Genomic DNA, 57,015 nt, shown 5'->3' with positions numbered 1-57,015 from the left:
CATCATTCAGCGCCTGATGGCTGAAACCCATCCTCAATCGATGGCCTGCCTCGCGCCGCCCTGGCGCACCGCACTGTCTCGAACAGACCTGCCTCGAACCGACCTGAGTCAGCCCGCCATCAGACAGCCTGGGGCGCGCCTCAGACGGTTGACGCCGCTGAACGAGCAAGGCGACCTCTCAACCTCGTCAGGCGCCCTGCAAGCGTCTCTGAGGCCCAGAAACGCAAAAGGCGCCACCCTGATATCAGGATGGCGCCTCGTGGCGTGTGCGAGCTCTCAGCGCGCTCTCTAAGCTTCACTACAGGATATGCAGGACAGGTCAGCCCGTCAGCTTGGCCTGTGGCGGCGTTCGATGACGGTTCCGGCAACAGGGCTCAGTGTTGCTGATGCTCCTCGGCGGCCTGTTGCTCGCGCTGGCGGGCCCGCTCGCAGGCAGGACGCGCCCGCACCTCTTCGCCCCATTGCTCAAGCACGGCCGGCAGAGGTTGCCCGGCCATCTGCGCCCAGCTGAGGGTCTGGGCGAGGAAGATATCGGCGACACTGAATTCATCGGCCACCAGCCAGCCCTGGCCATCGAAGCGGCGCTGAAGTGCCTTGAGAGCACGCTGGAATTCCCACTGCGCTGTCTGCTTGATGGCATCACAGCGCTGGTCCTCCGGCAGCGCGAAGGTGTGCTTGGCCAATGTCCACAGCGGCTGCTCAAGCTCGGTGGTCAGGAAACTGAGCCATTGATCCATCTGGGCCTGCCCGGCCAGCGATTGTGGCAGCAGACGCCCTTCTCGCGCCGCCAGGTAGCGACAGATGGCACTGGACTCGAACAGGGCCAGCTCACCATCCACCAGGGCTGGCGCCTTGCCATCGGGATGAATGGCCAGGTATTCAGGGCTGTGCCCCTCACCGGCCTTCAGATCCAGACTATGAATCCGGTAATCGAGCCCCAGTTCCTCGAGCGTCCAGGCGACCCGCAGCGAGCGGGAATTCGGATAGCTGTAGAGAGTCAACATGGTCGGGCGCACTCCGTGGCGTTGCGGTGGTGACTGACGCAAGCGACGGCTTTCGCGCCAGCCAGGCCCTGGCTGCTTGAGCAGAGGGCTTGATGGTCAACCAGCATGGGCGGGAAGTCGCGGAGTTTCCATGCATCCTTCGCCGTCTCGGCGCAGGCAGTCACGCAACGAAAAACGCCTGTGGACAGCTCGAACTCTCGAGTCATCCACAGGCGTTTCGGTATTGCATGTCGCCAGGATCAGCTGCCGAGGCGTGCCTCGATACTGGCGCGGATGCCGGCGGCATCCAGACCGCAGTCACGCAGCAGCTCGACCGGCTTGCCATGCTCGACGAAGCCATCCGGCAGCCCCAGCAGCAACATGGGTTGAGCCAGTCCCGCGTTCAGGTAGAGCTCGGCCACGCCGGCTCCCGCGCCACCCGCGATGGCATTCTCTTCGACGGTCACGACCAGGTCATGCTCCGCGGCGATCTCGAGCAGTGCCTCGCGGTCCAGCGGCTTGATGGAGCGCAGGTTGAAGTGGGTCGCGTCCAGCGCCTCGGCGACCTCGGCCACCGGCGTGTTCATGCTGCCCACGGCGACGATGGCGACACGCACCTCGGGGCTGCCGCTGATACGACGACGATATTCCCCCTGACCGATGGCCATTGGCGTCAGGTCGGCATCGGTGGCCACCCCCGGCCCGGTACCGCGCGGATAGCGCACCGCAGCCGGCCCGGGGTGGGCCAGTGCCGCGCTCAGCATGCCACGGCACTCGGCTTCATCGGCCGGCGCCATCAACACCAGCTCCGGCACGCAGCGCAGGAATGACATGTCCAGGCTGCCGTGATGCGTCGGGCCGTCTTCACCGACCAGACCGGCACGATCGATGGCAAAGGTCACGTCCAGTTTCTGCACCGCGACATCGTGGATCAGCTGATCATAGCCACGCTGCAGGAAGGTGGAATAGATCGCCACCACCGGCTTCATGCCTTCACAGGCCATGCCCGCTGCCACTGTTACCGCGTGCTGCTCCGCGATGGCGACATCGTAGTAGCGATCAGGATATTCCTTCGAGAAGCGCACCAGATCCGAGCCTTCCCGCATGGCCGGCGTGATGCCGATGACGCGCGCATCCGCGGCGGCGGCATCACACAGCCAGTTGCCGAAGACACTGCAGTATTTCTGCGGCTTGGGAGCCGGCGCGTCGGTGACGGCAGGCGCCTGCTCGGCTGCCTGAGGCGCTGCCTTCTCGAGCTTGGTGATGGCGTGATAGCCGATCGGGTCACGCTCCGCCGGCAGGAAGCCCTTGCCCTTGCGCGTCACCACATGCAGGAACTGCGGGCCATCCAGATCACGCATGTTGCGCAACGTCTGCACCAGCGCCGGCAGGTCATGGCCGTCGATGGGGCCGATGTAGTTGAAGCCCATCTCCTCGAACAGCGTCGCCGGGCTGATGAAGCCCTTCATGTGCTCTTCGGTACGCTTGGCAAGCTCCAGCGCACCCGGCAAGGGCGACAGCAGTCGCTTGCCGTTGGCGCGCATCTGGGTATACGGCTTGCTGGCCAGAATACGTGCCAGATAGCTTGCCAGGCCGCCGACGTTCTCGGAGATCGACATCTCGTTGTCGTTGAGCACGACCAGCATATTGGCCTTCACGTGCCCGGCATGCGCCAGTGCCTCGAACGCCATGCCAGCCGTCAGGGCGCCATCGCCGATCACCGCACAGGCACGCCGTGACTCACCCGCCGTGCGGGCGCCGAGCGCCATGCCCAGCGCCGCACTGATCGAGGTGCTGGAATGGCCCACTCCGAAGGTGTCGAACTCGCTCTCGGCACGCTTGGGGAAGGCAGACAGGCCGTTGTACTGGCGCATGCTGTACATGGCTTCACGACGGCCGGTCAGAATCTTGTGCGGATAGGCCTGATGACCCACGTCCCACACCAGACGGTCATGGGGCGTTTCCAGCGCATGGTGGAGTGCCACGGTCAGCTCGACCACACCGAGCCCGGCACCGAAGTGCCCGCCGGTACAGCCGACGCTGTACAGCAGGTAGGCGCGCAGTTCGTCAGCCAATTGGCGCAGCTGTGCCGCGCTCATGGCGCGCAGCGCTTGAGGTGTCTCGACCGCATCGAGCAGTGGCGTCGCGGGGCGCGCCTGAGGTATCTCGTCAAACAGCTTCATAGGCGTCAGGAATCAGTGGTCTCGCTCGATCATGTAGCGCGCCAGCACCGCGAGTGGCTCTGCGGCCTCTCCCAACGGTGCCAGGGCATCCAGGGCCTCTTGCAGTAGCTGACCTGCTCGCTCTTGAGCACCTTCGAGTCCAAGCAGCGAGGGATAGGTCGGCTTGTCGCGCGCAGCGTCAGCACCGGCCGTCTTGCCAAGCGTTGCGGTGTCGCCCGTCACGTCCAGGATGTCATCCTGGATCTGGAAGGCCAGGCCGATAGCCGAAGCGTAGCGCTCCAGGGCAGCAAGACGCGAATCCTGCTCGTCGACTGCCACCAATCCGCCCAGACGGACCGCAGCGCGAATCAGCGCGCCGGTCTTGTAGGCATGCATGCGTGACAGCGCCTCTACCTCACGGAACTGCCCGACCGCCTCGAGATCCAGCGCCTGACCGGCCACCATGCCGCGCCGCCCGGAGGCCTCGGCCAGGGTACGCACCAGGGCAGGTGTCCGTACATGGCCGGTCGTCGCCATCACTTCGAAGGAGAGCGTCAACAGGGCATCGCCCGCGAGAATGGCGGTCGCCTCATCGAAGGCGCGATGCACGGTGGGACGGCCACGCCGCAGGTCGTCATCGTCCATGGCCGGCAGGTCATCATGGACCAGCGAATAGGCATGCACCAATTCGAGCGCCGCTGCCGCCGCGTCCAGCGCAGCGCGGTCAGCGGCCTCTTCATCGCAGCCCAGGGCACGACCCACCGCATACAGCAGCACGGGACGCAGACGCTTGCCGCCACCCAGCACGCTGTAGCGCATGGCGTCCTCGAGACGCTCACTCACCGCCGCACTGCCGGGAGTCAACAACGCCTCAAGCACGGCCTCACTGCGCGCCTGTCCAGAGCGGATCAGCTCGCTGGCCTGCGATGCAGTCGGCGTGACTTGCGTATTCAATCCACCTGACATCACCAGTCCTTCTCCTCGTCCGCTTCACCCGCCATGCTGCCTGCGGCATCGGGCGCCGTAAACGCCGTGGGCGTCAGCGCTCCCTCCGGGCCTTCCACCAATGCCTGCAGGCGCAACTCGGCACTGTCGAGCCGCTGCTGCGCCTCGCGCGCCAGGCTCACGCCCTCTTCAAAAGCGCCCAGTGACGCTTCCAGCGACATGTCGCCAGCCTCGAGCCGCGTCACCAACCCTTCAAGACGGGCCAGGGTGGCGGCGAAATCCTGTGGCACTTCCTTTTCGGCCATGGGTGCTCTCGCTCATCCGACCGGGCGGGCCCGGTGTCTCTGTGTGGAGCGCCAGTATAACCCGAAGGGCTTCACGACGCTGCCCACCCCCTGCGCACGGAGGAAGAGTCACATCAAACGGCTGTGCTGTGAATTTTTCATGCCCGGCACGCGGACATTTCATCCGGAGGCCCCGTCGGCTGTGATATTCTTTGCTCCCCTGTTGACAGCACGCCCCGCTGTTTCTCTGGCATTTTCTTGAGGTGTGACACGCCAGCAGGTCATGAAAAAGACCAAACGAACAGAAACGCCGGCATGACCGGCGAGAGGGTTGATCCGACAATGGCCAAGACGTCCCTGGACAAGAGCAAGATCAAGATTCTATTGCTCGAGGGTGTCCACCAATCCGCCGTGGATAATTTCCTCAACGCGGGTTACACCAACATCGAACTGCTTCAGACCTCGCTGGCCGAGGAAGAACTGATCGAGAAGATCCGCGATGTGCACTTCATCGGCATTCGTTCCCGCACTCAGCTCAACGAGCGCGTGATCTCCGCTGCCGAGAAGCTCACCGCCATCGGCTGCTTCTGCATCGGCACCAACCAGGTCGACCTGGAAGCCGCACTGAAGCGCGGTATTCCCGTGTTCAACGCGCCCTACTCCAACACTCGCTCGGTCGCCGAGCTGGTACTGGCCGAAGCCATCATGCTGATGCGCGGCGTGCCGGAGAAGAGCGCCAAGGCACATCGTGGCCAGTGGATGAAATCCGCCAAGAACAGCCATGAAGTCCGCGGCAAGACGCTGGGCATCGTGGGCTACGGCAGCATCGGCTCCCAGCTGTCCGTGCTCAGCGAATCCCTGGGCCTGGACGTCATCTACTACGATGCCGTCACCAAGCTCGGCATGGGCAATGCCCGTCAGGTGGCAAGCCTGGAAGAGCTGCTGGCGCGCGCTGACATCGTCACGCTGCATGTGCCGGAAATCCCCTCCACCAAGTGGATGATGGGCAAGCAGCAGTTCGCGCTGATGAAGCAGAACAGCGTCTTCATCAATGCGGCACGCGGCACCACCGTCGTCATCGAAGACCTGGCCGAAGCCCTCTCCAGCGGCAAGCTGCTGGGCGCCGCCATCGACGTCTTCCCGGTAGAGCCGAAAGGCAACGGCGAAGAGTTCGTGTCTCCGCTGCGCGAGTTCGACAATGTCATCCTGACGCCGCACGTCGGTGGCTCCACCATGGAAGCCCAGGAAAACATCGGTGTCGAAGTCGCCGAGAAGCTGGTGACCTACTCCGACAACGGTACCACCATCGGCTCGGTCAACTTCCCGGAAGTCGCCCTGCCGGCGCACCCGGAAAAGCACCGTCTGCTGCATATCCACGACAACGTCCCGGGCGTGCTGTCACGCATCAACCAGGTGCTGTCCGAGGAAGGCATCAACATCTCTGGCCAGTACCTGCAGACCAACAACACGGTCGGCTATGTGGTCATCGATGTCGACAAGGCCTACGGCAAGAAAGCGCTCGAAGCGCTCAAGACCGTCGACCATACCCTGCGTATCCGGACCCTCTACTCGGAAGCTGATTTCGAGAACTGAGTCCGTGCTCTGCTTCATGGCCGTGGAGCAGAGGGCAGGCAAATGAAAACGCCGCAGCCAGAAATGGCTGCGGCGTTTTTTTGTTCCGGATTACCAGGAACGTTGCTCGTCCCGTGCCTTGCGTCCCACTCCCCTCTGTCATGCCTCCGTCATGCCTCAGCCGGTTTTCCATAGACTGGCAATGCCGGGCCAAGACCAAGGGCGTGTTTCACGTGGAACATCTTGATGCCTCGTAAAACACCTTCTGAATCAGATAGTTGAGCACAAGTGCCCAGTTGAAACTTCTTCTCTCAGCGCTCTGACAATGGCGTGCCAGCGACGGCCCAGTTTTCCGGCTCCACTTCCTGCAGCACCACCCAGACGGACTGCTCACGCACGCCCAATACGCGAGCCGTCTCGCGCGTCAACGCCTCCACAAGCTCCCGCTTCTGTTCCTGTGTCTTGCCAGTCAGAAATTCCGCACGAATCATCGGCATGGTTTTCTCTCCTTGTTGTACAGATCTCTTTTTCTACATGCCAGATCAGCCTGGCCAGCCGCCTTGCTCGCTATTGCCACAGCCGCTTTAAGGCGCTGTGGCCAATGGGCTCTCGCAAATCGCTCCTGAAGCCATTGTTCCACGTGAAACATCTGCCGGCAGCAAAGAGCGCAGCCCAGCGATGTCACTCTGCGCCATAGGCTGGTAAAGAAATTGGCTACTTTACGAAAAAGCAGCCAATTCTCCCCATACGTCATTCAAAAAACCGCTTGGCTATCAGACTGTTGGCGCGCTTTAGCCAAATATCTCAAGCATCATGTTCCACGTGAAACACTGCTTAGGCGTAGCAGGAATCACCCAGCAGCACCTCTTCGACGCGACCGTTCAACAGCATGCCAAGCAGCGGCGTGTTATGGCCGGCACTGACCAGCGTCTCGCTTGAGACACGCCATTCATGCGCCATATCGATCACCGCCAGATCACAGTACTCGCCCACTTCCAGCATGCCGCCCTTGAGTCCGAAGCGTCTGGCACTGAACGTCAATGTCTCGATCAGGCGAGGCAGGCTGAGCAGCTCGGCCTTCACCAGCGCCAGCCCCAGCGGCAGCATGGTTTCCAGGCTGGTCATGCCGGGCTCGGATACCGCGAAGGGCGCGCTCTTGGCTGCGGCTTCATGGGGCAGATGATCACTGACGATGGCGTCGATGGTGCCATCGACCACACCGGCCCGCAGCGCATCACGGTCTGCCGCGCTGCGCAGTGGCGGCTCCAGATGGAAATTGGCGTTGAAGCCTTCCAGCTGCTCATCGGTCCAGTGCAGTTGCGCCATCGACACATCCGCGCTGATATCCAGCCCTCTGGCCTTGGCATCACGTACCAGCTCCACGGCCCGTGCGCTGGAGAGCAGCGACACATGCGCCCGTACGCCGGTCTGCTCGATCAACAGCAGCCACTGGGTCAGGGCGACCGTCTCGGCAGATTCCGGAATGCCGGCCAATCCGAGACGCGAGGCAATGGCGCCCTCATGGGCGCAGCCCTGCCCGGCCAAGGCGGCCTCCTGGGCCTGGAACACGACGGTGATATCAAAGGTCCGCGCGTACTCCAGACAACGGCGCAGTACGCCTAGATCGCGTATTGGCTGGCGCAGGTTGGTCAGTGCCACGCAGCCTGCAGACTTGAGCGCGGCCATATTGGCGAGCAGATCACCGTCCAGTCCCTGCGTCAGTGCCCCCAGCGGCGCAAGACGCACCCCCGCCACATCACGCGCACGGTCCAGCAGCGTACGAATATGCGAGGCGCTGTCGAGCACCGGGCTGGTGTCGGGCCGCGGCAGGATGGTCGCGTAGCCACCCGCCAGTGCGGCAGCCGACTCACTGACCAGGCTGCCCTTGTAGCGCGGACCCGGGTCGCGCAAGTGCGCGCCAAGATCGATGAAGGCCGGCGTGACCAGCTTGCCCGCCAGATCATCGCGCTGCTCGGCACTGAAATCCGCCGGCGCCTCGCCGATCGCGATCAGGCGACCGCCGTCGAGGTGGAGGTCGTACTGGCCATCGCGGCCGTTGGTCGGGTCGATCACCCGTGCATTGATCAGGCTGCGTTTCATGCGCCAGCTCCTCGTGAACGTTCACCCCTGCGCTCGGCGCGCGCCTTCATCTGTCCGGAGACCGCCATCGACAGCACCGCCATGCGCACCGCGATGCCGTTGGTGACCTGATCGAGTATCAGCGAGCGCGGACCATCCGCGACGGCGGATTCGATCTCGACACCCCGGTTGATCGGCCCCGGATGCATCACCACGGCGTCAGGGTGCGCGTGTGCCAGGCTTTCGCGGGTCAGACCATAGCGGCGGTAGTATTCCGACTCCGAGGGCAGCAGCGCGCCATCCATGCGCTCCTTCTGCAGGCGCAGCATGATGACGACATCGACATCCTTCAGCCCTGCTGCCAGTTCAGTGAAGACCTGACAGCCCAGCGTCTCGACCCCGATGGGCAGCAGCGTCTGCGGCGCGACCACCCGCACCTCCGCTGCGCCCAGCGTATTGAGCGCCTGAATCTGCGAGCGAGCGACGCGTGAATGCAGGATGTCACCGACGATCGCGACGCGCAGATTGGCGAACTCGCCCTTGTGGCGGCGGATGGTCAGCATGTCGAGCATCGCCTGGGTCGGGTGCGCATGGCGACCGTCGCCGGCATTGATGATCGCCACATGCGGCGTGATCTGGCTGGCGATGAAGTGCGCCGCGCCGGAGTCGCCATGACGCACCACGAAGGCATCCGCCTGCATGGCCTCGAGATTGACCAGGGTATCCATCAGCGACTCGCCCTTGGCGGCCGACGAGGTCTTGATGTCCAGATTGAGTACATCCGCCGACAGACGCTTGGCGGCCAGCTCGAAGGTGGCACGCGTCCGGGTCGAGTTCTCGAAGAACAGGTTGGCCACCGTACGTCCGCGCAGCAACGGCACCTTCTTGACCTCGGCATCGCCGATGCCACGGAAGTGATCGGCGGTGTCGAGAATCTCGGTCAACACGCTGCGCGGCAGGCCTTCGATATCCAGAAAGTGGCGCAGCCGGCCCTGCTCATCCAGCTGGACCTGTGCCGGCGAGGCAGCCCGCACGTCCGCGCTGGCCTGCGAGAGATCAAACAGGTTCATGCCGTCACCTCGCCGGTATCGACCAGTGTCAGGCGCAGGTTGCCGGAGCCATCCAGCTTGATGCGCTTGCCGGGCGCCAGCGCCAGGTTGGCGCCCAAGGCGTCCGGCTGCACCGGCAGCTCACGTCCCGGCAGCTCTACCAGGCAGGCCAGCAGCACGCGGCGCGGACGGCCATAGTCGAACAGCTCATTGAGCGCCGCGCGCACGGTACGTCCGCTCATCAGCACATCGTCCACCAGCAGCAGATCGCGGTTCTCGATATCCGGCAGCTGTGACCCCTGGCCGCCATCCGGCAGGCCCTTGTGGCCGAAGTCGTCGCGCCAGAAACCGATATCCAGTGTCGCGAGGGGCTCTTCCAGCCCCAGCCGCTCACGCAGTGCCTGGGCGACCCAGACACCGCCGGTATGAATGCCGACCGGAATCAGACGTTCACGATCGAGTTCACGGCGCTCGAACAGCAATTCGAGCTCCTCGGTCATGGCCTCGAGCAGTGCCTCGACCTCTGGCAGTGCCTCATGTTCTTCGTGCATCTCAGACTCTTGCATGGATATCGCTTCCTATCTTCCCTGCCGGATGGCGGCAAACAGACAAAAAAAACCCGCTTCCGGAAAGGAAGCGGGTGGAGTATTCAGTAACCGACAAGGTCGCCCTCGCCTCGCTGGCTTGCAAACCAGCTCTCGAGAATCAGCTGAGCGGCGAGGCCGTCCACGCCATCATCGCGATAATTGCCGCGGTGGCCGCGCTCGCGCGCCAAGCCCTTGGCCGCCTTGGTGGAGCCGCGCTCATCCCACATTTCCAGCGGCTTGCCGTAGCGGCCATACAGGCGCTTGCCGAACTTGCGGGCTCGGCTGCACATCAGTGTCTCGCTGCCGTCCAGCTCGAGGGGCAGGCCGACCACGAACAGGTCGGGCTGCCATTCCTCGATCAGGCGATTGACGACATTCCAGTCCGGAATGCCGTCCCGCACATGCAGCGGCACCAGGGGCGTCGCGGTGCCGAGCATCTCGGTGCCCACCGCGACACCGATGCGGCGCGTGCCGAAATCGAACGCCAGCGCCGTACGGCTGACTTGCCGCTCAGCCATGCCCGATCTCCCGCGACATCAGATTCATGTCGACGCCCAGCTTGCTGGCAGCCGCTTCGAGACGGGACTCGCTGTCGGCATCGAAGAGGATGCCGCTGTCGCCTTCGACGATCAGCCAGCTGTTTTCCTTCAGCTCGTTGGTGAGCTGGTCCGGCTCCCAGCCAGCGCAGCCGAGGCACACCATGAAGTCATCAGGGCCTTCGTTGCCGGCTATCGCCTTCAGGATGTCCAACGAGGTGGTCAGCGCCAGCTCGTCGGTCACCTGCAGGCTGGAATCCCACTCGCTGGCCTTGCCGCGATGCAGGATGAAGCCGCGGTCCTTGTGGACGGGGCCACCGTAATAGACCACCTCATCGAGGCGCTCACAGCTGTCGGCAGCGATCTCGAGCTGCTCGAACAGACCGCGCATGGTCAGCTTGATCGGCTTGTTGACGATGACACCGAGGGTGCCCTTGTCATCATGATCACAGAGGTAACTGAGCGAGCCGGAAAAATTGTCATCATCGAGATGCGGCATCGCCAGCAGGAAATAGTCTCGCAGACTTTGCATGGTCCTCCCGAGGCGTCAGGGCGCGCCAGAATCGTTGCCGGGGCCGAATCGCCAGATGCGGGTGATGGTCAGCTGGCTCATCCCCTTGAGACTTTCATCAAAGGGCGCATAAGGAGCCGCGCCGTAGACCGTATCCAGAGCCGCCTGGTCGAGTTCAGCATGTCCCGAGGATTGTAACACTTCCGCGAACTCAAGCTGACCGCTGGGCAGCACGACGGCGCGAATCCGCAGCTCGCCGCTCAGATGAGCAGGCGCCGGATAGTGCTGATTGCCGAATGCCTGCACCGTGCCGGTCCAGTCATTGATATAGCGCGCGCGGGCCGAGGCACGCGCCGCCTTGCGTGAGGCGGTGTCACCCACCACCTCACGCGACTGGCCGGAGGCCTGGATTCGCTGAACGTCCTGCTCGCTGGCCTGCTGTTCATTGTCCGGCGTATCCGGCAGCAGTTCGGAACGCGTCACCTGCTGTGACGACGCCTGCTGGGTCGCGATCACCTCGGGGATGCGCTCCGGCAGTACCAGCGCCTGCGTGGCCGGGGCCTGGGCTTCCGACACGGCCGGCTCGCTGGCCTCGGACGCACTCTGCTCACCCGGCTGTGGGGGCGCCTGATTGACTGGCCCGGCCTGCACCGCTGCCTCGCGCCCGCTGCCACTGGCCTGCTGGTCCTGCTCGGCCACCACCTGCGAGTCGACGGCAGTGGTGCTGGCCTGACTGACCAGCGTCACATCGAGCATCACCGGCTTTGGCATCGGCGGCACCTCGGGCGGCGTCAGCAGGCCGCTGCCCAGCAACCACCAGCCGATGACGGCATGGACGGCCAGTGCCGCGCCCCATGCCACCACACGGCGATGCACCCGCGTCACCGGTACATAGGTGATCGGGTCGGTGACGCTATGATTGCCTGCCCACCATTCGACGGGTGCTGCCATACCCCACTCCCTGTCCACGGAACCTCATTGGCAGCTTCGGCTTCCTTGCCGTTTACTGCGAATCCATTGCGGGTCAGCCAACTGGTGCCGACCTCACCGCGACGTTGATCAGGCGGGCGTCTGCGCCGCCAGACGCGCTTCGATGGCATCCATCAACAGACCGGCGATATCAGTGCCGCGCTGGGTATCGATCTCGCGTACGCAGGTCGGGCTGGTGACGTTGATCTCGGTGATGTAGTCGCCGATCACGTCCAGGCCGACGAACATCAGCCCCAATGATTTCACCACCGGCTTGACCTGCTCGATCAGCCAGTAATCGCGGTCGGTCAGCTCACGCGATTCGCCACGTCCGCCAGCCGCCAGGTTGCCGCGCGTCTCGCCGGCGCTGGGAATGCGCGCCAGGCCGAACGGCACCGGCTCGCCATCCACCAGCAGAATGCGCGTATCGCCGGCACTGATTTCCGGCACATAACGCTGGGCCATGATCTGACGGGTGCCCCGCAGCGTCAGCTGCTCGATCACCGAGCCGAGATTGCGGCCATCTTCGGCGACGTGGAAGATGCCACTGCCACCCATGCCATCCAGCGGCTTGAAGATCACGTTGCCATGCTCGGCGTGGAAGGCGCGCAGCACCTTGTCGTTGGCCGACACGGTGGTCGGCGGGATGCACTGCGGGAACTGCTGAGCGAAGAGCTTCTCGTTGCAGGTCTGCAGCGCGGCCGTCGGATTGACCACCAGCACGCCTTCCCGCTCGGCAAAGCCCAGCAGGTGAACGGCATTCAGGAAGTGTTCGTCGACGGGCGGATCCTTGCGCATCAGGATCACGTCAAGCTCGGCCAGCGGAGTCGCGACGACCTCGCCCAGCTGATAGAAGTTGTCCGGGTCGTGGTAGACCTCCAGATCACGCATCCGGCCCATGGCGCGACCATTCTCGAGATAGAGGTCTTCCTGCTCGAGATAGTGCAGCGACCAGCCACGCTGGCTGGCGGCCCACAACATGGCCAGAGTGGTGTCCTTCTTGTAGGCGACGCTGGACATCGGGTCCATCACCACGCCGATCTTGAGCTTGCGAGCAGTCATTGAGGCAACCTTGTGACGACACTGCCAGCCCGGCACGCGGCCGGCAGCGGGGATAACGGAGACTCCCGTCGCGACATGACACCATGGCGCGGGAGCGATGGGACAAGTATGCAGCAGCGCCGTGCTGCTCACCACTGGCGAAACGCCCTTGCCGGCTCACGCTGTGTTGCCGGCAGATCAACAATTCCGCCCGGGTGCCAGATGACGGGAGATCAGCGCGGCAGGTCACCAAATCGCTGCTGCAGCAAGGTCAGCGCCACCACCGGCGCCGTCTCGGTGCGCAGGATACGCGGCCCCAGGCCGAGCACTTCACAACCGGCTGCGGCCGCTTCTGCCACCTCTTCCTGCGTGAAGCCGCCTTCCGGGCCGATCAGCAGGCTGGCACGGGTCACGCCGCCCTCGGCCTCGGCCACGTTCAGCGCCTCGGCACCGCCCGGCTGCAGAATCAGGCGCAGCGGCTCATCACGCTCGGACAGCCACTGCGTCATCGCCACCGGGGCATGCACGACCGGCACGACGCTTCTTCCGCACTGCTCGCAGGCGCTGGCCGCCACGCCCTGCCAGTGCGCCAGCTTCTTGTCGGCGCGCTCGCCCTTGAGCTTGACGTCGCCACGCGCGGTGTAGAGTGGCGTGATGGCAGCCACGCCCATCTCACAGGCCTTCTGGATGGCGTAATCCATGCGATCGCCCTTGGAGATCGCCTGCCCCAGATGCACCGCCAGCGGCGCCTCGCGGTCATTGGGCACCGCCTCGATCACCTGCACGCTGACGCCCTTGCGGGTCACCTCCTCCAGCAGCACGCGCACCTCCTGCCCACGGCCATCGAACAGCTGCGCCTCACTGCCGACCTTGGCACGCAGCACCAGCCCGAGGTGGCGTGCAGGCCCCTCGGGGAGCGCGAAGGACGCCCCGGCGCTGACATTGAGATCAAGATCGGGGCAGTACAGACGGATGGCCATGGACGGGGTCTCGCGGACAGAGAAGCAATGAAAGTGAACCGCGATGAGTCGATGCAGCATCGCAGGCAAGGCGGCGGTCATTGTCGCCCAAAAACGCAGCGACGGGCCACTGGGGCCCGTCGCTGGTCGTACCTGTCATGTGGCCAATCAAGGCCGGCTCACTGATCAGTGAGCGGTCGCCTCGGCGGCGCCCTGGGCTTCACGCTGCTTGCGCTGCGCGTACATGGCCTCGAAGTTGACCGGAGCCAGCATCAGCGGAGGGAAGCTGCCACGGTTGACCAGGTTGTCGATGGCTTCACGCGCATACGGGAACAGCACGTTCGGGCAGAAGGCGCCCAGGGTGTGGTCCAGCTGCTCGGCAGACAGGCCAGCGATACGGAACAGGCCAGCCTGCTCGACTTCCGCCAGGAAGGCAGTGGTCTTGTCTTCGCCATTGGTGACCTGTGCGGTGACCTTGATGGAGACTTCGAACAGCTCCTCACCGACCTGCTGGTGCTCGGTATCCAGCTCCAGCGCGACCTTCGGCTGGAACGGCTGGGAGAAGACCGCCGGAGAATTCGGGGCTTCGAAGGACACGTCCTTCACGTAGATGCGCTGCAGGGCAAACTGGAGCTGATCCTGAGCCTGTTCTGCGCCTGCTGCAGCCTGTGCGTTCTGTTCTTCAGCCATGAGACATATCCTTGAGGGTTCGGAGATTTATTCTTGGTTGCGAGCCGGCCTCCAGCAGACCCGCAAACTTGCCCAGCCAGCGGGGCAATGACAGCTGGTAGACACGCGACGTGCGAGTCTGCGACTCAGCGAGTCACGACCGGCAGGCTGTCGGCTTCCCACTGGCCCATGCCGCCCTTGAGCTTGACGGCCTGCTTGAAGCCATCCTTCTCGAGGCGCGCCACCAGCGGTCCCGCCGTCTGGCCATGCTTGCAGACGATGATCACCGGGCGTTCCTTGTACTTGGCCAGCGGAGTGGTCTCGCTGGTCAGCTGACTGCTGGGAACGTTGACGGCACCGGCGATATGACCGGCCTTGAATTCCTTGCTGTCGCGGATGTCGATGAAGACACCCTCTTCGCGATTGACCAGTCGCGTGGCCTCGCTGACGCTGACGCCGTGGTTGCCACGCATGGTTTCCATGACAATGAGGGCGACCAGCAGGGCGACGAAGGCGCCGACCAGCAAGGGATGATTCTGCGCGAACTGAAGCAGCTGTTCGATCATGAGACGGGCTAACTCCGCTGTGACGTGCATGCCGACGCGTACGCGGCAAAGGAAATAGACCGCTACCTGAGGTAACGGAGCCAGCATTATACATGACAGGCCCAAGCATGAATGCCGCTGCATGGCATCAAAAAGGCGTAGCCGGGCGATGCGCCGGCTGCTGTCAGCTCAGCCGGGCCGGGGCGATCCACCGATAGCGCAACCCAATCCCGGCGATACACTTGCGGCACTTGCACTCGGCACCTTACCACCCCTCTAATAGAGGGCAGAACGAGCAGGTAGTTTTATCACTACATGTCGTTTCCGCCGAGGGTTCTGCCCCACGGATGCGCCACAGCATGGCCGCAGGACATGACAGCTGCATGATGCGTCGCCCGTCGAACATCATCCTGTCATCCCGGCCCCTGCTCACCCCAGATCATTCGTCATCACAGCGAGGAAGTCATGGCAGCTCAAGCACAAGGTCCGCGTCCCGTCGCCCTAATCATTCTGGACGGCTACGGTCACAGCGAAGAGGAGAAGGACAACGCCATCCTCGCCGCCGACACGCCGGTGATGGACCGCCTGCGTCGTGAATATCCCAGCGAACTGATTCACACCGATGGTGGCTTCGTCGGCCTGCCGGACGGCCAGATGGGCAACTCCGAAGTCGGCCACATGAACCTCGGTGCCGGTCGCATCGTCTATCAGGACTTCACGCGCATCACCAAGGCGGTGCGTGAGAATGCCCTCAAGGACAATGCCATCCTGACCGCGCCCATCGATGCCGCCGTCAAGGCCGGGCGTGCCGTGCACCTGATCGGCCTGCTATCTCCGGGCGGTGTCCACTCCCACGAAGACCACACCCTGGCCATGGCCGACCTGGCCGCCGAGCGGGGCGCCAAGCGCATCTATATCCACGCCATCACCGATGGCCGCGACACCGCGCCCAAGAGCGCCGAGGCCTCCATCGCGCGTGCCGATGAGCACCTCGCGGGCCTGGGCCTGGAAGACGGCCGTGTCGCCACGCTGGTCGGTCGCTACTTCGCACTGGACCGCGACAACCGCTGGGACCGCGTCGAGCAGGCCTACCGCCTGATCGCCAACGGCGAAGCCGAGCATGAAGCCGCCACCGGTGTCGCCGGTCTGGCTGCCGCCTACGAGCGCGATGAGACCGATGAATTCGTCACCGCCACCCGCATCGGCGATTCCGTCGCCATGCAGGAAGGCGATGCGGCCATCTTCATGAACTTCCGCGCCGACCGTGCCCGCGAGCTGACCCGCGCCTTCGTCGAGCCGGACTTCGCAGGCTTCGAGCGCACACCGCCCAAGCTGGCCCACGACGGCCTGGTGATGATGACCCAGTACGCCGCCGACATCCCGGCGCCGGCAGCCTTCCCGCCGTCCGAGCTGCACAACACCCTGGGCGAGGTCGTGTCCGACCGTGGCCTGACCCAGCTGCGCATCGCCGAGACCGAGAAGTACGCACACGTCACCTTCTTCTTCTCCGGTGGCCGTGAAGAGGAATACCCCGGCGAGACGCGCATCCTCGTGCCGTCCCCGCAGGACGTGAAGACCTACGACGAGAAGCCGGAAATGAGCGCCGGCGAAGTCACCGACAAGCTGGTGGAAGCCATCGAGTCCGGCGGCTACGACCTCATCGTCTGCAACTACGCCAACGGCGACATGGTCGGCCACACCGGCAAGTTCGATGCCGCCGTCCAGGCCGTCGAGTTCCTCGACAAGTGCGTGGCACGCGTGGTCGAGGCGCTCGAGAAGGTCGGAGGCGAATGCCTGATCACCGCCGACCACGGCAACGCCGAGCAGATGGTGCACCCGGAAACCGGCAATCCGCAGACCGCGCACACCACCTTCGAGGTGCCGCTGATCTACGTGACGCAGCGCGATGCCAAGCTGGCCGCCGACGGGCGTCTGTGCGATCTCGCCCCGACCCTGCTGACCATGATGGGCCAGTCGGTGCCGGAAGAGATGGATGGCAAGGTGCTGGTCGATTATGCCGAGGCCTGATAGCAGGCTGCATGGCGCACCCTTCGGTGCGTCGTGCCTCTCGCCCAGCCCGAGCAAGCCGCTCGGGCTGGGCGACCGCCCCCGAATCTTCAAGCGCCGGAGCCGAGTCTCCGGCGTTGTGCTGTCTGCCTGGCTGCTGAGTCTCGCCCCGCTGGCACTCGGCCCCGTGGTGTCGACCACCGCGCAGGCCGCTGACGACACCGCCACCCTGACCCAGAAGAAGCAGGCCTCCCAGGAAGACCTCAAGCGCCTCAAGCGCGAGATCCAGGCGATGCAGGGCGAGCTCAAGGCCACGGCAGCGCGGCGCAGCGACACCCGCAACGGGCTGGAGAAGATCGAGCGCCAGCTCAATGCCACGCGCCAGCAGACCGGCAAGCTCGAGGATGAGCGCGATGACATCAAGCAGCAGCTGGTGGCACTGACGCGCAAGCGTGAAGCCCTCAGTCAGCAGCAGACGGCCCAGAAGGCGGCAGTGGCCGAAGAGATGGCCGCCCTCTATCGCCTCGGTCGTCAGCCTGAACTGAAATTGCTGCTCAACCAGGATGATCCCGCACGTCTTGAGCGCCTGCAGGTCTATCTGAACCATCTGAGCGAATCACGGCGTGCGGCGCTGGAGCGCCTGGCCGAGCTGAACCAGTCACTGGCCGACACCCGCGCACAACTGCTGGCTCGCCAGACACGCCTGGATGACGTGCAGGCAGGCCTCAAGCGGCAGGCCAGTCAGCTGATCGCGCAACAGAATGAACGCGCCGCCCTGCTGCGCAAGCTGGATGCGCGCTATGCCAGCCATGAGGCGAAGATCGCCGAACTGGACCAGGACCGCGCGCATGCCAATCAGCTGATCCAGACCCTCGAGAAGCGCCTCAAGTCGATCAAGAGCGCGCCGCCCCCCAGGACCCGCATCACGCGTGCGATGGGCAAGATGGATTGGCCGGCGCCGGGCAAGGTGATCTCCGCCTATGGACGTGGCGAGGGCGTCAACCGTGATGGCGTGCTGATTCGCGCGACGCAGGGTACCGCCGTCACGGCGCCGCACGCCGGTCGCGTGGTCTTCGCGGACTGGATGCGCGGCTATGGCAACCTGCTGATACTCGATCACGGTGACAACGTGCTGACGCTCTACGCCCACCTGGCAAGCTTCAGCGTAGGCCCGGGCGACAGCCTGTCACGCGGCCAGCAGCTGGGCAGTGTCGGCAGCAGCGGCGGGCGTGATGGCCCGGCGCTCTATTTCGAAGTGCGCCGCAGCGGTCAGCCGACAGACCCGAGTCGCTGGCTCTCGCGCCGCTGAAGTGTCTGGCAGCGGCACCTCACGCATCGCCTGATTGTCAGCCAGCGCTGAATGCCACCGCTAGCCAGCGGGCTAGTCGCCAGGCACTCGCGCGGGATATGCTCGCAGTAGCCTGTGACTGCGAGCATGCTGGGCGGTGTTCCCCCTGCCATGCCTCGACATCCGGCCCCGGCGCTCAGCGCATTTCGGTACCAGTCGAGTCAGTATCCGTCGAGAAGGAAATCGCATGTCTGCAATGTCGCCGTTCCGTCCTGCCCCGCGCCGCCTGCGTCAGCTGGCGGTCAGCGTGCCGCTGAGCCTTGCCCTGCTGGGTGGCGGACTGCCGGCCAGTGCAGAAGATGTCACCTCACCGGCCGACAGCGCTCAGGATGCCCGCCAGGGCACGGACCTGCCGCTGGATGAGCTGCGCACCTTCGCCGAGGTCTTCGAGCGCATCAAGCGCACCTACGTCGATCAGGTCGATGACCGCACGCTGCTCAAGAATGCCATGCGCGGCATGCTCGAAGGGCTGGACCCGCACTCCGCCTATCTGGATCAGGAAGACTGGCAGGACCTGCGCGAGAATACCGATGGCGAGTTTGGCGGCATCGGTATCGAGGTCGGCACCGGCGACGATGGCCAGCTGACCGTCATCGCCCCCATCGACGACACCCCGGCGGCGCGTGCGGGCCTGCAGCCGCGAGACGTCATCCTCAAGATCGACAATACGCCGCTGGACGGCCTGTCGATGTCGGAGTCGGTCAAGTTGATGCGCGGTGAGGCAGGCTCACGCATTCGGCTGCTGATTCTGTCCGAGGGCGCCGACATGCCGCGCGAAGTGGTGCTGGAGCGGGCCATCATCAAGAGCAGCAGCGTCAGTCAGCGCCTGCTGGACCCGGGCTATGGCTATCTGCGCATCAGCCAGTTCCAGAGCGCGACCGGTGACGAGGCCCACACGGCGCTGGCCAGGCTGCGGGAAGACAACGATGGCGAGCCGCTCAAGGGGCTGGTGCTGGATCTGCGCAACAACCCCGGCGGGCTTCTCTCGGCCGCCGTCGAGATCAGTGACCTGTTCCTGTCCAGCGGCCGCATCGTCTACACCGAAGGCCGCCTGCCCGACAGCGAGCTGTCTTTCTCGGCCAAGCCCGATACCCCGGCGGGCGACACCCCGCTGGTGGTGCTGATCAATGGCGGCACGGCCTCGGCCGCGGAAATCGTGTCCGGCGCGCTGCAGGATCAACACCGCGCCATCATCATGGGCACCGACAGCTTCGGCAAGGGCTCGGTCCAGACGGTGATGCCGCTGGGCAATGGCGATGGGCTCAAGCTGACCACCGCGCTCTACTTCACGCCCAGCGGACGTTCGATCCAGGCCGAGGGCATTCGCCCGGATGTCGAGGTCGTGCGAGGCCGTCTCGAGCGCGACACGCGACGTGACTTCAGCGTGCGCGAGGCAGACCTCGACGGGCGCCTCGACAATGCCAACGCCGCCAGCGAATCCGCCAGCAGCAAGGCACCCGACAGCCCGGTAGTGGCGGAAAGCGACTATCAGCTGGGTGAGGCGCTCAATCTGCTCAAGGGCATGAACGTGCTGGGGCGCAGCGCGGCGCTCAAGGCCACCGTGCCCACAAGCGACGAGTAAGCATTACGCCATGATCGTTTGATCATCAGGCCACAACGACAAGGCCCCGCCAGATGGCGGGGCCTTGTCGTTGCAGGGGGCATGACATGCGCACTTGTATGGAGATATATAGCGCTGTGTGGCGGCGATCGGCCAATCCTGCGCCCAAGCAATGATAGTTGGCACTCACATACCCGGCAGGTCATATACTACATCACCTTCACTCTTGTTACGGCTTGCAGCTGGCGGGCAACTCACCCCGCTGCCCCATCGCCTGACGCATCAGGATACGCTTCAACTCGCCCTGGCCGTCGACGAAACCAAGCCCGAAGTTGCGCAGCAGCCGCACGCCCGGCTGACGACTGCCGAACAACAGCCGGAAGCCATCCATCATCTTGAGCATCATGGCATTGTCGCTGCGACGCCGGCGGCGATAGCGCGCCAGCCAGCGCTCGTCGCCAAGCGCCACCCCGCGGCGATGTCCTGCCAGCAGCTCGTCTGCCAACACCGCCACGTCCATCAAACCCAGATTGACGCCCTGGCCTGCCAGCGGGTGAATGGCATGCGCAGCATCCCCTACCAGCGCCAGCCCCGGCAGCACATAGTCTTCGGCGTGGCGCTGATGCAGCGGGAAACTGAAGCGCTCACTCGCCCATTCGATGGCGCCGAGCTGACCTTCAAAGGCGTCTTCCAGCTCACTACAGAATGCCGCCGGTGACAGTGCCAGCAGCCGCTCGGCCTCCTCTGGCGTGGTCGACCACACGATGGAGCAATGCCGTTCTGCGGCCGAGGCTCCCTCGGCCGGCTGAGCCAGGGCGTCATTGACGGCCAGTGGCAGGAAGGCCAGCGGCCCGGTCGGCAGGAAGCGCTGACGCGCGACGGCCTGATGCGCGAGTTCGGTGCGCACCGTGGCCACCAGCGCGACCTGGCCGGTGTCGTGTTCCCGCGTGGCGATCCCGGCCAGCTCGCGCAGCCGTGAGCGCGCACCATCCGCCGCGACCACCAGCGCCGCGGTGACTGTCCGGCCATCGGTCAGCGTCAGGCTGGTCGCTTCCGCCTCATCTAGTTGGTAAGCATTCACTACTGATGTAGCGCCTGAGCGTGGCAGTGCCATGCCTGCCACACGCGCCCCGAAGCAGCGCGTGATTGCCGGGCAGGCATCGATGGCCTGCTCCAGCGCGGCGAGCGTGACCCGGTTCTCGACGATATGCCCCAGCACCGGCACACCGCTGTCCTCGGCACTGAACTGGATCTCGCCATTGCCCTCTGCGTCCCACACCTGCATGCCGGTATAGGGCATCAAGCGACTGGCGGCGATCGTCGGCCACACACCCAGACCGCTCAACAGCTGCTGAGAGACCGGCGTCAATGCACTCACCCGTGGCTCGGGGGCACTATCTGGCTGCCAGCGGGTCGCGGACTCACGCCCCTCGACCAGCATGACCCGCAGTCCCGCCTGCCCCAGCAGCAGCGCCAGGGTGGCACCGACGATACCGGCACCGACGATGGCGACATCGGCGTCATGTGCGCTACCTGCTGATCGACCGTCCTTCATGCCTGCTCCCTGTCTCGAAGTTCTGTCTCGTAGTTCTGTCTCGTAGTTCTGTCTCGTAGCCTGATCTCGAAGACCAATCTCGTGCCCTGATCTCGAAGCCCCGTCGCGTGGCTCGACACCAAGGCGCTGTCAGTGACGCCCTGTCAGTGACGCCCTGCCTGCGAGGCTCTGCCCACGAGCCAAGTCAGCGAGCACCCACCAACCTCAGCGTTCAATGCCCATCGAGCGTCTGGCCAACAGGCGCTTGAGCGGCGAGACCAGATTGAGCCCGATCAGGCCCGCTGCCCGTGCATGCCCCAGCCAACGACTCTCGACCCCGAACAGACGGATCAGGCCATCGCTGAAAAGCACCACATTGTCGCGATCCGCGCCGCGCCGTTCCTCGAAGTCACTCAGCACACTGGTGGCCCCCGGCGACTCGCCACGCGTCAGGCCCGCCTCGATGGCCGCGACCAGGTCGGTCACGCCGCGCAGCGCCAGATTGAAGCCCTGCCCTGCCACCGGGTGCAGGGCGTGGGCGGCATTGCCGAGCACCGCAAGGCCGGGACGCGTGCCCTCGCTGGCACGCACCAACGACAGCGGATAGGCGTGGCGTTGCCCGACGCGGCGAAAGCGTCCAGCGCGTTCACCGAAGGCGCGCTGCAGCGCCTGCAGGAAGTCGCTGTCGGGCAGCGCCATCAGGCTTCCCGTGTCCGCGGGCGAGCGTGTCCACACCAGCTCCATGCGCTTGCCGGCCAGCGGCAGCAGCGCCATCGGGCCTTCGCTGGTGAAGCGCTCGTAGGCGACTCCCTGGTGAGGCTGGCTCATCTCCACCGTGGCGATCAAGGCATGCTGCTCATAGTCCTGCGCCGCACTGTGGATGCCGAGGCGCTCCTTGAGTCCGGAGCGACCGCCATCCGCCAGCACGGTCAGCTCAGCCTCGATCAGACGACCATCCTCGAGCGTGAGGCGATGGCCTTGCGCCGTGACGGCGATTTCTGCCACGCGCGCCGGGCAATACCAGGCCAGCGGCAGCTCGGCCAGCTGGCGATGTAGTACCTGGCCCATCCAGGCATTGGGAATCACGTGGCCGAGCGCGGCTACCTCGAGTTCGGAGGCCCGCATGCGGGTCGCGCCCAGGTGGCCGCGCTCACTGACATGGATGGTGCGAATCGGCGTGGCGTGCTCGCACATCGCCTCCCAGACCCCGAAGGCGGTGAACCGCTGGCGTGAGCCCGCCGCGATGGCGCTGGCACGTGCATCGAAACTGGGCTGAAAGCGCTGGGCGTCTGCCGTCGCCGCGGGCAGCTCATTGGCCTCGATCACGGCGACACGCAACGCTGCGGCCTCAAGGCCCTTCTCGTCGGCCACACGCGCCATCAGCGGCGCCAGCGCACAGGCCAGGCTGGCGCCCACCAGACCGCCGCCGATGATCACGATGTCGAAGTGTTCGGCATCACGCCCGCTCATGGCTTCAGGCTCGCTCATGGCGTCAGGCCTCCGCGCGCATCAGCGCCTCGATGGCCTCGACGGACTTGGGCACGCCATGACTCAACACCTCGTGGCCCGCGGCAGTCACCGCGACGTCGTCCTCGATGCGAATGCCGATGCCGCGATATTCGACAGGAATGTCGCCGTCCTGCGGAATGTAGAGGCCCGGCTCGATGGTCAGCACCATGCCCGGCACCAGCGGACGTGGCTCACCCGCTTCGCGATAGCTGCCCACGTCGTGCACATCCAGCCCCAGCCAATGCGAGGTGGAGTGCAGATAGAAGCGACGGTAGGCATCGCTGCTGATCAATTCCTCGACCTCGCCCTGCAACAGGCCCAGCTCGACCAGCCCCGTGGTCAGGTCATGCACCACCTGTTGGTGAATGCCCACCAACGTTGCACCCGGTACCACGGCGGCCACCGCACGCTCCTGCGCCTTGAGCACGATCTCGTACAGACGGCGCTGCGGCTCACTGAAGCGGCCATTGACCGGGAAGGTACGCGTGATGTCGCCGGCATAGAGGGCGTACTCGGCGCCGGCATCGATCAGCACCAGCTGACCATCCTCCAGCGGCGCGCGATTCTCGATGTAGTGCAGCACACAGGCATTCACACCCGCCCCGACGATGCTGGTGTAGGCCGGAGCCGGCGCCCCCTGCCACTGGAATTCATGCTCGATCTCGGCCTGCAGATGATACTCGTGCAGGCCGGGACGGCTGATCTGCATCGCACGCACATGCGCGCGCGCGGAAATCTCGGCGGCGTGGCGCATCAGTGCCAGCTCACGCTCATCCTTGATCAGGCGCTGCTCATGCAGCAGCGGCGCGAGATCCTCGAAGGCGGCCGGCGGCCGTGCTCCGCGACGCACCGCGGCGGCCAGCTCATCGCGCAGCGCTTGAGCCAGCGCCAGGGCTTCGTCATCCTCGAACAGCACATAGAGACGCTCGCGGCCATCCAGCAGGCTGGCCATCACCTCATCACGGGCCTCATTGGTGAAGGCCTGATCGAAGCCTGCCGTGGCGACGGCACCCTCGGCGCCGATGCGGATGCCGGTCCAGGCTTCGGCCAGCGGGTCCTTCTCCTGACAGAACAGCACGCTCTCCCCTTCGGCGCGCCCGGGCAGCAACAGCAAGGCGGCCTCGGGTTCCGGCCAGCCGGTCAGATAGTGGAAGTCGCTGTTCTGACGGAAGTTGTATTCACTGTCGCGGTTGCGCTGGGCCAGGCCCGACGAGACCACCAATGCGGCAGCCCCCTGCGGCAGCTGCGCGATCAGGCGCTGGCGGCGTGCACGAAAATCCTCTGCCGTCAGGGCAGCAGGTGCGGGCAGGATGGCTGGGGCAGTCATGGCAATCTCCGTCGAGAACCCGCCGAGCATGGCGCGTTCGAGTGACAAACAGGCGTGATGCTGTAGATGGGGTCACCCGCCCTCTTGTACCAGCCTTGCATCAGACGCGGCGCAAGCGGTGGGTGACCATCGATTCAGTGGGTATCGGTACGTGAGCTGACGCCGAGGCTACCCTCGAGACCGCCTTCCGGCAGCTGGTCATCGCTGGGCTTCTCGACGTCCGGGTTGCCCGGGTGCTGCTCGGTGTAAAGCAGCAAGGCCGCCATGCGCACATGGTCAGCCAGCGCGAACAGGTCGGCCTCGTCCTCGGCGTTGTCGTCGTCGAGGTCTTCGGCATTGGCGAGGCCGCTCGAGATGGCTTCGACATCGCTCAGCGCATCCTTGAGCGCCTGACTCCAGCCACTACGGACATCGTCATCGGCACCGGCCAGCTCTTCCTGGAAGCCCAGCGTCCATTCGCGCAGGCTCTGACCACGTTCGGCCAGCGAGAACATGTCATCCGGCAGCAGCGGCTCGAAGCTCATCTCGCTGGCGGCCAGACGCTCCTGATTGCGCGTGCGCCAGGTGAGGAAGACTTCACCGGCCTCACGCGTGGCCGGTTGCTCGACCCCCAGCGAGGCGCAGACGCGCGCCAGCCAATCCTCGGCACTGATGTCATCCAGCGCCAGTGCGGCTACCAGCTGACCATCGAGGAAGGAGGGATTGTTGAGGCTGCCGTGAGCCAGGAAGTGGTCTGCGACGAGCGAGAAGTCGAAGGTATCGTTGATGATCGCCATGATGCGGCCCCATTGAGTCAGTGAGAAGTGGTTCTGTAGCGGGAGAATGGCATCTGAAGGATGTGCTGCAGCACAAGGCAGCCGCGCCGCGCGGCGCGTTGACCCTCCAGAAGCGGCTCTCTATAGTGGCTCGAGAATGCCCCCATCTTACCGCACTGGCCCTCCTTCTGGCTTGCCGTCCTGACTGCGACGGTGACGCACTGACAGCAGGACGTCGGCATCAATCTGGATGACGCCGGACAAGGCCCGAGAGGATCTACATGAGCGATTCCGCCACCCCACGCAATACCACCGAGATCAGCCTGCTCGGCCGCAGCTATACCGTCAGCTGTCAGCCCGGCGAGGAAGATGGCCTGACCCGTGCGGCGGCTTATCTGGATCTCGCCATGCAAGGCATCCAGCAGCGCGGCAACACCATCAGCGCCGACAAGGTCGCCCTGATGGCAGCGCTCAATATCTCGCATGAGTTGATCAACAGCCGTGACAGCGAACGCGCCCTACAGCGCGACTTCGAGACTCGCCTCACCGCGCTGGACCGTCAACTGGATGCCGCGCTCAGTCAGCTGCCAGCCGACTATGCCGATCAGGCGAAGGCGCGCGCTGCTGAGCGTAAAAACGCTTCAGAATCAAACAACTGATACATTCAGGCAACAGATTGTTCCCGACAGGATTAGCCCTTGGGCAGGCAGGCGGGGTTTGGTAGACTGAATGAGTTCTCTGGGGTGTACGACAGTTGCCGATGTCCCTCGAGCTTATAAGCTATTCCCAGGGAGTCCACTGCGCAGTGCTGTGTGCATGTCCGTGCGTCGGAACGCCTGATGCGCTGCGCGGGACTACCCACCTTGAACCGCTGGGTTCAAGGGCCCCCGGTAACACCGGCACCTTGGAGAACCCTGTCTGACGGAGATTGTCAGGCATGCACAAGCCCCCCGCGGCCTATGCCGCATCCGCGAGCCCACGCTCGCCACTCCCTTCTGCAGCACTCGATACCACGCTCTGGGCACTGCCCAGCGAGCTCGATCACCCTCAGGCCGACCGCCGTGCGCTTCGCCGTCTGCTGCGCCAACGCCGCCGTCAGCTACCACCTGCCATTCGTCTGCAAGCCGAAGATGCACTCCTGCGTCAGCTGAAACGGCTGCCAGAACTGTTGCGCGCCCGCCACGTCGCCCTGTATCTGCCCTACGATGGCGAGATCGATGCCACGCGTCTGTGCGATTGGCTGCAGCGACGGGGAGCGAAGGTCTATCTGCCGGTACTGCGTCCGTTCGCGGCCAATTCGCTATGGTTCGTGCGCTACGACGATCAGACACCCCTGGTCAGCAACCGCTTCGGCATCGCCGAACCGGACACCCGTCATGGGGCTTCCAGGGCGCGGCGCCTGCCTGCCTGGGCGCTGGATGTCGTCTTGATGCCACTGGTCGGCTTCGATGGGCGCGGGGCTCGCATCGGCATGGGCGGTGGCTTCTACGATCGCAGCTTCGCCTTTACGCGCCGTCCCGGCCCACGGCCACTGTTGATCGGCCTCGCCCACCACTGTCAGAAAGTCCCCGCCCTGCCGGTACAGTCCTGGGATGTCCCGCTGGACGCCATCATCAGTGATCGCGAAGTCGTGCGTCCTGCCCGTGCCGAATGAGGCGCCGGGCTTTACGACGAGATCGATGGCACGACCATGAGACGACCGCGAGACGCCGGAGCACGAGGGTGAAAGCAGGCAGAAAGGGGCTATCTGTGAGGAGGCGAAGCAGCAACGCAGTGAAGCCAGACGAGGGGTCAAGCTGAGGGGGAGTCGGGGAGCTGGAAAGCCGGGAGCAGAAACGCTGGAAAGCCTGGCAGGAGGGTCATGGCATGGGTGCGTGGCGCCAGAGAGACTGACGCCAGCAGCACCGCTACCGCCGGTGATGGCAGCAGCGCAGGATTCAGGAACCCATTACGGTCTGGGCGTAGCCGGTTGCCACTACACCAATCCCGAAGATGAATACCAGGGCCATGACCAGATCGGGCTTACGTTTCATGAGAGCGGGCTTCTTCTTATATCGTCAGTGGCTTTCGCGTGACGGTTGTCGATGACTGTCTTCCTGACAGTGACCAGATGATAGGCATCTGACTTCTGTATGACAATCACCATGCAATCGTTTGAATGGACGCTTTTCCACGCAGCTTTTGATGTCTGCTCGCCCAAGCCGACAAGGGCTTCCATCAAAAACACCGTTCTTTTTCGCGCCTGGCATGAAATGTGGAATTTCCTGCGGCATGCCCGCCGGATACGCATGAAAAAGCCCCGGCCTTCCACGCGAAGGCCGGGGCTTTTCTTTCCACGAATATGACCAATGAAGCATGATGAGCTGCGCCTCAGCTCGCCGCCTTCAACGCAAATGACTCATATAGCCATCATCGCCCCATCGCTTGCCTCGCTCAGGACAGAAACAGGCGATAGGCGGGATTGTCGCTCTCTTTCCAGAAGCGATAGCCTATCTCATTGAAATATTCCTCGACCCGCGCGCGGTCGCCATTGGGGATCTGCATTCCGATCAACACCCGGCCATGCGACGCGCCGTGGTTACGGTAGTGGAACAGCGAGATATTCCAGTCCGCCGGCAGGTGGGTGAGGAAATTCATCAGGGCGCCAGGGCGCTCCGGGAATTCGAAACGATAGACCTCTTCCTCGAGATCGCTGGTCGTGCGCCCACCGACCAGATGACGCGTGTGCAGCTTGGCCAGTTCGTTGTCGGTCAGGTCTTCCACCGCATAGCCCGCCTCACGCAGCTTCTCGACCACAGCGGCGCGGTCTTCACCGCCCGGCTTGACCTGCACGCCGACGAAGACATGCGCTTCCTCCGGGTTGGCATAGCGATAGTTGAACTCGGTGACCATGCGCTTGCCGATCACCTTGCAGAACTGCTTGTAGGCCCCCGGGCGCTCCGGCAGCGTCACGGCCAGAATCGCCTCACGCTGCTCGCCCAGCTCGGTGCGCTCGGCAATGTGCTGCAGGCGATCGAAGTTGGTGTTGGCACCGGAGTTGATGCACACCAGCGTCTCCCCTTCCGCGCCTGACTGCTGGACGTATTTCTTGAGGCCCGCCAGTGACAGTGCGCCACTGGTTTCGGAGACGGCGCGCGTATCCTCGAAGATGTCCTTGACCGCCGCACACATCTCGTCGGTATTGACGGTGATGACCTCATCGACGGTGTGCTGGATGAGCTCGAACGGTGCCGCGCCGATCTGCGCGACCGCCACGCCTTCGGCGAACACGCCGACCTGGTCCAGCACCACGCGTTCGCCGGCTTCCATGGCCGCCTTGAGGCAGGCGGCATCTTCCGCCTCGACCCCGATGACGCGGATCTCGGGGCGCAGGTACTTCACGTAGGCCGCGACACCGGCGATCAAACCACCGCCCCCGACCGGCACGAAGATCGCATCGATCTTGCCGGGGTGCTGACGCAGGATTTCCATGCCGACGGTGCCCTGGCCGGCAATGACATCCGGGTCATCATAGGGCGGAATGAAGGTATAGCCGTGCTCGTCCATCAGGGTACGCGCGTGGGCCAGTGCCTCGGGGAAGGCGTCGCCCTTGAGAATCACCCGCGCGCCGCGCTCGCGCACGGCCTGCACCTTGATTTCCGGCGTAATGCGCGGCATCACGATCACTGCCTTGACGCCCATCAGCTTGGCCGCCATCGCCAGGCCCTGCGCATGATTGCCGGCCGAGGCCGCAATCACGCCACACGCCTTCTGTTCATCCGTCAGCTGGGCCATCTTGTTGTAGGCGCCGCGAATCTTGAAGGAATAGACAGGCTGCAGGTCTTCACGCTTGATGAAGATGTGATTGCCGAAACGACGCGACAACAAGGGTGCCGGCGAGAGCGGAGTTTCATGGGCGGCTTCGTAGACACGAGCCGACAGGATTTTCTTGACGTAATGTTCGAGCATTATAGGAATGTCCTGATGTGTCACAGCGCGGGCCGCATGAGCGCGACCGAACCCCCATTGTTATCAGACCGCTGGCGAGAGCGTCCAGCGCCATCGCCGGGTTTGCCGTTATAATGTGGCGTTTTCCGGCGTTGCGCTTCACGTCAAGCCGTTTTCCAGTGCCTGTCGGCGGTAAACTGCTGGCCACGCGGGGAAGACCGCGCCAATGCCCACTTTCACCACCGCCCCACCGACCCGAGGTATCACATGACCCAGGATGAGCTGAAGCAGGCCGTGGCCCGCGCCGCCCTTGACGAGATTCGCCCACTGCTGAGCCGCGACACCATCATCGGCGTCGGCACCGGCTCGACGGCCAATCTGTTCATCGATGCGCTGGCGGAAGTGCGTCACGACTTCGCCGGTGCCGTCGCCAGCTCCGAAGCCACTGCCGAGCGCCTCAAGGGCCATGGCATCGACGTCTTCGAACTCAACCATGTCGGCACCGTGCCGGTCTACGTGGATGGTGCCGACGAGATCGACCCGCGCCTGGCGATGATCAAGGGCGGCGGCGCCGCGCTGACCCGCGAGAAGATCGTCGCGGCCTGCGCCGAGCGCTTCGTGTGCATCGCCGATGGCTCCAAGCAGGTGGATATTCTCGGCGGCTTCCCGCTGCCGGTGGAAGTCATTCCGATGGCGCGCTCCTATGTCGCGCGTGAGCTGGTCAAGCTGGGCGCCGACCCGGTCTACCGCGATGGCGTGCTGACCGACAACGGCAACCGTATCCTCGATTGCTACAATTTCCTGATCGAGGACCCGATCGCCATGGAAGCGCGCATCAACGCCATCGTCGGTGTCGTCACCAACGGCCTGTTCGCGGCACGCGGTGCCGATGTGCTGCTGGTGGGACGCGAAAGTGGCGTCGAACGCATCACTGCCTGAGGAGCTGGCATGACGATGAATCTGCGCCCACGACTGCGCCTGGCGACCGCACTGCTGCTGGCAGCCAGCGCAAGTCCGCTGGCGCTGGCCGATAGCCTGCCGATCAGCCAGCCAGTCACCGTGACGCTCGACAGCGGCGTCAAGATCCTGCTCAAGCCGGACCACAGCTGGGAATATCAGCTGGATGAGGTACAGGCCGCTTCCCCCCCGGCCACACAACCGTCCGTGGAAACTGGCGCTGGCAGCGCGCTGGTGCCGACCTCGACGGCTGTGCCGGTGACGGCGGCGGTCACTGCGCCGGGCGACTCGACCTCACCATCAGCCGGTGCGGCCTCTACCAGTGCCAGCAACGCAGCGCCTGACAGCGCGTCACGCCTCAACAGCAGCGCGCTGGCCAATCCGCGGCTGTTGAGTGAAGGCCACCGCGATGGTCTGGTCGCGCGCCTGTCCTCGGTGAGCGAAGAGGATGACGAGGCGCTTCTGCAGTTCAGCCTCGACAACACGGCCGGCCAGAGTGTCATCGGCGTGCAGGCCAGACTGCGCCTGTATGCCGATGATGGCCATCTGCTCGCGACGCGTGAGGTGCCGCTGTGGGTCGGTGAATATCGCCTGCCCCAGACCTACCTGCGCCCCGGCCAGACACGCGATAGCCGCGAAGTGCGCGTCTCGCTGCCGGAGGGTGAGTGGTCACGCCAGCTGGTGCGCGTGGAAGTCACCGAGGTGGAGTTCCGCTGATCACCGGATGCCGGATGCCGGATGCCGGATGCCAGCTTCCAGGTGTCAGATGCCACAGCAGCCAGACGAAAAACGGGAAGCCCTGAGGGGCTTCCCGTTTCTGTTTTAGCGCCGGTCGCTCAGCGAGAGCGAAGCGGTGATCAGAACTTGTAGTTGATGCTGAAGTAGTTGCCGAAGCCGGTGGTGTCCTGGCGAACGCCGGTGGCAGTGGAGCCATCGGTGAAGAACGCCATGTTGTTGTAGTACTTCAGGCCATAGCCGATCGCATAGCGCTGGGTGTGGTAGTAGATACCGTTGAACCACTCCATGCTGTTGACGCTGCGGCCCGCCTGGCTGCCCACTTCGTCGGCATCGAACTTGTAGTCCAGGTAGCCCTGATAGGCGATGAAACTGCCATCATCGAAGTTGACGAACGGCTTGAACCAGTTGGTGGAGGCCATGTAGCCGTCCCACTTGCTCTCGTCTTCGCCGCCGTAGTTCTCACGCACGTAACGCGCGTAGAGGTTGAAGCCCATCTTGCCGAACCACGGCACCTGCACATCGCTGCCCAGGCCGACGTAGTGCTCCCACAGACCGCCGAATGCGCCGTTGTCACCGATGTTGGTGACGGTGGCGATGTAGAGCTCATCCACCGGGCCGAACGACAGGTCGTAACCGGTCATGGCGTCCAGCGAGAAGCGCGGCGCCAGCTTGGCAAAGAAGTTGTCGCCGTCGTTCAGGTCATCGGAGCTGTCGTCCAGCAGGTCGAAGAAGTCGACATACCCGTAGAGATCGACGATGCCCGAGCGGCCGCCGAACTCCATCTCCAGGTAGGTATCTTCGCTGTTGCGGAACGGCAGGCGGTTGTCTTCACTGCGCATCAGGTTGAAGGTCAGCCACTTGTAATCATTGGCGTGGATATCGCCATTGAAGTCAGTAGCCTGCGCCGGTGCTGCAGCGGTCAGCAGCGTGGTGGCAGCCAGAGTGCTGGCCGCGAGGGTCTTGAGCATGGTCATCGCGTAACGATCCTGTCCTGAATGATGAGACTGTTCGAATTCTTGTGGTCTTGCCCGCTGAGCGGGTCTTGTCGCTATGAAGTCCGACGAAGGCGCGGGAGTGAAACTCGCACGGGGCCCAGTCTGGAAAGGCGGCGATGTTAGCACTTCCTCGCAAAAACGACAGAGCGACATTTCGGGGGTGATCAACGTGCCCTCGACGACAATGTGAACCTTTTCACACTCTCGCCTGGCACCTTGCCACCCTCGGCTTCCCCGAGATGACGCCCCGATGTTTCCTCGCTTGCCGCCCGGCGCATGCCGGCAGGATGGCTCCCGTCGACTGACCGGGCGGAGAGCGAGGAATGCATCAGGCCGCCAGCGCCAGGAAGAAACCGGCAATCGCCGCCGACATCAGATTGGACAGCGTGCCGGCGAGTACCGCCTTGAGCCCCAGGCTTGCGATCTCATGACGGCGTGTCGGTGCCAGACTGCCCAGCCCCCCCAGCAGGATGGCGATCGACGACAGATTGGCGAAGCCGCACAGCGCGAACGACAGCACTGCCATGGTGTAGGGCGTCATCACCGCGCCGGTGGCCGCGACGATGCTGTCACCGCTGAGGTAGGGCGCCAGATTGATGTAGGCGACGAACTCGTTCACCACCAGCTTCTGGCCGATGAAGGAACCCGCCAGGGTCGCCTCGCTCCACGGCACGCCCAGCAGGAAGGCCAGCGGCGCGAACAACCAGCCGAGAATCATGTCGAGACTCAGCGTGTCCATGCCGAACCAGCCACCCACGCCGCCGAGAATGCCGTTGATCAGGCCGATCAGCGCGATGAAGGCCAGCAGCATCGCCCCGACATTGGCCGCCAGCTTGAGGCCGGAAGACGCACCGGAGGCCGCAGCGTCCAGCACATTGGAGGGCGCATCATCATCCTTGAGGGCAGCATCGGCGAGGGCGATCGAGTCATCCGGCTTCTCCGTCTCCGGGCACAGCAGCTTGGCGAACAGCAGCCCGCCGGGCGCGGCCATGAAGGATGCCGCCACCAGATATTCCATCGGAATGCCCAGCGCCGCATAGCCGCCCAGCACCGAACCGGCGACGGAGGCCAGGCCACCACACATCACCGCGAACAGCTCGGAGCGCGTCATGCTGGCCAGATACGGCTTGACCACCAGCGGCGCCTCGGTCTGACCGACGAAGATGTTGGCCGTGGCCGAGAGCGACTCGGTACGCGACGTGCCCAGCACACGCTGCAGGCCGCCGCCCAGCAGGCGAATCACCCACTGCATGATGCCGAGGTAGTAGAGCACCGCGATCAGCGATGAGAAGAAGATGATGATCGGCAGCACCTTGACCGCGAAGATGAAGCCGACACCACTGCCCGGATTGGCCAGGCTGCCAAACAGGAAGTTGATGCCCTGATCGGCATAGTTGACCACCTGACTGACGGCACCGGAGACACCGGCCAGCACTCCCTGGCCGAAGGAGGTGTAGAGCACGAAGGCGCCGATGGCCAGCTGGATGGCAAAGGCACCACCCACGGTACGCAGGCGAATGGCGCGTCGATTCGACGACAGCGCCACGGCAATGAGGATGAGCGAAGCCATCCCGACGAGACTCATGAGGGGATTCATTGGGAAGATCCTGAGGGTTCTTGTGGTTGTTATGGGTGCTGCGTGCAGGGCTGCGACGACCCGTTCTCAACGTCGTGCAGTGTTATCCTGCATTCTCACCATGTTCAAAAAGTCACAGCCTGACCAAATAGTCAATACGTCCGTTTTACCTCACGCCCACTTGTCTTCCAGTGCCAGACTGGCAGTGTCAGGGGCATTTTTGAGGTTCTCCCTGTGTGTCAGTGGTTTATCATCTGCTTCTGACGTGGGACGTGGCGCTTCAGCCCAGGTTTTCGCCAACGCTCCCTCATCGGAACCGGCACCAAAGGACAAAAGCCGCATGAACAATCACAGCGCCGCCCGACTCGACCGCCTGCAGGCCATTCTGCGCGAAGGCAGCCCTCTGCAACTGAGCGACGCCGCACAGCTATGCGCCGTCTCGGAGATGACCATTCGTCGCGACGTGGCGCACAGCAACGGACTGCTGGAAATTCTGGGTGGCCGCCTGTTGCTGGTCGATTCATCCGCCGGCAGCGTCTATCGCCTGGATCGCGAGATCGACGCCAGCGCCCCGATCAAGCAAGCGCTGTGCCAGCAGCTGGCCAGTCATATCGAGGACGGCGACACCCTGTACGTGGATTGCGGCACCACGCTGGTCCATCTTGCGGCCGCCATCGACCGCCAGCAGACGCTGACCCTGGTGACCTGCGCCCTGAATGTGGCCAATGCGGTCGGCCATCTGCCCGGGGTGCGGCTGGTGATGCTGGGGGGCCTGTTTCACCCGGCCACCCAGTCATTCACCGCCACCGACATGCCGGAAGCCATCCGCCGCCTCGGCATCAACAAGGCCTTTCTCTCGGCGGGCGGAGTGCATGCCGAGCGAGGCGTCAGCTGCTTCCATTTCCATGAGGTCGCAGCCAAGCAGGCCGCTCTGGAAAGCGCGATGCAGCGCTTCTTGATCGTCGATGCGCGCAAGTTCGAGATGGTGCGCCCCGCCTTCATCGCCCCGCTGAGTGACTTTGATGTGGTGATCAGCAATGCCAGCCCCGCCGCACGTGATTGCCTGGGGGCGCTGGAGGCAGAAATGGGCGTGACAGCCGAGCTTGTCGACTGCTGAGCTGCAGATTGCCGAGCCTGTCGATTGCTTCGCAGGAAAGAGCCAGGCCACTCGCAGCGCCAGACCACTGACAAACAGAAAACGCCGCACGATTGTGCGGCGTTTTCTGTCTGACCAGACAGTCAATGCACACTTTGCGTGCGCAGGGACGTCACAGCGGCAGGTGGTGCTCGAGCATCGCCAAGGTGCCACTCAGCGCGCCGCGATTGCGCTCCACGACCTGACTGGCCGCCTGACCTGCCATCTGCTGCGCGGCCTGATCCGAGAACAGCGCATTCACCGCCTCGGCCAATGCCGTGTCATCCGCGACGACCTGAAGCGCGCCTTCCGCGGTCATCACCTCGGCGATCTCGCTGAAGTTGTCCAGCGATGGGCCACTCAGCAGTGGCAGCCCCAACGCGGCGGGCTCGAGCAGGTTGTGCCCGCCGATGGGCATCAGACTGCCGCCGATAAAGGCGATATCACTGGCCGCATACAGCGTCAGCAATTCCCCGAGACTGTCACCGACCAGTACCGATACGGCGCCAACCACCTCGGTGCCGCTCTCTGACATGGCACTGCGCCGCAGGCTGCTCTCGCCGCGCGCCTGACACCACTGCGCCGCCTGAGCGGCCACTGCCTCGAAGCGCTGCGGATGGCGCGGTACCAACAGCAGCAAGGCCTGAGGATGCTGGTCACGCACCGCGGCATGCGCCGCGAGTATCTGGCCATCCTCGCCGTCATGCGTCGAGGCGGCGATCCATACCGGCCGCTGCGCGAATGACTGGCGCAGCGACTGGCCGTCGGCAATGACCTGTTCAGCAATGTCCAGTTCGAACTTGAGCGAGCCGACGGCCGCGCCGCACGCTGGCGGCAGGCCAAGCGCCATGAAACGCTCCAGATCCTGCTGCGACTTGGCCGACAGGCCACTGACGTGAGCAAGACTGTCGCGCATCAGGGCGCCGATCCTGCGATAGCGCTGGAAGGCGCGCGGCGACAGGCGGCCATTGATGACGCACAGCGCAATGTCATCCCGCGCGCAGGCCGCCATCAGGTTGGGCCACAGCTCGGTTTCCACCATGATCGCCAGCGCCGGACGCAGCCGACGCACGAAGCGCCGCGCGCTCAGCGGGAAATCCAGCGGCAGATAATGGTGACGGGCCGGGGCAAGCTCGGGCGAGCCCTGCGGGGTATGCAGCAGACGTGCGGCCTGTGCAGCGCCGGTGGCTGTCATGGTCGTCAGCACCAGCGGGCGCCGTGGGTAGCGCTGACGCAGTGCCTCGACGAGACTCGCCACCATCACCACCTCGCCCAGCGAGGCGGCGTGCAGCCAGATGGGGCGCTCACTGTCGGGCGTGGTGCTCGGCGTAGAGGGGATGATACCCAGCCGCTCCAGGCGCGGGTGCTGGGCATCGTGCTCGCGCCAGACCCGCTGCCAGATGAGGGGCGACAACAGGGTCAGCGCGGTGCTGTAGAGGCCGCGGGCAAGGCTCACGCCTAGTCCTCGCGATCGAGAATGGTGGCGATCATCGCGGTGGTGGAGACGCCGTCCTCGAAACCGAGCACGCGGACTTCACCGCCATTGGCGATAACCGCCTCTCCCCCGGCAATCTCTTCGGGACGATAGTCGCCGCCCTTGACCAGCACATCCGGCAGCACGGCCTCGATCAGGCGTGCCGGGGTGTCCTCGCTGAAGGGCACCACCCAGGCGACCGCACCGAGGCCCGCCAGCACCTGCATGCGGCGCAGCACCGGGTTGATCGGGCGTGTCGGCCCCTTCAGGCGTGCCACCGAGTCGTCGTCGTTGACGGCCACGATCAGGCGATCGCCGTGGCGTGCCGCTTCCTGCAGGTAGGCCACGTGACCGGCGTGCAGGATGTCGAAGCAGCCATTGGTCATCACCACGCGCTCGCCGCGTGCCTGGGCGGCCTTGACTGCCGGGATGAGCGCGGACTCCTGGATCACGCCGAATTCCGCCAGCTTGTCGCCGTGCAGCGCGGTGTAGAGCTCCGCCACCGACAGGGTCGCGGTGCCCGGCTTGGCGACCACCAGACCCGCGGCCAGGTTGGCCAGCATCACGGCTTCCGGGAAGGCGTGACCGGCCGCCAGCGCCAGGCCCAGCACGCCGATCACCGTATCGCCGGCACCGGTGACGTCGTAGACCTCACGCGCATGCGTCGGCAGGTGCAGCGGCTGATAGCCCTCGCGGATCAGGGTCATGCCCTTCTCGCTGCGCGTCACCAGCAGGGCTTCCAGCTCGAGCTCGGCACGCAGTGCCTCGCCCTTCTCGGCCAGTTCCTCATCGCTGCGGCACGGCCCGACGATGGTCTCGAATTCGGTCAGGTTGGGGGTGATGATGCTGGCGCCGCGATAGCGCGAGAAATCACTGCCCTTGGGGTCGACCAGCACACGCTTGCCCGCCGCACGCGCAGCGGCGATCAGCGCCTCGACCTGATTCAGCGAGCCCTTGCCGTAGTCGGAGAGAATCATCACGCCACTGGCGCCCAGCTCGGCCTCGACCTGGCTCACCAGCGCGCTGGTATCCACCTCGTGCAGCGGCTCCTCGAAATCGAGGCGCAGCAGCTGCTGATTGCGGCTCATCACGCGCAGCTTGGTGATGGTCGGCACGCTGTCACTGGCCTGGAAGCGCGTGATGACATTGGCGTTTTCCAGCGCGCGCGTGAGGATGGCAGCGTTGTCATCCTCACCGACCACACCCGCGAGGGTGGCATGTGCGCCGAGCGAGGCGATGTTGAGCGCGACGTTGGCGGCACCGCCGGGGCGGTCTTCGCTCTCGCCGACTCGTACCACCGGTACCGGTGCTTCCGGCGAGATGCGTGAGGTGCCACCGTGCCAGTAGCGGTCGAGCATCACATCACCCACGACCAGCAGGCGAGCCTGTTCAAGCGCAGTCAGATCAAGCTTCATCAGGCGTCTCCGCGTGCAGAGGGGGATTGGGAAGAAGAGGTATCCGTAGAGGAGACAGCCGCGACCGGCAGACGTTCGCAGCTCTGGCCACGAATGACGCCATCGGTGTCCGCCAGCAGCTCAGCGAGGCGCGCGATGACATCCTCGGCGCGAATCAGGCTCATGGCGTCCTGATGGCGCACGCGCTGGCCCCAGTTGATCTCGTCCATCTGCTTGTGAAGATAGGTCTTCACGGCGTCCGGATAGCGATTGACCACCAGATGCTGCCAGCAGTACGGTGCCGCGCGCTCGGGGTTGGTGGTGGCGTACAGGCCGATCACCGGCGTGTTGAGCGCATTGCCCATGTGCACCGGGCCGGAATCCGGCGCGATCACGGCCACGGCGCGATCGATCATCGCCAACAGGCCCTTGAGCGAGGTGCCACCGATGGCATCGATGACCGCGCCTTCGCTGACCAGCGCCTTGATGCGCGCGCCCATTTCACGTTCCTGCGGGCTGCCGCCACCGGTCATCACGCTGCGGATGCCATATTGCTGCCAGGCATGATCGACGACCGCCGCATAGCCTTCCGGCGACCAGTTGCGGAAGTTGCGCAGTCGCGGATTGGCACACGGACTGATGATCAGATACGGCGCCTCACCGGTGACGCGTGCGGCTTCGGTGTAGGCCTCGGGCGGTACATCGAGGCGCCAGTCGAGGCGGCAGTCCTCGACACCCAGCGTACGCGCGAAGTCCATGAACGACTCCAGCACGTGGGCGCGCTCTCTCGGGGCCAGCTGATGGGAAGTAAAGAGGTACTGCCAGTCCTTGGCGCGCGCACGGTCGTAACCGATGCGCACCTTGGCCTTGAGGCCCAGGGACAGCGCACTGGCACGCAGTGCCTGCTGCATGTGCAGCAGCACATCGAAGTGCGTGTCCTTGAGCTGCCGCCAGATGGCGCGCATGCCCGCAAGGCCGGTGGACTTGTCATAGACCACGAACTCGACCCCGGTCAGGCCGGACAGTAGACTGTGCTCCCCCTTGCCGACGATCCAGGTAATGCGGGCCTCAGGCCACTGACGCTGCAAGGCGCGTACCGTTGGCACAAGATTGCAGACATCGCCGAGAGCGGAGAGCCGGAGCACGCAGATATGTGCGGGCTGGGCAGGGAGAGGATGCTTCATGCGGATGGCAGTTTTCCGAAATGAGAATGCCCACATTCTATATGATGGCGAAACAGCGCCACAAATGACGCCGGACTGGTTCATGCCATCGTTCTGGCGCGAACACGACGCCGTGACCGGCGAAGCGCCGGGGCGCGGGGCGAGTCTGTTCCTCGATGTCTGTCGTTTGCCCGCCGAACTGCAACCCGCCAATACCACCGCGACACCGGCTCGCCGCTGGGCACTGCGCCCCTATCGTCGCGGCGGCCTGATCGCGAAGCTCGCCAGTCAGCGCTACCTCTATACCGGCCTTGAGCGCACCCGCGCCTTCGCCGAACTGCGCCTGACGGAGCGTCTGTATCGCCAGGGGCTGCCGGTGCCAGAGCCCGTCGGTGCCTGCGTGTGGCGGCATGGTCTGACCTACGAGGCCGCCCTGATCACGGTGCTGATTCCCGGCGCACGCGCCTTCGCCGATGACCTGATCGCCCTCGAAGCACAGCGCCTGACTGCCGGGGCCGAGCTGCCCGAGGCTCTGCTTCGCCTGCTCGACGCCACAGGCCACGCCATTCGCGCCGTGCATGACGCCGGGCTCGAGCATGTCGACCTCAACGCACGCAACCTGCTGATCGATGAAAGCGAACGCGTCTACGTGATCGATCTCGATCGCTGCCAGCTGCATGCCGAGGCTCCCACGGATGCACGCTGGCGCGAGAGCAATCTCTCCCGCCTGGGCCGTTCGTTGGCCCGCTTCACCCCGACACATCATGCGGCGTGCCTGGCCCGCATCCGCAGCGCCTATCAAGCTTGAGCCGACCAAGACTGATCCTTCACGCATGGCGCTTCCCGAATGGCACTTCAGAATACCGCCCGGCAAGGCATCGGCGACCATGCAGTGTACGATAGCGACATGAATCGTCGGCAGACGCATCGCCCAGGCGAGCCTGCCACTGAGTCCCATCGGCGCCTGCCACACCCCGTCGTGCTGCAGGCGCCCTTATGACAGAGACCGTCATGAATACGAGCGACGAGGCCCCGGCCGCCCATTCTTCTGATGGCAAGCTACACACCGCCGTACCCATCACCGGCTGTGTCATCACCCTCAATGAAGCCCACAACATCGAGGACTGCCTGCGCTCGCTGGCCCAGGTCTGCGATGAGCTGATCGTGGTCGATTCCGGCTCCACCGATGCCACCTGCGAGCTGGCGCGCAACATGGGCGCCGTGGTGATCGATCAACCCTACCTGGGCGACGGGCCGCAGAAGAATGTCGGGCCGAGCCATGCCAGCCACCGCTGGGTGCTGTCTCTGGATGCCGATGAGCGCCTGACCGACGGTGCCGTCAGCGCCATCCGGGAACTGGCACTCGACAGCACGCCCCATGATGGCTTCGCGCTACGCCGTCGCAACTTCATCGGCTCGCGCTGGGTGAGGCATGCCGGCTGGTATCCCGATTACTGCCTGCGCCTGTATGACCGCGAGAAACTCGCCTTCCGCGATTCGCGTCAGCACAGCTCGGTGCAGGCCAACCATCCCTGCGAGCTGGACGCCGATCTCGAGCATTACAGCTTCGCCAATCTCGGTGAACTGTTCGTCAAGGCCAGTGGCCGTTTCTCGAACCGCGCCGCCAAGATCATGTATCAGAAGGGAAAACGCGCCAACGCCTTCACTCCCTTCCTGCATGCCAGCAATGCCTTCATGCGCAAGTTCGTCTTCCAGGCCGGCTTCCGCGATGGCGTCGATGGCTTCTCGGTGGCGCTGTCAGCCAGCGTCAATGCCTACCTGAAATACGCCAAGCTGCTGGAATTCCAGCGCGACGCCAAGGTGCGTGAGGCCGAAGATTTCAACAAGGTATGGTGACCATGACCTCTAGCTGTGAGCCGACTGCCGCGCGAGGTGTGACGCGCCCGCTTCACGTACGCCATGTCAATCTGGCACGCGGCTTTCGCGGCGGTGAGCGCCAGACGCTCAACCTGATCGCGGACCTGGCGCGACGCGCAAGTCCGGGGGAGAACGGCGAAGCCGGTGCGCCGATCCGCCAGTCACTGGTGTGCCTACGGGGCTCGCCCTTGATCAGCGAACTGGCGGCGCTTGAGCTTGCCGTCACGGTGGACGTGATCGAGATCAGCGGACGCTTCAAGGGCCATCTCGGCCAGCCCCGCGCCGATATCGTGCATGCTCACGAAGCCAAGGCCGTGCACTGGGCATGGCTGCATCAGCGCCTCACCGGCACGCCCTACCTGCTGACACGCCGGGTGCCCCAGCCGGTGAAGGACAAGCCGTTCAATCGCCTGACCTATCGCGCGGCCGCCTGCCGGGTGGCGATTTCGTCGGTGATCGAATCTCACCTGCGGGAGCGCCAATGGGGCGAGACGGCGTTGATTCCCAGCACCCTCGCCCATCTGCCCAGCGACAAGCAGGCCGTGGCCGAGCTACGCCAGCATTTCGGCAATACGCCCGCAGGGGATCGTGTTGTCATCGGGCATGTCGGCGCCCTGGTGGACCGCCACAAGGGCCAGCGAGTGCTGATCGAGGCGGCCCGCAGGCTGCGCGACAGCCACCCGCAGCTGCTGTTCGTCTGCCTGGGCGCTGGTGAGGACGAGGCGGCCTTCAAGGCGGAAAGTGGCGATCTCGACAATCTGGTCTGGGAAGGCTTCCACACCAATGTCGGCGACTATCTGGAAGCCTTCGATCTGTTCGCCTTTCCGTCACGCAACGAGGGTCTCGGCTCGATTCTGCTCGACGTGATGGATCACGGCGTACCGATCATCGCAAGCGATGTGGATGGCATCCCCGATATCGTGCATGACGACAGCACCGGCGTGCTGGTACCCACCGGCGATGCCCAGGCACTGGCTGCCGCCATCGTGGCACTCGTCGCTGATGCACCACGTCGGGAGCGGCTGGTCGCGGGGGCACGGAGGCATCTGGCACGCTTCACTCCCAGCGCCATGGGCGAGGCCTATCTGGGGCTTTATCAGCGGCTGGCACGCTAGACCACTTTTCATCTCAGACAGCTGGCCCACAAGCACCTATCGTCCAGGCACCTATCATCCAAGTACCTATCGCCCGGCTAGAGAATAAAAAAGCCCTGTTTCATGTGAAACATCACAATGAAACAGGGCTTTTTTCGTTTTTCCAAACAGCAGGTCAGCAACTCAGGCGCGCGAATCACCGTCCTCCAGGCCGCGCAGATCCGGCCAACCTTCATCCACACCCAATACGGGATATGTCTTGGGATCCAGCGGACCTGGTTCGCTTTCGGGTCGACACTCACGCAGCGCAGCCTGCAGCCGCTGCAGGGCCTCACCGCCTTCGGCACCAGCGGTCACTCTGTCCCAGAACTCACGATGTACCGCCTTGATGACGACGGGCACGCTGGGCACACCGACCTGTTGCGCCATGGCCAGACGATGCAGGCCACGGTTGATCTTGAGCAGGCGACCCTCACGCGTCACCGCGACACCCATCTCGTCCTTGGTGACCCCCTGACGAAAGCCATTGCTGGCCATGTCCTGCAGATAACCGCGATAACAGCGCAGATAGCCGAGAATCTGCTCCTCACTGTCCATCAACAGCCCATCACGCGGAGACGCCCACGGCTTGCCCGCCTCCAGCAAGGCCTTCAAGTGCTGATAGCGCTCCGTCACCGTCAGGTCATCGCCATGCTCGATCAGGTCCCGCATCAGACGCGAGCGTGAACCGAAACGGAAGGCACCGCGCCGCAGGTCCCAGTCGCCATCCCAGATGAAGGCGTTGGAGGAAGGCCGGTTGCGCTTGTCACGCCCGAAGTTGACGTCGCGCACCAGCTCACGCGGATTGACCCAGACCGTCAACGCCTCCTGCCCCATCACGTCTTCCAGCGCATGACGCGGCAGGCCACGGCGCTCAAGGGACTGATGGCGTGCACGCTGGCGCTTCCAGCGCATCAACCAGCAACGACTGAACGGCAGTATCAGGTGGTGCTCGCACCAGGCACGCAGCGCCTCGATCCGCTGAGCACGCTGCATGGCCCCGCGCATGCGCGGGTGGATCAGATCATCCGTCGTACGGTTTCTCGGCAGGTTCACCGCGCATCCTCATCCAGCGAGATCGCCGTCAACAGTCGCTCGGGAGCAATATGGTTCAGGCAATTGGTATGCCCCAGCGGGCAGACGCGCTTGAAGCAGGGTGAACACTCCAGCGCCAGCCAGTGGATCTCGCGATTGGCCGTCAGCGGCGGCGTGTAATGCGGCGACGAGGAACCGTAGATACCCTGGATACGGGCCCCTACCGCGGCCGCGACATGCATCAGGCCGGAGTCATTGCTGACCACTTCCCGACACTCGGCGATCAGGTCCACCGCATCCGCCAGCCGCGTCTTGCCACACAGGTTGTGAACGCCCGCAAGCCCCTGGGCGATCTCCTCTCCCGCCGCGACATCCTTGGGGCCACCGAAGATGCGCACCTCGGCCCCCTGGCGAGTCAATGACTCGGCAAGCGCGCGAAAGTGCGCCAGCGGCCACTGCTTGGCCGGGCCATATTCCGCCCCGGGCATCATGCCGATGATGGGTGCCGGCGGCGCCACCAGTCCCAACTCGCCGCGCAAGCGCAGCTGATTGGCGCTGTCAGTGACCAGAGCGGGCTCCGGGATGCCCGCCGGCGGATTGGCCTCCTCAACGGGCAGGCCCAGCGACGTGAAGCGCTTGACGGTCTGATCGAGCACCGACTTGTCGAGCTTGCGGCACTCGGTGAGCAGGCCGTAGCGCTGCTCACCGGTGAAGCCGACGCGCACCGGAATGCGCGCGAAGAACGGCACCAGCGCTGCCTTCCACGAGCGCGGCAACACGATGGCGCGGTCGAAGCGCCCACGCAGCGAACGCCCGAGCTGCCAGCGCGCCTTAAGGGCGAAGTCACCATGCCCCGCCGGCAACGCCAGTGCCTCCTCGACCTCGGGCATGCGCTCGATGATCGGCTGCGACCAGGCGGGCGCCAGCACACTGATCCGGCAGCCGGGCGAGCGCTGCTTCAGCGTCATGAACAGGCTCTGCGCCATCACCATGTCGCCGACCCAGCTGGGCCCGACCACCAGAATGCGCTCACTCATGCCTTGCTCCTCTTCACGGCCAATCCTCCTTGCGGGTGCGCTTGCCCTGCCCCATCGCCCTTGCGAGGCAGGCGCTCACCCTCAATCCACACACGCTCAGTCCGCACGCGCTCAGTCCACACGTGCTCGGACTCAGCGATTCAGCCATTCGAGATAGGCGCGCGTGCCCTGGGCAACGGTCTTGAATTCGACGTTGCAGCCGGCCTTGCGCAGCTTGCCGATATCGGCACGCGTGAAGCTCTGGTAGCGACCCTTGAGGTTTTCCGGGAAGTCGATGTACTCGATCTCGCCCTTCTCGTAGTACTCGATGACGGTCTCGGCGATCGCCTTGAACGGCTCGGCGCGACCGGTACCCAGATTGAAGATGCCGGAGGCTTCCGGGTGATCGAGGAACCACAGGTTCACGTCGACCACATCACCGACATAGACGAAGTCACGGCTCTGCATGCCGGCATCGTAGCCATCGTAGGCGCCGAACAGCTTGGGGTTCTCGCCCGCCTTCACCTGGGTGTGATGGTGATAGGCTACGCTGGCCATCTTGCCCTTGTGCTGCTCACGCGGGCCGTAGACATTGAAATAGCGGAAGCCGACGACCTGGGTGGTCAGGCTGTCCCAGCGCTGGCGCACGTGCTGATCGAACAGCAGCTTGGAGTAGCCGTAGACGTTGAGCGGACCTTCGAACTCCGGCGTTTCCTTGAAGACCTGGCTGTCGCCGTAGGTCGCCGCGGAGCTCGCGTAGAGGAAGGGAATCTGGTTCGCTTCGCAGAAGTTGAGCAGCACCTTGGAGTACTCGAAGTTGTTCTCGAGCATGAACTGGCCGTCCCACTCGGTGGTGTCCGAGCAGGCGCCTTCGTGGAAGATCGCCTCGATCTTCGGCAACTCGGCATACTCGCCCATCAGGCTCGACTGGACGCGAATCAGGAAGTCGTCCTTGTCGAGGTAATCGGCGATGGTCAGGTCCGCCAGATTGACGAACTTGGTGCCGTCACTCAGGTCATCCACCACCAGGATATCGGTACGGCCGCGGTCATTGAGTGCCTTGACGATATTGGCACCGATGAAGCCGGCGCCTCCGGTAACGACGATCATTTGAGCTCCCAGAGCCTCTAGAGGCTTGTAGGCAACGCGCGCGTTCAGTAACGCGACACATCAGAATTTGGAAATGGCACGCACTCGGTTTCGTCTGCGGCCTATAACCCGATAAGCGGGGATTGTATACTCGGCAGTTCTCGAATTCATGGGCCAACGGGCTTCACCAATGACACAGCCAGACGTGAAAACCTTCCAGGGCCTGATTCTGGCCCTGCAGCAATACTGGGCCGAACAGGGTTGCATCATCCTGCAACCATTGGATATGGAGGTTGGCGCGGGGACTTTCCACCCGGCGACCTTCCTGCGCTCCATCGGTCCTGAAACCTGGAACGCTGCCTACGTGCAGCCTTCCCGCCGTCCCACCGACGGCCGCTACGGCGAAAACCCCAATCGCCTGCAGCACTATTATCAGTTCCAGGTGGTGATGAAGCCGTCACCGGCCAACCTGCAGGAGCTCTATCTGGGCTCGCTGGAGCGTCTGGGCATCGACCCGCTGGTCCACGACATCCGTTTCGTCGAGGACAACTGGGAATCTCCGACGCTGGGCGCCTGGGGCCTCGGCTGGGAAATGTGGCTCAACGGCATGGAAGTGACCCAGTTCACCTACTTCCAGCAGGCAGGCGGCATCGAATGCTTCCCGGTCACCGGCGAGCTGACCTACGGCCTCGAGCGCATCGCGATGTACCTGCAGGACGTGGACAGCGTCTACGACCTGATCTGGACCACCGCGCCGGACGGCTCCGTCGTGACCTATGGCGACGTCTTCCTGCAGAACGAGAAGGAGCAATCGGCCTACAACTTCGAGCACGCTGCCGTGCCGGAGCTGTTCGCTGCCTTCGATCACTGCGAGAGCGAGTGCCAGAAGCTGCTGACCGCCAACCTGCCGCTGCCGGCCTACGAGCAGGTACTGAAGGCATCACATACCTTCAACCTGCTGGATGCGCGTCACGCCATCTCCGTCACCGAGCGTCAGCGCTACATCCTGCGCGTGCGCACTCTCGCCCGTGATGTGGCCCACGCCTATTACGATTCGCGCAAGGCCGCCGGCTTCCCGCTGGCCCCGCAAGCGCTGCGTGATGAGCTGCTCGCCGCCGATGACACCACTACCGAGGGAGACGCGTAAGCATGGCCTCCGTGAATACCCTGCTGATCGAACTGGGCTGCGAAGAACTGCCGCCGGGCGCCATCGACGCACTCGCTGACAGCCTCGCCAACGGCCTCGCCGATGGCCTGCGCGACGCCGAAGTCGCCTTCGGTCAGGTACGTGCCTACGCCACACCGCGTCGTCTGGCGGTGATGATCGAATCCCTGGCCGAGCGCCAGCCGGATCGCGAGATCGAGAAGCGCGGGCCGGCCAAGGCCGCCGCCTTCAAGGATGGCGAACCGACCCGTGCGGTGCAGGGCTTCGCCCGCTCCTGCGGTGTCGAAGTCAGTGATCTGATCGAGCTGGAAACCGACAAGGGCACCTGGCTCGGCTATCGTCACACCCAGCCGGGCGAGCATCTCTCCGCCCTGCTGCCGGCCATGCTGGAGCAGGTCGTGGCTCGCCTGCCGGTGCCGAAGAACATGCGCTGGGGTGCCTCACGCATCGAGTTCTCGCGTCCGGTGCATTGGCTGGTCGCGCTCTACGGCAGCGAAGTGATCGAGGCCAGCGTGCTCGGCCTCGACTCCGGTCGCACCACCTTCGGCCACCGCTTCCATGCGCCGCAGGCCATCACGCTGGCGCACGCCGAGGACTATCTCGACGCGCTGGAAGATGCCCGCGTGCTGGCCAACCGTGAGGTGCGCCGTGAGCGTATCCGCGAACAGGTCCAGGCCGAGGCGGAAGTCTATGGTGCCAACGCCGTCATCGAGGAAGCCCTGCTCAACGAGGTCAACGGCCTCGTGGAATGGCCGGTGGCACTGACAGGCACCTTCGACGAGCGCTTCCTGGAAGTGCCGGCGGAGTGTCTGATCTCCTCCATGAAGGCCAACCAGAAGTACTTCCACCTGCTGGACAACGACGGCAAGCTCAAGCCGGCCTTCATCACCGTCTCCAATATCGAGAGCAAGGACCCACAACAGGTCATCTCCGGTAACGAGAAGGTGATTCGTCCGCGTCTGGGCGATGCCGCCTTCTTCTACGAGACCGACCTGCGCAGCACGCTGGAATCGCGTCGCGAGAAGCTCGAGAGCGTCGTCTTCCAGCAGAAGCTGGGCAGCATGGCCGAGAAGGCCCGTCGCAGCGAAGCCGTGGCACGCCACATCGCGGAACGCATCGGTGCCGATGTCGACCACGCCGCACGTGCCGCACAGCTGGCCAAGACCGACCTGGTCACCGAGATGGTGCTGGAATTCCCGGAACTGCAGGGCATCATGGGCCACTACTACGCCCGTCACGATGGCGAAGATGCCACCGTCGCTCTCGCGCTGGAAGAACAGTATCTGCCGCGCTTCGCCGGCGATGCGATCCCCACGACCAAGGCCGGCATGGCGATTGCCCTGGCCGACCGTCTCGACACCCTGACCGGCATCTTCGGCATCGGTCAGCGTCCGACCGGCGCCAAGGACCCGTTCGCACTGCGTCGCGCCACCATCGGGGTGCTCAACATCCTGATCAAGGGTGAGCTGGACCTCGACCTGCGCGAGCTGCTGACCGTCAGCGCCAAGCAGCATCGTGATCTGCCCAAGGCCGAAGGACTGGTCGAGGACGTGCTCGAGTACATGCTCGATCGCTTCCGCGCCTGGGCCAGCGATGAAGGCATGGGTGCCGAACTGTACCTGGCCGTGCGTACCCTGAAGATCAGCAATCCGCTGGACTTCGCGCGTCGTCTGCGTGCCGTGCACGCCTTCGGCGAACGCCCGGAGGCCGCTGCTCTGGCTGCAGCCAACAAGCGCGTCTCCAACATCCTCGCCAAGGCCGAGCACGATGGTCGCACCGAGGTGGATGCGAGCCTGTTGAGCGAGCCGGCCGAGCAGGCACTGGCAGAGGCCCTGACGGCACGTGGCGCGGAAGTGGCACCGCTGTTCGCCGCGGCGCGCTACCAGGAGGCCCTCGATGCACTGGCCAGCCTGCGCGAGCCGGTCGATGCCTTCTTCGATCAGGTGATGGTCAACGCCGACGATGCCGCCGTGCGCGCCAATCGTCTGGCGATGCTGGCCAGTCTGCAAGGCCTGTTCATGGGTGTGGCCGACATCAGTCTGCTGACCCAATAAGAACTGCCGATCCACGCTGTCCCTGACATCGGTAACGCGCAGTCTCTGCAAAAGAACCCCGCCACGGCGGGGTTCTTTTGCATCCGGGGTCCCGAAATGCCGTGTTGCGTGACAGGATTTCACGCAACACGGCAGCGATGTCACAATTTCTGCCTTGATCCCCTACCTAGGTCGCACTAGTATTCCAGTATAGAAACAGTGTTCGAAAAGCGCGGCAGCCTGTCGCACCACGCACTTCGACCACTCGGCGCCATTTGCCCATCCCCACGTGCGAGCGTCATCTTGTGACTCGGCTCACAATTTTCCAGGCAAAGCGGCGACCCCTGACAAGCAGCCCGGCTGACGCCCCTGACTGCCCTGAAGTGAAGAGTTGACCATGCAAAAACTGATCGTGCTCGACCGTGATGGTGTCATCAATGAAGACTCCGATGCCTTCGTCAAGAACGCCGAGGAGTGGATCGAATACCCCACTTCCATCCAGGCCATTGCCCGTCTGACCCGCGCTGGCTATACCGTGGCCGTGGCGACCAATCAGTCCGGAATCGCCCGTGGCCATTTCGGCCACCGCGAACTCGACCAGATGCACACCAAGATGATGCAGCTGGTGAAGGAAGCCGGTGGCGATATCGCTCACATTGCCTACTGCCCGCATGGCCCGGACGACGGCTGCGATTGCCGCAAGCCGGAACCCGGTCTGCTCCACCAGATCCAGGATGCCCTGCAGATTCCCGACTTCGAAGGTGCCTGGATGCTGGGCGACAGCCTGCGTGACCTCATCGCGGGCCAGAAGGCCGGCTGTCGCGCCGCGCTGGTGATGACCGGCAAGGGCCAGAAGACGCTGGCAGATGGCGAGGGGCTCAAGGACGTGCTGGTAGTGGCCAACCTGGCCGACTTCACCAACCGCCTGCTCGATGGTGAGCTCAATCACCCCATGTCGGATGGTGAGCCGGGAAAGTCCCAGCGCCGCTGCGTCAGCTGTGAAGCCGCTGCCGAAAGCTATCTGTGAGGCGCGCCGGCCCTGCGATAACCCTGCGCACGGCGCGCTTGCCTCTCTAATCAGTAGCGGCGATATGCTACCCTTCAGACATGAATCCGGGCGGGCGACTGCCTGCCTGTCTCACTTCCTCATGCTGGAGGCTTCACATGCCACTGCTGGATAGCTTCACTGTCGATCACACCATCATGAAGGCGCCTGCCGTGCGCGTGGCCAAGAAGATGGGCACCCCGAAAGGCGACAACATCACCGTCTTCGACCTGCGCTTCTGCGTGCCGAATGAAGAGATTCTCTCCGAGAAAGGCATTCACACCCTCGAGCACCTGTTCGCCGGCTTCATGCGCGAGCACCTCAACGGTGATGACGTCGAGATCATCGATATCTCACCGATGGGTTGCCGTACCGGTTTCTACATGAGCCTGATCGGTGAACCGGAAGAAGCTCGCGTGGCCGCTGCCTGGTCTGCTGCCATGCAGGACGTGCTCAACGTGGCGCGTCAGGAGGAGATTCCGGAGCTCAACGTCTATCAGTGCGGCACCGCACAGATGCACTCTCTGGAAGAAGCCAAGCAGATCGCCAGCAACATCCTGTCCCGCGATATCGGCGTCAACCGCAATGACGAGCTGAAGCTGGATGAAGGCTTCCTCAATCAGGCGCACTAAGCCTTGAGGCAGCAAGCCTTGAGACATCGAGCCTTGAGGCACGGGGCTTGATCAGCCTGTCGAGTGCGCCGAGCACTTGAACGAAAAAGCCCGCTATCTGACCGGATCAGATAGCGGGCTTTTTTCATGACGTGACATCCGAGCGAGTGTAGCCAATGCCAGATTCCAGCAGCCATGCCTTTGATTTCACAACCTTCCTGGCAGACAAGGAAGCGTGGTCAGCGCCGAATGAACTCGTCCCCTACCGCTGCCGCGATGACAGCAGCCTGGGCTGTCGCCATTATCCCGCAGCAGGCATGTCAGGGAGCCGCTCACACCTAATCCTGCTGCATGGCTCCAGCGCTGACAGCCGTTATCTCGCATCGCTGGCAACGCGCCTGGCTGAGGCTGGTCATCATGTGCATACGCCGGACTTGCGCGGCCACGGCCCAGCCCCGCAGCGACGTGGCGACATCGACCACCTGCTCCAGCTCGAGGAAGACCTCGAGGACCTGATCCTGTCGCTCGAGCTACCAGCCGATGCCAGAGTCATTGTCGCTGGCCACTCTGCCGGAGGCGGCCTGGCACTGCGCTTCTCGGCCGCTGCCTGTCAGCGCCAGCGTGCCGATATTCCGCTCCACGGCGTGATATTGCTGGCGCCGTACCTGCATCATCTCGCGCCCAACATGCGCCGTGATTCACGCTGGGCACAGCCACGCATCGCGCGAATGCTGGCCTGCGCGCTGCTGAATCGGCTCGGCATCCATCGCCTGGATCATATTGAGGTCCTTGGCTTCAATATCCCGCCAGAGTACCGCGATGCACATACCACCGACGCCTACTCGTGGCGCTTGATGACGGGCCTCAATCCTCGCGACTATCAAAGTGACCTCAAGGCGCTCGCCCATCATCAGCTGCCAGTGCTGGCGCTGATCGGCGAGCATGACGAGGCGTTTCATGCCGAGCGACTTGCTCAATGTCTGCAACCCCACCACCCCGCGGCGCAGGTGGAAGTCCTCGAGACAATTGATCACCTGGGGCTTGCGACGTCCTCCATCACGGCAGAGCGAATCACCGCCTGGCTGACCAAGCAACGCACCGATCAGGGCGGCACGCCCGGCTGAGACGACACCCTCAGCCGTGACCGAGCCCTACTCCTCGCTGTTATCCTTGCCCCTGATTGCGGCAACACGCACATGCAAAAACGGCCCCTGATCGAAGATCAGGGGCCGTTTTTCTAGCCCGGCTTGGCAAGACATCTGCCAAGCGCTAGCTCAACGCCATCAGACGTCGAGGTTGGCCACCAGCGCGAAGCGCTCGATGAAGTCACGGCGCGGTTCGACTTCATCACCCATCAAGGTGTTGAACATCTGATCGGCACCGATCGCATCCTCGACGGTCACACGCAGCATGCGACGGGACTCCGGATCCATGGTGGTTTCCCACAACTGATCCGGGTTCATCTCGCCCAGCCCCTTGTAGCGCTGGATGCTGAAGCCACGTGCCGCTTCCTTCATCAGCCAGTCGAGGGCTTCGTAGAAGGTGACGACTTCCTTCTTGCGCTCACCGCGCGAGACGTAGCTGCCAGCTTCCAGCAGGCCTTCCAGCATGTTGCCCAGCTCACTCATCTCGCGGTAGTCGGCGGACTTGAAGAAGTCGACATCCCACAGGTAATCGCTGCTGACACCATGTGCCGTCAGCGTCACCGCCGGCAGATAGAGATTGCGCTCGCCGTCGTGGCTGAGAGTGAAGCTGTAGTGCGGGCCGCCCTCATAGGCAATCAGGTCATCCATTTCCTTCTGGAGACCGTCGATCCAGCCTTGCACCTGAGACTGGTCCGCGAGAGCGGCCTCATCCAGATGCGGAGCGTGCACGATCTTGCGCAGCACGGCAGACGGATAGACGCGCGCCAGACGATCGATGCGCTTCATCACGCCACGATACTGGTTGACCAGCGCTTCCAGCTGAGCGCCGGCGATACCCGGGGCATCAGCGTTGACGTGCAGCTTGCCGCCGTCAAGCGCCGTGGCGGTCAGATAGTCCTGCAGCGCCTGCTCGTCCTTCAGATACTGCTCATGCTTGCCACGCTTGATCTTGTAGAGCGGCGGCTGGGCAATGAAGATATGACCGCGCTCGATCAGCTCCGGCATCTGACGGAAGAAGAAGGTCAGCAGCAGCGTACGGATGTGCGAACCATCGACGTCGGCATCCGTCATGATGATGACGGAGTGATAGCGCAGCTTGTCGGGGTTGAACTCTTCACGACCGATACCGCAACCCAGCGCGGTGATCAGCGTGCCAACCTCGGCAGACGACAGCATCTTGTCGAAGCGCGCCTTCTCGACGTTGAGGATCTTGCCCTTCAGCGGCAGGATCGCCTGGGTACGACGATCACGCCCCTGCTTGGCGGAGCCACCAGCGGAATCACCCTCGACCAGGTACAGTTCAGAGAGACTCGGGTCCTTCTCCTGACAGTCAGCCAGCTTGCCCGGCAGACCTGCGATATCCAGGGCGCCCTTGCGACGCGTCATATCACGCGCCTTGCGTGCGGCTTCACGCGCCCGCGCCGCATCCAGCATCTTGTTGACGATGCCCTTGGCTTCGTTGGGCTTCTCGATCAGATACTCGGAGAACAGACGGCCCATTTCCTGCTCGACGGCTGTCTTGACCTCGGACGATACCAGCTTGTCCTTGGTCTGCGAGGAGAACTTCGGGTCCGGTACCTTGACCGAGATGATCGCGGTCAGACCTTCACGGGCATCATCCCCGGTCGTACCGACCTTGGATTTCTTGAGCAGACCTTCCGCCTCAATATAGCTATTGAGCGTACGCGTCAGTGCCGCACGGAAGCCGGCCAGGTGAGTCCCGCCATCGCGCTGAGGAATATTGTTGGTGTAGCAGAAGATATTCTCGGCGAAGCCTTCATTCCACTGCATCGCCACTTCGACGGCAATGCCATCCTCGCGCTCCATCTCGAAATGAAACACCGGATTCAAGGGCGCCTTGTTGGTGTTGATATGGTCAACAAACGCCTTGAGGCCACCTTCGTAATGGAACAGCTCTTCCTTGCCGCTGCGCTCGTCAATCAGACGGATGGCGACACCGGAGTTCAGGAAGGACAGCTCGCGCAGACGCTTGGCCAGAATCTCGTAGTGGAATTCGATATTGGCAAAGGTCAGCGGGGAAGGCTTGAAGCGCACCAGGGTACCGGTCTTCTCGGTCTGGCCCACGATGCCCAGCGGCGACTGCGGCTCGCCATGGCGATAGATCTGCTCGTGGACATTGCCCTGACGCCAGATGGTCAGTTTGAGCTCTTCGGATAGCGCGTTGACGACCGAGACACCCACACCGTGCAGACCGCCGGAGACCTTGTAGGAGTTGTCATCGAACTTACCGCCTGCGTGCAGCACGGTCATGATGACTTCCGCTGCGCTGACGCCTTCCTCTTCATGGATCTCGGTCGGCACACCACGACCGTTGTCGCTGACGGAAACTGACTCGTCGGCATGGATAACGACCCGGACTTCGCTACAGTGACCGGCCAGCGCCTCGTCGATGGAGTTATCCACCAGCTCGAACACCATATGATGCAGCCCCGTGCCGTCATCGGTATCACCGATATACATGCCGGGGCGCTTGCGTACGGCATCCAGGCCCTTGAGGACCTTGATGCTTGATGAGTCGTAAGCCTGTTCGCTCATTGGCTTCTCCGTCGTGAAATCATTCCGTGTGCAGTCGCCCGTGTTCCACGTGAAACATCCTGACATCAGTGTTCGGCAACCATACCCGATCCAATGTTTCGGGTTCGACGCAGGTCACGAAGACCTGGCACTCGAGGCCTGCCAACAGCTGGCAGAACAGACGGCGATGCTCGCCATCCAGTTCCGCCGGCAGATCGTCGATCAGGTAGACACAGGTACGTCCGTTCATTTCTTCGAGCAAGCGACCCTGAGCCAGCTTGAGAGCGCTGACCACCAGCTTCTGCTGGCCGCGAGACAACACCTCGACTGCAGGGCGTCGCCCCAGGCGAATACGCAAGTCGGCGCGTTGTGGGCCAGTCTGGGTAAAGCCCATATGGCTATCACTGTCGCGCCCTGCTGCCAGCACGTCGCCCAGAGGGCGCTTGGCATCCCAACCGCGCTGATAGCGCAGAGTCAGCTCGGGTAAATCAATCAGCTCGGCAAGCGTGGCTTGAAACAGAGGCGCCAGCGCCTGCATATATTCCATGCGCAGGGCATCAAGACGCTCGCTCCAGTGAGCAAACTCTCGATCCCAGACGTTAAGTGCCTGAACGTCCATCTTACCATGCCTGAGCAGTGCGTTCCGATGTTTGAGCGCCCGACGCACACGGCGCCAGACGTCGAAGAAGTCGTGTTTCACGTGAAACACACCCCAATCGAGGAACTCACGTCGGGCAGAGGGCGACCCCTCCAGCAACCGGAAGGCATCCGGATTGATCAGCTGCAACGGCAAGGCCTGAGCCAGCTGGGCGACTCGCTCTACCTTCTCGCCATCCAGCCGCATCTCCAGCCCATCTGCAGCCTGATCACGCCTTACCCCCAGGGGGCGCGGTGGATCGCCTGCCAAGCGGCCAAACAGCGTCATTCCCGCCGTGTCATGCGCAATGGCATGCTTGAGCTTGTGCGTGCGGAAAGAGCGCGCCAGCCCCAGCACATGGATACCTTCCAGCAGGCTCGACTTGCCACTGCCATTGGCACCACTGACCAGATTCACCCCTTTTCCCGGCGCCATATCGACTGTCGCCAGGTTGCGCAGATTCTGGAATTGAAGTCGTTCAAGCGCCATGACGGCCTCATTCGATAGAGAAATAGAGCCATGGCCGCCTTCGGGGCTCAAATACGACAACACCCGCCATTCAGGAGTGAAAATGGCGGGTGTTGTCGAGGCTCATTCTGCGATTGCGCGCGTCAATCGCGCCACAATTACGATTCAAGGTACTGATTTAAATAGCAATTACGATATTACAGACGCATCGGCATCACTACGTAACGCGCATCGCCACCACCCGGCTCTTCCAACAGCGCCGAGCTGTTGGCATCGGAAAGCGTCAGCTGTACGCGATCGGCATCCAGCACTCCCAGCACATCGATCAGGTAACCGACATTGAAGCCGATCTCGAGGCCAGCCCCTTGATAATCAAGGGCAATATTCTCTTCAGCCTCTTCCTGCTCGGGGTTGTTGGCCAGCACACGCAGGTTGCCGGCCTCCAGATAGAGGCGCACGCCACGGTACTTCTCGTTGGAGAGGATCGCGGTGCGCGACAGTACCTGACGCAGCTCGGCACGCTCGGCCACGATGACCTTGTCACCGCCACGCGGGACAACGCGCTCGTAATCCGGGAACTTGCCGTCCACCAGCTTGGAGGTGAAGGTGAAGTCGCCGGTCTGGGCACGCACGTGCGTCCCGCTGACCGTCAATGTCATCAGCTCGTTGCTGCCGTCGAGCAGGCGCGTCAGCTCAAGGATACCCTTGCGCGGAATGATCAGCTTCTGCGCTTCCGGCACGCTGATGTCAGCGGCCTGCTCGCAGACGGCCAGGCGGTGACCATCGGTCGCCACGGTACGCACCAGGTTGCTGGTCAGTTCCAGCAGCATGCCGTTGAGGTAATACCGGACATCCTGTTGCGCCATCGCGAAGGAGGTCGCGTCGATCAGATGCTTGAGGGTGCCGCGCGGCAGGCTGACGGTGATATCGCCCTGACCATCATCGATGTTCGGGAACTCGGCCACCGGCAAGGTCGACAGGGTGAAGCGTGAACGGCCGCTGCGCAGAATGGCACGCCCTTCTTCCAGCGCGAGAATGATCTCGCTGCCTTCGGGCAGTGACTTGCAGATATCCATCAGCTTGCGCGCCGGCACCGTCGCGGAACCCGGCTCATCGACACGGCTGGGCTCGACGCGCCCGATCAGCTCGACCTCAAGGTCAGTCCCGGTCAGCGACAGCTGCTGATCGGACACTTCAAGCAGCACATTGGACAGCACCGGCAGTGTCTGACGACGCTCGACGACACCCGCCACCAGGGACAGCGGGCGCAGCAGGGCTTCACGCGAAATGGCAAATTTCATGGAGACTCCACTCTCTGGAAACGGGGCAATGCTCGCTGACAGGCAGCGCGCACGCAAAAGAAATTCGGGGCCGCGACAGGCAAGCCCGGAGCACAGCAGGCCGATAGCGTGATTGTCGCCAACCCGACCTGCCGCTGCAATTCGATCAGCTGGTCAACAGACGCAGCAGATTCTTGTAGTCCTCGCGGATATCGGCGTTCTCTTCACGCAGCGAGGCCACCTTGCGACAGGCATGCAGCACCGTGGTGTGGTCTCGCCCACCGAAGGCATCGCCGATTTCCGGCAGGCTGTGGTTGGTCAGCTCCTTGGCGAGCGCCATCGCGACCTGACGCGGACGGGCGACGGAGCGCGAGCGGCGCTTGGAGTGAAGATCGGAAATCTTGATCTTGTAGTACTCGGCCACGGTGCGCTGGATATTGTCCACACCCACCTGCTTGTCCTGCAGTGCCAGCAGGTCCTTCAGGGATTCACGGATGAAGTCCTGATTGATCGCGCGCCCCATGAAGTGGGAGTCGGCGATGACCTTCTTCAAGGCACCCTCGAGCTCGCGCACGTTGGAGCGGATCTTCTGCGCGATGAAGAAGGCGGCATCGTGAGGCAGATCGACCTTGGCCTGATCGGCCTTCTTCATCAGGATCGCGACGCGCGTCTCGAGCTCCGGCGGCTCGATGGCGACGGTCAGCCCCCAGCCGAAGCGTGACTTGAGACGCTCCTCGACCCCATTGATCTCCTTCGGATAGCGGTCCGAGGTCAGGATCATCTGCTGACCACCCTCGAGCAACGCATTGAAGGTGTGGAAGAACTCCTCCTGGGAACGCTCCTTGCCAGCGAAGAACTGGATGTCATCGATCAGCAGCGCATCCACCGAACGGTAGAAACGCTTGAAGTCATTGATGGCATTGAGCTGCAGCGCCTTGACCATGTCCGCCACGAAGCGCTCGGAATGCAGGTAGACCACCTTGGCATTCTCGCCGCCCTGCTTGGCCAGATGATTGCCCACCGCGTGCATCAGGTGGGTCTTGCCCAGACCCACGCCGCCATACAGGAACAGCGGGTTGTAGGCGCCGCCGGGATTCTCGGAGACCTGACGCGAGGCCGCGCGGGCCAGCTGGTTGGACTTGCCTTCGACAAAGGTTTCGAAGGTGAAGTTCGGATTCAGGCCACTGGAATGCTTGAGGCTACCTTCTACCTGCACCTGGCGCGTGTTGCGACGCGGTGCCTGTTCCCGGGCGCCATCGCCGGCCATCTCACGCTCTTCCGCGAAATTGCCCCGCGGCGGCGTATGCACGGAAGGGGCACGCGGGCTCGGCATCTGGCCCGGCGCTTGCGCCTGGGCAGATACCGGCGACGCAGCCGCGCCTTCCGGACGCGGGTTCGAGACGGTCCGGCGGCTACCGACGCTCAGCTCGACCTTGGGCGGCTTGCCCGGTGCCAGCTCACGCAGCAGCTCGTGAATTCGTTTGAGGTACTTGTCATTGACCCAATCACGCACGAAGCGGTTGGGGGCGAGCAGGCACAGCTCTCCGCTGTCGCCTTCCTCAGCCTGCAGGGGACGAACCCAGGTATTGAACTGCTGTGAATTCAGCTCGTCTTGCAGGGCGTCAAGACATTGTTGCCAAAGTGCGAGCGACAC

At 63.8% G+C, this 57,015-nt stretch carries 49 protein-coding genes and 1 other RNA gene; 18 read left to right on the top strand and 32 right to left on the bottom strand.

Annotated elements, in window-relative coordinates; genetic code table 11:
• Positions 1-374 precede the first annotated feature (374 nt).
• From CLAM6_RS00250 to xseB, 4 genes are all read right to left on the bottom strand, one after another.
• The gene (locus CLAM6_RS00250) at positions 375-1,004 is read right to left on the bottom strand and encodes a glutathione S-transferase family protein (RefSeq protein ID WP_153635019.1); all 630 of its coding nucleotides are present in this window, start codon (positions 1,002-1,004) and stop codon (positions 375-377) included.
• A gap of 239 nt (positions 1,005-1,243) precedes the next feature.
• Positions 1,244-3,166, bottom strand: a complete 1,923-nt coding sequence (dxs, locus tag CLAM6_RS00245; protein WP_054556402.1) for a 1-deoxy-D-xylulose-5-phosphate synthase — start codon at positions 3,164-3,166, stop codon at positions 1,244-1,246.
• A 12-nt stretch (positions 3,167-3,178) separates the two neighbouring features.
• On the bottom strand, positions 3,179-4,111 hold the full coding sequence (locus tag CLAM6_RS00240) for a polyprenyl synthetase family protein (RefSeq protein WP_054556401.1): 933 nt from the start codon (positions 4,109-4,111) through the stop codon (positions 3,179-3,181).
• Positions 4,111-4,395, bottom strand: a complete 285-nt coding sequence (xseB, locus tag CLAM6_RS00235; protein ID WP_043331600.1) for an exodeoxyribonuclease VII small subunit — start codon at positions 4,393-4,395, stop codon at positions 4,111-4,113. Before xseB ends, CLAM6_RS00240 begins: the two co-directional genes overlap by 1 nt.
• 321 nt (positions 4,396-4,716) lie before the next feature.
• Here xseB and serA point away from each other — a divergent pair, with 321 nt between their 5' ends.
• Positions 4,717-5,967, top strand: coding sequence for a phosphoglycerate dehydrogenase (serA, locus tag CLAM6_RS00230; RefSeq protein WP_043331602.1), 1,251 nt, complete (start codon positions 4,717-4,719; stop codon positions 5,965-5,967).
• A 290-nt stretch (positions 5,968-6,257) separates the two neighbouring features.
• Here the strand turns inward: serA and CLAM6_RS00225 are convergent, their stop codons facing one another.
• The 11 genes from CLAM6_RS00225 to CLAM6_RS00175 form a co-directional block, all read right to left on the bottom strand.
• Positions 6,258-6,443 (bottom strand): tautomerase family protein, encoded by a 186-nt coding sequence (locus CLAM6_RS00225; protein ID WP_043331603.1) that lies wholly within the window; start codon positions 6,441-6,443, stop codon positions 6,258-6,260.
• Between the two features lie 337 nt (positions 6,444-6,780).
• Positions 6,781-8,046 (bottom strand): dihydroorotase, encoded by a 1,266-nt coding sequence (locus CLAM6_RS00220; protein WP_153635018.1) that lies wholly within the window; start codon positions 8,044-8,046, stop codon positions 6,781-6,783.
• Entirely contained in the window at positions 8,043-9,095 is a 1,053-nt protein-coding gene (locus CLAM6_RS00215) for an aspartate carbamoyltransferase catalytic subunit (protein WP_052384301.1), read from the bottom strand. Before CLAM6_RS00215 ends, CLAM6_RS00220 begins: the two co-directional genes overlap by 4 nt.
• Entirely contained in the window at positions 9,092-9,625 is a 534-nt protein-coding gene (gene pyrR / locus CLAM6_RS00210) for a bifunctional pyr operon transcriptional regulator/uracil phosphoribosyltransferase PyrR (protein WP_153635017.1), read from the bottom strand. The genes CLAM6_RS00215 and pyrR overlap by 4 nt, the downstream gene beginning before the upstream one ends.
• 98 nt (positions 9,626-9,723) lie before the next feature.
• Complete coding sequence (gene ruvX, locus CLAM6_RS00205) at positions 9,724-10,179, bottom strand: Holliday junction resolvase RuvX (protein WP_054556397.1); 456 nt, start codon at positions 10,177-10,179, stop codon at positions 9,724-9,726.
• A complete protein-coding gene (locus CLAM6_RS00200) occupies positions 10,172-10,729 on the bottom strand; it encodes a YqgE/AlgH family protein (protein WP_043331610.1) in 558 nt (185 codons plus the stop codon). Before CLAM6_RS00200 ends, ruvX begins: the two co-directional genes overlap by 8 nt.
• 15 nt (positions 10,730-10,744) lie before the next feature.
• The gene (locus tag CLAM6_RS00195) at positions 10,745-11,659 is read right to left on the bottom strand and encodes an energy transducer TonB (protein ID WP_153635016.1); all 915 of its coding nucleotides are present in this window, start codon (positions 11,657-11,659) and stop codon (positions 10,745-10,747) included.
• Between the two features lie 108 nt (positions 11,660-11,767).
• Entirely contained in the window at positions 11,768-12,739 is a 972-nt protein-coding gene (gene gshB / locus CLAM6_RS00190; RefSeq protein ID WP_043331619.1) for a glutathione synthase, read from the bottom strand.
• Between the two features lie 212 nt (positions 12,740-12,951).
• Positions 12,952-13,698: a 16S rRNA (uracil(1498)-N(3))-methyltransferase gene (locus tag CLAM6_RS00185; RefSeq protein ID WP_153635015.1), complete on the bottom strand. Its 747-nt coding sequence runs from the start codon at positions 13,696-13,698 to the stop codon at positions 12,952-12,954.
• Between the two features lie 165 nt (positions 13,699-13,863).
• The gene (secB, locus tag CLAM6_RS00180) at positions 13,864-14,367 is read right to left on the bottom strand and encodes a protein-export chaperone SecB (RefSeq protein WP_043331620.1); all 504 of its coding nucleotides are present in this window, start codon (positions 14,365-14,367) and stop codon (positions 13,864-13,866) included.
• 125 nt (positions 14,368-14,492) lie between these two features.
• Positions 14,493-14,912 carry a rhodanese-like domain-containing protein gene (locus CLAM6_RS00175; RefSeq protein WP_043331622.1) on the bottom strand — a complete coding sequence of 140 codons (420 nt, stop codon included), beginning with the start codon at positions 14,910-14,912 and terminating at the stop codon, positions 14,493-14,495.
• A gap of 444 nt (positions 14,913-15,356) precedes the next feature.
• Between CLAM6_RS00175 and gpmI the strand changes: the two genes are divergently transcribed.
• The 3 genes from gpmI (at position 15,357) to CLAM6_RS00160 (ending at position 19,828) form a co-directional block, all read left to right on the top strand.
• A complete protein-coding gene (gene gpmI / locus CLAM6_RS00170; protein ID WP_153635014.1) occupies positions 15,357-16,919 on the top strand; it encodes a 2,3-bisphosphoglycerate-independent phosphoglycerate mutase in 1,563 nt (520 codons plus the stop codon).
• Positions 16,920-17,037: 118 nt separating this feature from the next.
• On the top strand, positions 17,038-18,207 hold the full coding sequence (locus tag CLAM6_RS00165; protein WP_172978605.1) for a murein hydrolase activator EnvC family protein: 1,170 nt from the start codon (positions 17,038-17,040) through the stop codon (positions 18,205-18,207).
• A gap of 235 nt (positions 18,208-18,442) precedes the next feature.
• On the top strand, positions 18,443-19,828 hold the full coding sequence (locus tag CLAM6_RS00160) for a S41 family peptidase (protein ID WP_153636739.1): 1,386 nt from the start codon (positions 18,443-18,445) through the stop codon (positions 19,826-19,828).
• Positions 19,829-20,036: 208 nt separating this feature from the next.
• On the opposite strand, the gene CLAM6_RS00155 is transcribed toward CLAM6_RS00160, so the two are convergent.
• The 4 genes from CLAM6_RS00155 to CLAM6_RS00140 all read right to left on the bottom strand — a co-directional run bounded on the left by CLAM6_RS00155 (position 20,037) and on the right by CLAM6_RS00140 (position 24,953).
• Entirely contained in the window at positions 20,037-21,362 is a 1,326-nt protein-coding gene (locus CLAM6_RS00155) for a UbiH/UbiF/VisC/COQ6 family ubiquinone biosynthesis hydroxylase (RefSeq protein ID WP_153635012.1), read from the bottom strand.
• Between the two features lie 204 nt (positions 21,363-21,566).
• Entirely contained in the window at positions 21,567-22,829 is a 1,263-nt protein-coding gene (gene ubiH, locus CLAM6_RS00150) for a 2-octaprenyl-6-methoxyphenyl hydroxylase (RefSeq protein WP_153635011.1), read from the bottom strand.
• Between the two features lie 4 nt (positions 22,830-22,833).
• The gene (gene pepP, locus CLAM6_RS00145) at positions 22,834-24,177 is read right to left on the bottom strand and encodes a Xaa-Pro aminopeptidase (RefSeq protein WP_153635010.1); all 1,344 of its coding nucleotides are present in this window, start codon (positions 24,175-24,177) and stop codon (positions 22,834-22,836) included.
• A gap of 134 nt (positions 24,178-24,311) precedes the next feature.
• On the bottom strand, positions 24,312-24,953 hold the full coding sequence (locus CLAM6_RS00140; protein ID WP_064503223.1) for a UPF0149 family protein: 642 nt from the start codon (positions 24,951-24,953) through the stop codon (positions 24,312-24,314).
• Between the two features lie 260 nt (positions 24,954-25,213).
• Between CLAM6_RS00140 and CLAM6_RS00135 the strand changes: the two genes are divergently transcribed.
• From CLAM6_RS00135 to CLAM6_RS00125, 3 genes are all read left to right on the top strand, one after another.
• On the top strand, positions 25,214-25,591 hold the full coding sequence (locus tag CLAM6_RS00135; protein ID WP_064503224.1) for a cell division protein ZapA: 378 nt from the start codon (positions 25,214-25,216) through the stop codon (positions 25,589-25,591).
• A gap of 73 nt (positions 25,592-25,664) precedes the next feature.
• Positions 25,665-25,847: non-coding RNA, 6S RNA (gene ssrS, locus CLAM6_RS00130), on the top strand.
• Positions 25,848-25,869: 22 nt separating this feature from the next.
• A complete protein-coding gene (locus CLAM6_RS00125; RefSeq protein WP_153635009.1) occupies positions 25,870-26,586 on the top strand; it encodes a 5-formyltetrahydrofolate cyclo-ligase in 717 nt (238 codons plus the stop codon).
• 779 nt (positions 26,587-27,365) lie between these two features.
• Here CLAM6_RS00125 and ilvA read toward each other — a convergent pair.
• Entirely contained in the window at positions 27,366-28,889 is a 1,524-nt protein-coding gene (ilvA, locus tag CLAM6_RS00120; RefSeq protein WP_263643043.1) for a threonine ammonia-lyase, biosynthetic, read from the bottom strand.
• Between the two features lie 237 nt (positions 28,890-29,126).
• Here ilvA and rpiA point away from each other — a divergent pair, with 237 nt between their 5' ends.
• Complete coding sequence (gene rpiA, locus CLAM6_RS00115; protein WP_054556388.1) at positions 29,127-29,798, top strand: ribose-5-phosphate isomerase RpiA; 672 nt, start codon at positions 29,127-29,129, stop codon at positions 29,796-29,798.
• Between the two features lie 9 nt (positions 29,799-29,807).
• Positions 29,808-30,533, top strand: a complete 726-nt coding sequence (locus tag CLAM6_RS00110) for a DUF3157 family protein (RefSeq protein ID WP_153635008.1) — start codon at positions 29,808-29,810, stop codon at positions 30,531-30,533.
• Between the two features lie 140 nt (positions 30,534-30,673).
• On the opposite strand, the gene CLAM6_RS00105 is transcribed toward CLAM6_RS00110, so the two are convergent.
• On the bottom strand, positions 30,674-31,528 hold the full coding sequence (locus CLAM6_RS00105; protein ID WP_082388693.1) for an outer membrane protein OmpK: 855 nt from the start codon (positions 31,526-31,528) through the stop codon (positions 30,674-30,676).
• Positions 31,529-31,877: 349 nt separating this feature from the next.
• Positions 31,878-33,146 carry a NupC/NupG family nucleoside CNT transporter gene (locus CLAM6_RS00100; protein WP_153635007.1) on the bottom strand — a complete coding sequence of 423 codons (1,269 nt, stop codon included), beginning with the start codon at positions 33,144-33,146 and terminating at the stop codon, positions 31,878-31,880.
• Between the two features lie 319 nt (positions 33,147-33,465).
• Here CLAM6_RS00100 and CLAM6_RS00095 point away from each other — a divergent pair, with 319 nt between their 5' ends.
• Positions 33,466-34,242: a DeoR/GlpR family DNA-binding transcription regulator gene (locus tag CLAM6_RS00095; RefSeq protein ID WP_054556386.1), complete on the top strand. Its 777-nt coding sequence runs from the start codon at positions 33,466-33,468 to the stop codon at positions 34,240-34,242.
• A 151-nt stretch (positions 34,243-34,393) separates the two neighbouring features.
• On the opposite strand, the gene waaA is transcribed toward CLAM6_RS00095, so the two are convergent.
• From waaA to CLAM6_RS00080, 3 genes are read right to left on the bottom strand one after another with little or no spacing between them, the layout of a single operon-like run.
• A complete protein-coding gene (gene waaA / locus CLAM6_RS00090; RefSeq protein ID WP_153635006.1) occupies positions 34,394-35,716 on the bottom strand; it encodes a lipid IV(A) 3-deoxy-D-manno-octulosonic acid transferase in 1,323 nt (440 codons plus the stop codon).
• Between the two features lie 2 nt (positions 35,717-35,718).
• Positions 35,719-37,149: a bifunctional D-glycero-beta-D-manno-heptose-7-phosphate kinase/D-glycero-beta-D-manno-heptose 1-phosphate adenylyltransferase HldE gene (gene hldE, locus CLAM6_RS00085; protein ID WP_043331637.1), complete on the bottom strand. Its 1,431-nt coding sequence runs from the start codon at positions 37,147-37,149 to the stop codon at positions 35,719-35,721.
• A complete protein-coding gene (locus tag CLAM6_RS00080; protein ID WP_153635005.1) occupies positions 37,149-38,312 on the bottom strand; it encodes a glycosyltransferase family 9 protein in 1,164 nt (387 codons plus the stop codon). Before CLAM6_RS00080 ends, hldE begins: the two co-directional genes overlap by 1 nt.
• Between CLAM6_RS00080 and CLAM6_RS00075 the strand changes: the two genes are divergently transcribed.
• From CLAM6_RS00075 to CLAM6_RS00065, 3 genes are all read left to right on the top strand, one after another.
• Entirely contained in the window at positions 38,311-39,099 is a 789-nt protein-coding gene (locus CLAM6_RS00075; protein ID WP_153635004.1) for a 3-deoxy-D-manno-octulosonic acid kinase, read from the top strand. The genes CLAM6_RS00080 and CLAM6_RS00075 overlap by 2 nt on opposite strands.
• A gap of 203 nt (positions 39,100-39,302) precedes the next feature.
• Entirely contained in the window at positions 39,303-40,148 is an 846-nt protein-coding gene (locus CLAM6_RS00070; RefSeq protein WP_153635003.1) for a glycosyltransferase family 2 protein, read from the top strand.
• A gap of 2 nt (positions 40,149-40,150) precedes the next feature.
• Entirely contained in the window at positions 40,151-41,284 is a 1,134-nt protein-coding gene (locus tag CLAM6_RS00065) for a glycosyltransferase family 4 protein (RefSeq protein ID WP_153635002.1), read from the top strand.
• Between the two features lie 162 nt (positions 41,285-41,446).
• Here the strand turns inward: CLAM6_RS00065 and CLAM6_RS00060 are convergent, their stop codons facing one another.
• The 3 genes from CLAM6_RS00060 to rfaD form a co-directional block, all read right to left on the bottom strand.
• Entirely contained in the window at positions 41,447-42,358 is a 912-nt protein-coding gene (locus tag CLAM6_RS00060; RefSeq protein ID WP_153635001.1) for a hypothetical protein, read from the bottom strand.
• Positions 42,355-43,374 carry a lipopolysaccharide heptosyltransferase II gene (gene waaF, locus CLAM6_RS00055; protein WP_043331640.1) on the bottom strand — a complete coding sequence of 340 codons (1,020 nt, stop codon included), beginning with the start codon at positions 43,372-43,374 and terminating at the stop codon, positions 42,355-42,357. The genes CLAM6_RS00060 and waaF overlap by 4 nt, the downstream gene beginning before the upstream one ends.
• 132 nt (positions 43,375-43,506) lie before the next feature.
• The gene (gene rfaD, locus CLAM6_RS00050) at positions 43,507-44,463 is read right to left on the bottom strand and encodes an ADP-glyceromanno-heptose 6-epimerase (protein WP_054556380.1); all 957 of its coding nucleotides are present in this window, start codon (positions 44,461-44,463) and stop codon (positions 43,507-43,509) included.
• Positions 44,464-44,632: 169 nt separating this feature from the next.
• Between rfaD and glyQ the strand changes: the two genes are divergently transcribed.
• The 5 genes from glyQ (at position 44,633) to CLAM6_RS00025 (ending at position 50,420) form a co-directional block, all read left to right on the top strand.
• Positions 44,633-45,589, top strand: coding sequence for a glycine--tRNA ligase subunit alpha (gene glyQ / locus CLAM6_RS00045; protein WP_107335756.1), 957 nt, complete (start codon positions 44,633-44,635; stop codon positions 45,587-45,589).
• 2 nt (positions 45,590-45,591) lie between these two features.
• Complete coding sequence (glyS, locus tag CLAM6_RS00040) at positions 45,592-47,661, top strand: glycine--tRNA ligase subunit beta (RefSeq protein ID WP_153635000.1); 2,070 nt, start codon at positions 45,592-45,594, stop codon at positions 47,659-47,661.
• 376 nt (positions 47,662-48,037) lie between these two features.
• On the top strand, positions 48,038-48,667 hold the full coding sequence (gene gmhB, locus CLAM6_RS00035; RefSeq protein WP_153634999.1) for a D-glycero-beta-D-manno-heptose 1,7-bisphosphate 7-phosphatase: 630 nt from the start codon (positions 48,038-48,040) through the stop codon (positions 48,665-48,667).
• Positions 48,668-48,804: 137 nt separating this feature from the next.
• A complete protein-coding gene (gene luxS / locus CLAM6_RS00030) occupies positions 48,805-49,317 on the top strand; it encodes an S-ribosylhomocysteine lyase (protein WP_043331647.1) in 513 nt (170 codons plus the stop codon).
• Between the two features lie 155 nt (positions 49,318-49,472).
• Positions 49,473-50,420, top strand: coding sequence for an alpha/beta hydrolase (locus CLAM6_RS00025; protein WP_153634998.1), 948 nt, complete (start codon positions 49,473-49,475; stop codon positions 50,418-50,420).
• Positions 50,421-50,579: 159 nt separating this feature from the next.
• Here the strand turns inward: CLAM6_RS00025 and gyrB are convergent, their stop codons facing one another.
• From gyrB to dnaA, 4 genes are all read right to left on the bottom strand, one after another.
• Complete coding sequence (gyrB, locus tag CLAM6_RS00020; RefSeq protein WP_153634997.1) at positions 50,580-52,997, bottom strand: DNA topoisomerase (ATP-hydrolyzing) subunit B; 2,418 nt, start codon at positions 52,995-52,997, stop codon at positions 50,580-50,582.
• A 19-nt stretch (positions 52,998-53,016) separates the two neighbouring features.
• Complete coding sequence (gene recF / locus CLAM6_RS00015; RefSeq protein WP_153636738.1) at positions 53,017-54,102, bottom strand: DNA replication/repair protein RecF; 1,086 nt, start codon at positions 54,100-54,102, stop codon at positions 53,017-53,019.
• Positions 54,103-54,278: 176 nt separating this feature from the next.
• Positions 54,279-55,382, bottom strand: coding sequence for a DNA polymerase III subunit beta (gene dnaN, locus CLAM6_RS00010; protein WP_043331653.1), 1,104 nt, complete (start codon positions 55,380-55,382; stop codon positions 54,279-54,281).
• 145 nt (positions 55,383-55,527) lie between these two features.
• Entirely contained in the window at positions 55,528-57,015 is a 1,488-nt protein-coding gene (gene dnaA / locus CLAM6_RS00005; RefSeq protein WP_043331654.1) for a chromosomal replication initiator protein DnaA, read from the bottom strand.

The sequence above is a fragment of the Cobetia sp. AM6 genome (assembly GCF_009617955.1).
Lineage (GTDB): Bacteria > Pseudomonadota > Gammaproteobacteria > Pseudomonadales > Halomonadaceae > Cobetia > Cobetia amphilecti.
The sequence above is the reverse complement of the archived record's forward strand: the minus strand, read 5'-3'. Positions and strand labels throughout refer to the sequence as shown.

Excerpts from the sequence above, each read along its gene's own strand:
- CLAM6_RS00250 (WP_153635019.1), bottom strand. The coding sequence starts at position 1,004 with ATGTTGACTCTCTACAGCTATCCGAATTCCCGCTCGCTGCGGGTCGCC.
- dxs (WP_054556402.1), bottom strand. The coding sequence starts at position 3,166 with ATGAAGCTGTTTGACGAGATACCTCAGGCGCGCCCCGCGACGCCACTG.
- CLAM6_RS00240 (WP_054556401.1), bottom strand. The coding sequence starts at position 4,111 with ATGTCAGGTGGATTGAATACGCAAGTCACGCCGACTGCATCGCAGGCC.
- xseB (WP_043331600.1), bottom strand. The coding sequence starts at position 4,395 with ATGGCCGAAAAGGAAGTGCCACAGGATTTCGCCGCCACCCTGGCCCGT.
- serA (WP_043331602.1), top strand. The coding sequence starts at position 4,717 with ATGGCCAAGACGTCCCTGGACAAGAGCAAGATCAAGATTCTATTGCTC.
- CLAM6_RS00225 (WP_043331603.1), bottom strand. The coding sequence starts at position 6,443 with ATGCCGATGATTCGTGCGGAATTTCTGACTGGCAAGACACAGGAACAG.
- CLAM6_RS00220 (WP_153635018.1), bottom strand. The coding sequence starts at position 8,046 with ATGAAACGCAGCCTGATCAATGCACGGGTGATCGACCCGACCAACGGC.
- CLAM6_RS00215 (WP_052384301.1), bottom strand. The coding sequence starts at position 9,095 with ATGAACCTGTTTGATCTCTCGCAGGCCAGCGCGGACGTGCGGGCTGCC.
- pyrR (WP_153635017.1), bottom strand. The coding sequence starts at position 9,625 with ATGCACGAAGAACATGAGGCACTGCCAGAGGTCGAGGCACTGCTCGAG.
- ruvX (WP_054556397.1), bottom strand. The coding sequence starts at position 10,179 with ATGGCTGAGCGGCAAGTCAGCCGTACGGCGCTGGCGTTCGATTTCGGC.
- CLAM6_RS00200 (WP_043331610.1), bottom strand. The coding sequence starts at position 10,729 with ATGCAAAGTCTGCGAGACTATTTCCTGCTGGCGATGCCGCATCTCGAT.
- CLAM6_RS00195 (WP_153635016.1), bottom strand. The coding sequence starts at position 11,659 with ATGGCAGCACCCGTCGAATGGTGGGCAGGCAATCATAGCGTCACCGAC.
- gshB (WP_043331619.1), bottom strand. The coding sequence starts at position 12,739 with ATGACTGCTCGCAAGCTCAAGATCGGCGTGGTGATGGACCCGATGTCC.
- CLAM6_RS00185 (WP_153635015.1), bottom strand. The coding sequence starts at position 13,698 with ATGGCCATCCGTCTGTACTGCCCCGATCTTGATCTCAATGTCAGCGCC.
- secB (WP_043331620.1), bottom strand. The coding sequence starts at position 14,367 with ATGGCTGAAGAACAGAACGCACAGGCTGCAGCAGGCGCAGAACAGGCT.
- CLAM6_RS00175 (WP_043331622.1), bottom strand. The coding sequence starts at position 14,912 with ATGATCGAACAGCTGCTTCAGTTCGCGCAGAATCATCCCTTGCTGGTC.
- gpmI (WP_153635014.1), top strand. The coding sequence starts at position 15,357 with ATGGCAGCTCAAGCACAAGGTCCGCGTCCCGTCGCCCTAATCATTCTG.
- CLAM6_RS00160 (WP_153636739.1), top strand. The coding sequence starts at position 18,443 with ATGTCGCCGTTCCGTCCTGCCCCGCGCCGCCTGCGTCAGCTGGCGGTC.
- CLAM6_RS00155 (WP_153635012.1), bottom strand. The coding sequence starts at position 21,362 with ATGAAGGACGGTCGATCAGCAGGTAGCGCACATGACGCCGATGTCGCC.
- ubiH (WP_153635011.1), bottom strand. The coding sequence starts at position 22,829 with ATGAGCGAGCCTGAAGCCATGAGCGGGCGTGATGCCGAACACTTCGAC.
- pepP (WP_153635010.1), bottom strand. The coding sequence starts at position 24,177 with ATGACTGCCCCAGCCATCCTGCCCGCACCTGCTGCCCTGACGGCAGAG.
- CLAM6_RS00140 (WP_064503223.1), bottom strand. The coding sequence starts at position 24,953 with ATGGCGATCATCAACGATACCTTCGACTTCTCGCTCGTCGCAGACCAC.
- CLAM6_RS00135 (WP_064503224.1), top strand. The coding sequence starts at position 25,214 with ATGAGCGATTCCGCCACCCCACGCAATACCACCGAGATCAGCCTGCTC.
- CLAM6_RS00125 (WP_153635009.1), top strand. The coding sequence starts at position 25,870 with ATGCACAAGCCCCCCGCGGCCTATGCCGCATCCGCGAGCCCACGCTCG.
- rpiA (WP_054556388.1), top strand. The coding sequence starts at position 29,127 with ATGACCCAGGATGAGCTGAAGCAGGCCGTGGCCCGCGCCGCCCTTGAC.
- CLAM6_RS00110 (WP_153635008.1), top strand. The coding sequence starts at position 29,808 with ATGACGATGAATCTGCGCCCACGACTGCGCCTGGCGACCGCACTGCTG.
- CLAM6_RS00105 (WP_082388693.1), bottom strand. The coding sequence starts at position 31,528 with ATGACCATGCTCAAGACCCTCGCGGCCAGCACTCTGGCTGCCACCACG.
- CLAM6_RS00100 (WP_153635007.1), bottom strand. The coding sequence starts at position 33,146 with ATGAATCCCCTCATGAGTCTCGTCGGGATGGCTTCGCTCATCCTCATT.
- CLAM6_RS00095 (WP_054556386.1), top strand. The coding sequence starts at position 33,466 with ATGAACAATCACAGCGCCGCCCGACTCGACCGCCTGCAGGCCATTCTG.
- hldE (WP_043331637.1), bottom strand. The coding sequence starts at position 37,149 with ATGAAGCTTGATCTGACTGCGCTTGAACAGGCTCGCCTGCTGGTCGTG.
- CLAM6_RS00075 (WP_153635004.1), top strand. The coding sequence starts at position 38,311 with ATGCGGATGGCAGTTTTCCGAAATGAGAATGCCCACATTCTATATGAT.
- CLAM6_RS00080 (WP_153635005.1), bottom strand. The coding sequence starts at position 38,312 with ATGAAGCATCCTCTCCCTGCCCAGCCCGCACATATCTGCGTGCTCCGG.
- CLAM6_RS00070 (WP_153635003.1), top strand. The coding sequence starts at position 39,303 with ATGAATACGAGCGACGAGGCCCCGGCCGCCCATTCTTCTGATGGCAAG.
- CLAM6_RS00065 (WP_153635002.1), top strand. The coding sequence starts at position 40,151 with ATGACCTCTAGCTGTGAGCCGACTGCCGCGCGAGGTGTGACGCGCCCG.
- waaF (WP_043331640.1), bottom strand. The coding sequence starts at position 43,374 with ATGAGTGAGCGCATTCTGGTGGTCGGGCCCAGCTGGGTCGGCGACATG.
- rfaD (WP_054556380.1), bottom strand. The coding sequence starts at position 44,463 with ATGATCGTCGTTACCGGAGGCGCCGGCTTCATCGGTGCCAATATCGTC.
- glyQ (WP_107335756.1), top strand. The coding sequence starts at position 44,633 with ATGACACAGCCAGACGTGAAAACCTTCCAGGGCCTGATTCTGGCCCTG.
- glyS (WP_153635000.1), top strand. The coding sequence starts at position 45,592 with ATGGCCTCCGTGAATACCCTGCTGATCGAACTGGGCTGCGAAGAACTG.
- gmhB (WP_153634999.1), top strand. The coding sequence starts at position 48,038 with ATGCAAAAACTGATCGTGCTCGACCGTGATGGTGTCATCAATGAAGAC.
- luxS (WP_043331647.1), top strand. The coding sequence starts at position 48,805 with ATGCCACTGCTGGATAGCTTCACTGTCGATCACACCATCATGAAGGCG.
- CLAM6_RS00025 (WP_153634998.1), top strand. The coding sequence starts at position 49,473 with ATGCCAGATTCCAGCAGCCATGCCTTTGATTTCACAACCTTCCTGGCA.
- gyrB (WP_153634997.1), bottom strand. The coding sequence starts at position 52,997 with ATGAGCGAACAGGCTTACGACTCATCAAGCATCAAGGTCCTCAAGGGC.
- recF (WP_153636738.1), bottom strand. The coding sequence starts at position 54,102 with ATGGCGCTTGAACGACTTCAATTCCAGAATCTGCGCAACCTGGCGACA.
- dnaN (WP_043331653.1), bottom strand. The coding sequence starts at position 55,382 with ATGAAATTTGCCATTTCGCGTGAAGCCCTGCTGCGCCCGCTGTCCCTG.